This window comes from Rhodococcus sp. YH1 (assembly GCF_009939605.1).
Taxonomy (GTDB): domain Bacteria; phylum Actinomycetota; class Actinomycetes; order Mycobacteriales; family Mycobacteriaceae; genus Rhodococcus; species Rhodococcus aetherivorans.
Genome location: NZ_WVTE01000255.1, coordinates 1 through 55,415 on the forward strand (window position 1 = coordinate 1; position 55,415 = coordinate 55,415).

Genomic DNA, 55,415 nt, shown 5'->3' on the forward strand with positions numbered 1-55,415 from the left:
CCTCGGTGGACAGTCCTTCCCGGCGCAGATAGTCCTTCACCCACCACAGCTCGTCGTCGCTGCGATGCGGGATGGGTTTGCCGGCTCCCCTGAGGTTGTCGAAGTCGCCCCGCTCCTGCGCGACGCGGATCTGACGTTCGATCCACGACTCGAAGGTGATGTCCGGCCGCTTGCGCTCGGTCATGGAGGCGATTGTCCTCCGCGGGGCGCCGGGTTTCACGGTCGCGGGGTGACCGGGACCGTCGCCGACACGCCGATCGGATCGGCGACGAGGGGCGTCGCGACCATGTGCCAGCGGCCGCACGCGCAGCGCTGGTAGTGCACCACGCCTTCGCTCGTCGGGTGGCGGGAGACCTCGGTCCAGTGGTGGCGATGGGATGTCTGCATGCCACCCAGCGTGATGTAATGGCATTGTGCATCTCAACCCTTACGGCGAGTATGCCGTGCGGCTCGCCGCGGATCTGGTGAACGACCCGCCCGTGACCGTCGACGCGCTGGTGCAGCGCTGCGTCGAGGCGGGCCTGGTGATCGACTTCCCGGTCGGTGCCGACGACCTGCTCGGCGTCGGCGCGATGCTCGGACGCTGGTGCCGCGTCGTCGACGCGACCGGGGACGCCGAGCGCGCCGCGCTGGTCAACGAGATGCTTGCCGCCGCATCGGCGTACCCGCGCATGACGAACCACGCCGGCGACGGCTGGCACCTGCACTACCGGGACGACCAGCATTCCCTCGCCGGTGTCGTCGAGGCCCTCGTCTCCGTGGGAACGGCCCTGCACCTGGTGGGCCGGGGCATGCACCGCCTCGGCCGCTGCGCCCTCGACGAGTGCGACCACGTCTACGCGGACACCTCCCGCAACGGGCGGCAGCGGTACTGCTCGCCGCGGTGCGCGAACCGCGACGCCGTGCGCCGGCACCGGGCCGCGCACGTCGGGTGAGCCCGGACGATCAGCGCGGAGCGGTGCCGACGACGACGGTCGCGAACGCGTCGTCGCTGTGTACCACCTGCGGGATCAGCCCGCTGCGGGCGAAGCACTCGGCGATCCCGGCGGCCTGCCGCTCGCTCGATTCGACCAGCAGGTGCCCGCCCGGTGCCAGCCATCGCCCGGCCGTCGCGGCCACCCGCCGCAGCACGTCGAGGCCGTCGGCGCCCCCGTCGAGGGCGATGCGGTCCTCGTGGTCCCGGGCCTCGGCGGGCAGCAGCGTCAGGTCCGCGGTCGGTACGTACGGCACGTTCGCGAGCAGGAGATGGACGCGCCCGCGCAGCACCTCGGGGAGCGGGTCGTAGAGGTCGCCCTCGTACACCCGGCCGCCGAGCGCGGCGACGTTGCGGCCCGCGCACCGCACCGCGGCGGGATCGAGGTCCGTCGCATGCAGGTCCACCCCGGCAACGGCCGTCGCCACCGCGGCACCCAGGGCCCCCGAGCCGCAGCACAGGTCGACGACGACGGCGCCGGGCAGGGCGAGAGCGACGGCGCGATCGACGAGGAACTCGCTGCGCCGGCGCGGCACGAACACCCGGGGGTCCAGGAGGATGCGCAGGCCGTGGAACTCGGTCCAGCCGAGGATGTGCTCGAGCGGCTCGCCGGCGGCGCGCCGGTCCACCATGCCGGCGAGCTCGCCGGGCGTGCCGGCGGCCTCGACGAGCAGCCGCGCCTCCTCCTCCGCGAACACGCAACCCGCGCGCCGCAGGGTGGCCGCGACGGCGGAGGGATCCGGCGGAGTCGGCATGCGGCGGTGTCCCGGTCTCAGTCGGCGAGATCCTTGTATTCGGGGTGCTTGTCGATGAAGCCGTCGACGAACGGGCAGATCGCCACCACCCGCTTGCCGCGGGCACGCACGTCGTCGAGCGCGAACCGCACCAGCGTGCTCGACAGGCCCTGGCCCGAGTAGGCGCGGTCGACCTCGGTGTGGTCGAACACGAGTTGAACGTCGCCGTCGGGGTGGTACTGGGTGTAGCCGACGACGGTGTCGCCGTCGCGCAGTTCGTAGCGCTGTTGCTGCGGATTGTGGACGGCGACGACGGACGGGTCGCTCATGGCATTCCTCCGGCTGTTCAGGTGTTGTCGAGCAGGTGCGCGCGCATCGCGGTGTACGTGTCACCGAAGCGGGTCACGTCCTGAGGGCTGAGCAGGTCGAACACGTAGGAGCGTACGGCCTCGACGTGTCCGGGGCTGGCCTGGGCCAGCTTCGCGGCGCCGGCCTCGGTGAGTTCGGCCAGCATGCCGCGCTTGTCCTCGTCGCATTCGACGCGTTGCACCCAGCCGGCGTCGACGAGGCGGCTGATCGCGCGGGTGACGCCGCTGCGGGTCGTGACGACGGCGTCGGCGAGGGCGCGCATGCGCAGCCGCCGGCCGGGGGCCTCCGAGAGGGCGACCAGCAGTTCGTAGTCGGTGAGGGACATCCCGGAGTCCTGGGTGAGCTGCTTGTCCAGGGCGCTCATCAGCAGCCGGGTGCTGTCGAGGTAGGCGCGCCAGGTGCGCTGCTCGTCGTCGCTGAGCCACCGGGTCTTCGTCATCCGTCGAGAATAACCGGGTGGTTGCTCAGGAAATCAATTCGGCCGTCACTGTTGCGGGGGACGTACCGGGTGCCGGCTGACGATGGAGATCCGGTTGAACGCGTTCATCGCCACGGCAACCCACGCGATCGCGGAGAGTTCGTCCTCGGTGAGCCGGGCGCGCGCGAAGTCGTAGTCCCGGTCCTGCAGGTGACTGTCGGGCAGCGTGGTGATCGACTCGGCGAGGGCGAGAGCGGCCTGCTCCTGCTCGGTGAACAGGTCCGTCTCCCGCCAGGCCCGCAGCACCGCGAGTCGCTGGGTGGTCTCGCCCTCGCGCAGGGCGTCCCGGACGTGCACGTCCAGGCAGTAGGCGCAGCCGTTCATCTGGGAGACGCGTACGTTCACCAGCTCCACGAGCCGACGCTCGAGTCCGGCGTCGGCCGTGGCCTGGCGGATCGCTTTGGCTACCTCGATCTGCGCCCGGTACACCGGGCGGGTCTGCTTGTCGATCGGGACGCGCGCCTCGCTCACTCCGGCGGCGATACGTGCACGGAGATGTAGAGGGCTTCGCCGAGCTGCTCGAGCAGGCCCAGCTGGGTCTCCAGGTAGTCGATGTGTTCTTCCTCGTTCGCGAGGATCTCCTCGAAGATGCGGGCCGAGGTGATGTCGCTGACCGAGCGCATGTACTCGGAGCCCTTGCGGAGGCGGTCGCGGGCCTCGATCTCGACCTGCAGGTCGGCCTCGAACATCTCCTTGACCGTCTCGCCGAGCCGCAGCGTGCCGAGCCGCTGGTAGTTGGGCAGGCCCTCGAGGAACAGGATCCGGTCGGTGAGGGTTTCGGCGTGCCGCATCTCCTCGAAGGATTCGGCGCGGGTGTGCGCGGCGAGCTTGGTCCAGCCGTTGTTGTCCTGCATCTTCGAGTGCAGGAAATACTGGTTGATCGCCGTGAGCTCGGCGGTGAGCTGCTCGTTGAGGTACTCGATGACCTTCTTGTCGCCCTTCATGGCGCCTCCCGGGGACCGAACGCGGATCGACCGCCGGGTAGGGGTCTAGACGGCGGTCTCGAGTTCGATCCTCTCATCCCGCTCGCGGGATGCGCGAACGATCGCCGAGATATTTCGGACGCACCGTCCGCAGTCGGTGCCGGCGCGGCAGGCCGCGCCGATCTCGCGGGTGCAGCGCGCCCCGGCAGCGATGTGGGCCTCGATGTGCCGGTGCGAGAGAGCGTGGCAGCTGCAGACGATCATCGAGACCCTCCTGGACGTACTACTTAGGTTCACCAAACCTTACCTCAATGAGGTGTGGCTTACCTGTGAGCGTAGTCACAATCCGGCCTCGGGCGCCCCGGGTAAGTGCCCAGTCCCGGCCCGGGGTGCCCTGAGGCCGGTGCTGCCGGGCTCAGGGCTGCCGAGTTCAGGGCTGCCGAGTTCAGTGCTGCTGTGACTGCAACTGCGACGCCACCACCTGGTTGATCCGCTGCAGACCGCCGGGGGTCAGACCCGGTAGCTGTCCCTCGATGGTCCGGACGATCGCGCTGTCGTCGATCACCTTCTCGCTGGACTGGATGAGCACGGTCCCAGCGCCCGTGAAGTCGAACTGCCGCTCCTCCCCGGACTGCACACCGAACATGCGCGCCCCCGCCGCCACGAAGCCGTTGACCCACGCCTCGTCGTAGTGATGGCTCGGCGACGGGCAGTCCGCCCACCCGACGAGCGCCTCGGGATCGACCCGCAGCGGCGGCTCGGCGAACATCACGGGCCCGTTCGACGACGCGAGGAACTTGCCCGTCCCGATCAGCGTGAGGAAGCCCGGCACGATCGACTGGTTCAGCGACAGCCCGGGCTCGAACGCGAGCAGGTTCGCGGCCCGGATGGTGAGGTTGCCGTCGTCGAGGTCGTAGGAGTTGATGTCGTACCCACGGTCACCGAGGATCAGCTTCCCGTACCCCTCGGCGACGACGTAGTCACCCATGTACAGCGGGGCCGAGAACTGGTGCGCCACCATCTGCAGCAGCTGCCCCTGCAGTCCGTGGGTGAGCGAGGTGAACTGCACCTGCCCGTAGTAGGCGATCATCGCGCCCTTGGACAGGAACCACGGGCTCTGCAGGTCGATGCAGAAGGCGTAGTGGTTGCCGGGCAGGTTGTCGCTGCCGACGAGGTGGGACGGGTTCAGGACGACGCTCACAGCTTCTCCTCCGACGCTTGCACGTAGACGATGCCCTGACCGGTGCATTCGAGCTGGAGGCCCTCGCCGCCGCTGCGCCCCGCGGTGCGCCAGCTCATCGCGGACTTCAGTTCCGTCCGCACCGGTCCGTGGGCGGCGATGAAGGACTGCGGGTCGACGACGACCGGGGCCGGCCCGCCGACCTGCAGCTCGAGGAATCCACCGTGCCCGAGCAGCACCGCGGCCCCGCGCCCGGACAGCTGGGTGGTGAACATGCCGGTGCCGGTCACCATGCCGGTGGCGGCGCTGCGCAGCGCGCCCAGGAAGCCGCCACCGCCACCGCCGCCCCCGGCCGGGGGCGCCGACATCGACACCACCGAGCTCTGCAGGCTCGCGGTGTATCCCAGCAGCCGCGACGCCTCCACCCGCAGCTCGCCGCCCGCGGACAGGTCCACCACGTGCACCTCGAGGCCGCGGAAGCCGTAGTGCACCACGCCGTTGCCCTGCGCGAGCATCGTGCGTTCGTGCTCGCCCTGCATCATCCGTCCCGCCATCCCGGCGATCCCGCCCATGCCCGGCATCCCACCGGCCCCGGGTACCTGGTGCGGAGCGAACTGCACCATGCCGGTGTAGAACAGCATCCCGCCGCGACGGGCGACGACCGGCCCGGACTGGTTCAGATCGACCTTGACGACCTTGCCGTTGATCTTCGAGAACACCGCTGTCTCCGTCATCGCTGCCTCCCTCACCGCTCCGCCGGCTGGATGGACACGACGCCCATGCCGTCCCACCGCAGCGAGAACGCCTCGCCGCTGCCCTGACCGACGAACGTGCGCCACGAGACGTCGGTGACGAACGACTGGCTCAACTGTCCCTTCGCGCACACGAACGCGTCCGGGTCGACGACGAGCGGGTACTGCGGCGAGACCTCGAGGTGGATCAGTGGGCCACCGGCCGACAGCAGCGCGACCTGCCCGCTGCCGGTGACCGTCGTGGTGAACAGGCCCTGGCCACTCATGTTGCCGCGCACCCCGGCGAACGTGACGTTCGTGGTGAGGTTGCCGTTCAGGGCGAGCAGTTGCTCCGACTCGACCTGCAGCGTCTCGTTGTTCAACTCGAGCACCGTGACGTCCTGCCCCTGGTGGGCGAGATAGACCACGCCGTTGCCGGCGCACTCCATCAGCGACAGGCCCTCACCCGTGGCCCGCTGCCGCAGGCCGGCCAGCACGCCCTCGCCGCCGCCGAATCCGGCCGACTTGAACTGCACCTGGCCCTCGTACGCCACCATCGACCCCGACAGTGCCCGGATGCTGGTGTTGTTCAGGTGCGCCTCTATGACCCGTTTCGATCTCTCGACCAGTCGCATGCGCGAACACGATAGACGCTCGGCCGCCGGTGCGCCCTTCCGGCTCGCGCCCGCCCGATGCGGACACCCCACAATGGGTGCGTGCCCGATGTTCCCGACCGGACCCTGCTCGGCCGCGCCTTCGCCGTGCTGGGCGCGTTCACCGCCGAGCGCCCGCGCCTGACCCAGTCGGAACTGAGCCGCCGGACCGGGCTTCCCCTGCCGACGGTGTTCCGGCTGTGCGGCCAGCTCGTCGACGCCGGGGCACTCGAACGCCGTGCGGACGGCAGCTATCAGGTCGGGGTGCGGGTGTGGGAGCTCGGCGCCCTCGCGCCCCGCGCGCACGGCCTGCGCCAGGTGGCGATGCCCTATCTCGAGGACCTGTTCGACGCGACCCGGGAGAACGTGCAGCTGGTCGTCCGGGAGGGGCTCGAGGCGCTCTACGTCGAGCGGTTGTCGGCGCGCGGTGCCGTGGCCGTGGTCGGCCGGGCGGGCGGCCGGCTGCCGCTGCACGCGTCGAGCGGTGGGCTGGTGCTGCTCGCCCACGGCGGGCCCGAGCTGCTGCAGGAGGTGCTCGATGCCGGGCTCGAACGGTTCACCCCCGCCACGATCACCGACGAGGCCCGGTTGCGGCGCGTGCTCGACGGCGTCCGCCGCACCGGCATCGTGAGCTGCCGCGAATACCTGAACGTGGGCACGATGGCGATGGCGGCACCGATCCGGGAGCGTTCCGGCCGGGTCGTCGCGGCGATATCGGTGGTGGTGTCGATCGATGCGGATCCCGCGCCGTTGATCCCGGCCATGCGAGCGGCGGCGAGCGGCATCTCCCGGCGGCTGACCTGAAAGCCGTCTTTCGCTGAGTGAAAGTGGGGGGTGACGACGTGGACCTTCCTTCGGGACAGTGAGGGTCGTCACCGCTTCCCGATCCCGAGGAGTCCCCCATGAGCGAATCCCGCACCCAGGTCGCCGTCGTCGGCGCCGGCCCCGCCGGGCTGATGCTGTCGCACCTGCTGCACCTGCGCGGCATCGAGTCCGTCGTGCTCGAGGCGCGCTCGCGGGAGGACATCGAGGCCACCATCCGCGCCGGCGTGCTCGAGCAGAACACCGTCGACCTCATGGTCGAGACCGGCGTCGGCGACCGGCTGAAGGCCGAGGGTTACGAGCACCACGGCGTGGAGTTCCGTTTCGGCGGCAGGGGTCACCGCATCGCGTTCGACGAACTCGTCGGGCGCGCGGTCACCGTCTACCCGCAGCACGAGGTCAACAAGGACCTCATCGCCCGCCGTCTCGCCGACGGTGGCGACCTCCGCTTCGGTGTCTCCGACGTGCAGGTCCACGACCACCTCACCGATCGGCCGTACCTGACCTACACCGACGCGCAGGGCAACCCGCAGCGCCTCGACGCGCTGCTCGTCGCCGGCTGCGACGGCTCGCGCACCGGCACCCGCGGTCTGATTCCGGCGCCGCAGGTGCGCACCGACCACTTCCGGCAGTACCCGTTCGCCTGGCTCGGCATCCTCGCCGAGGCGCCCCGCTCGTCGGAGGAACTGATCTATGCCCGGCACGAGCGGGGCTTCGCACTGATCTCCACCCGCACCGCCGACGTGCAGCGGCACTACCTGCAGGTGGACCCGGACGACGACGTCGCCAACTGGTCCGACGACCGCATCTGGAGCGAACTGCACGCCCGGGTCGACGGGGAGGGGGCCGAGGTCAAGGACGGCCGGATCTTCGAGAAGTCGATCCTGCAGTTCCGCAGCTTCGTGTGCGAGCCCATGCAGCACGGCAACCTGTTCCTCGCCGGCGATGCCGCGCACACCGTCCCGCCGACCGGCGCCAAGGGGCTCAACCTCGCGGTCGCGGACGTGTTCGTGCTGGCCCGTTCGATGGACGAGTACCTCACCCGCGGTGAACGCGGCCGGCTCGACGGTTACACCGCGGAAGTGCTGCCGCGCGTGTGGCGGGCCCAGCACTTCTCGTGGTGGATGTCGTCGATGCTGCACGCCCACCCGGGCAGCAGCCCGTTCGACAACAAGCGCCAGGACGCCGAGCTCGACGCGATCACCCGTTCCGTCGCCGGACGCACCCTGATCGCCGAGCAGTACACCGGGTGGCCCCTGGTCTGACGCGCCGACGCCCTCCGCGCGCAGCCTGCTCCGGGTCGAACGGGAGCTTGTCGCGCCGAGCGGGCCGGGACGGCGGCGTCGGCCGAGTAGCTCCGACGACAAGTTCCCGCTGGACGCGGAAACCTCCCGCTCGTCGGCCGAGTGCGGACCGTCAGTACGACGCGCGGCCGCCGCTCGCGTCGTATACGGCGCCGGTCGAGAAGCTCAGCGCGTCCGAGGAGAGCCAGGCGACGAGTTCGGCGATCTCGTCCGGCCTGCCCATCCGGGCCATCGGCGTCAGGCTCTGCGACCGCGCCAGGATCGCCGGATCCGTTCCGGCGTTCATCGGGCTCTCCACCGCCGCGGGCGCAACCACGTTGGCGAGCACCCCGGTCGTCGCGATCTCCTTGCCGAGCGACTTCGTCAGCGCGATCACCGCGGCCTTGGACGCCGAGTAGGCGCTCTGCTTCGGATTGCCGTCCTTGGCCGCGATGCTCGCCAGATTCACCACCCGGCCCCAGCCGGCGCCGATCATCGCGGGAACGAAGGCGCGGCATGCGAGGAACGTGCCGTCGAGGTTGATGCGGAACGTGCGGTGCCAGTCGGACAGCTCGGTGTCGACCAGCGGCGCCGAGGGTCCCACGACGCCGGCGCTGTTGACGAGGATGTCGACCCGGCCCAGGCGTTCTCGCAGCCGTTCGACGGCGGCGGGGTCGGTGACGTCGACGCGTTCGTCGGCGCCGTCCGCGATGTCGGCGGTGACGACCCGGACGCCCGCGGCGGACAGCCGCCTCGCGCAGGCCGCGCCGATTCCGCTCGCCCCGCCGGTGACGAGCGCGGTCGCGCCCGAGGGATAGGTCACCATACGGCTGCTCCTCGCCGGTGTGTGGATAGTAGTCTGAATCCATGTGCGAAATCGAAACAATCGGAGACGCACCATGTATGAATCTGGATATACGGCTGTAGGTGCAGTCGTCAAGTCCCCGAAGGGATCGACATGGAGATCCGCTGGCTTCAGGCCTTCGTCGCCGTCGCGGAGGAGCTGCACTTCGGCCGGGCCGCCGCCCGCTTGCAGATGGCGCAGTCACCCCTGAGTCAGACGGTGCGCAAGCTCGAGAAGGACCTCGGTGTGCCGTTGTTCGAGCGCAATACGCGCAGCGTCGCCCTCACGGCGGGCGGTCACGCCTTCCTGCCCCACGCCTACCACATCCTCGAAAGCGTCGAGACGGCACGGCAGGCCACGCGCGCGTCCGCCGGCGGCGTGTACGGCCGCATCAAGATCGGGTTCACCGGTGTGCTGAACCATCTTTCGCTCCCGCCGCTGACCCGGGCGCTGCGACAGCGTTACCCGGACATCGAGCTCGACCTCGTCGGCCGCATCATGACCCGCGAGGCGGTCACCCAATTAGAAAGTGGTGCATTGGATCTCGCGTTCGTCGGGCTGCCGGTCCAGTCCACGGCGGTGGCCACCCGGCTGATCCGCCGCGAGTCGTTCGGTGCCGTGCTGCCCTCCGACCACCCGCTCGCCGGAGAGCCGGAGATCGACCTGCACGAACTCGCGGACGACGGCTTCATCACCACCCCGTTGTCGGCGGGGTCGGCCCTGCAGGAGAGCGCCATGCGTGCGTGCCTCGACGCGGGGTTCCGCCCGCGCGTGGTCCAGGAGATCACCGACCCGTACATGATCCTGGTGCTCGTCTCGGCCGGCGTGGGGGTGGCGTTGATGACGTCGAGCATCGCGACGATCACGCCGCCGGGCACGGTCTTCGTCCCCCTCGCCGGAGAATCCGTCTACATGCACCACGGGATCGGCTGGTCGCCCCGGCGCGTGTCGCCGGCGCTCGAGGTGGCCTTGAAGGTCGCCGAGGAGATTCTTCCGACGCCCGATTGAGACGATAAGGGTCTTTATCTGAGACTTTTTCAGTGTTGGACGCTGCATAGTGCGGCGTGTCACGCTCGTCTCGTTCCGGCGACTGTGAGGGCCATCACCGAATGGCCGACTCGGCGTCCGTCGGATCCTGGGACGAAAGGAACGCCATGGCGAACACGCACGCTGCCGGCCCCGACGGACGACCGAACGAGAACGCCCGCCGGGCGGCCATCTCCGGTTTCCTGGGCAGCACCCTGGAGTACTACGACTTCTTCATCTACGGCTCCGCCGCAGCCCTCGTCTTCGGGAAGATCTTCTTTCCCGGCGACGGAGCCACCTCGACGCTGCTGTCGATCAGCACCCTCGGCGTCGCATACATCGCCCGCCCGCTCGGCGCCGTGCTGTGGGGGCACTGGGGTGACAAGTTCGGCCGGCGCAACGCCCTCCTGGCCTGCCTGATGCTGATGGGCATTGCCACGTTCGTCATCGGCTGCCTGCCCACCTACGAGCAGATCGGCATCGCCGCGCCGGTGATCCTGGTGCTGCTGCGCCTGCTGCAGGGCCTGTCGGCCGGTGGTGAATCCCCGGGCTCGTCGTCTCTGACGCTCGAGCACGCCCCGGCGCACCGGCGCTCGTTCTTCACGTCGTTCACCATGAGCGGCATCATGTTCGGCATCGTCATCTCGAGCCTCGTGTTCATCCCGGTGGCATCGCTGCCCGACGAGGCGCTGTACTCGTGGGGCTGGCGGGTGCCGTTCTGGCTCAGCATCGTCGTCACGGTGGTCGCGGTGTGGCTGCGCCGCAAGCTCGACGAGCCCGAGGTGTTCGAGGAACTCCAGGAGAACGGCGAGACCGCCACCCTGCCGGTCGTCGAGATGTTCCGCTCGCACTGGCGCACCGTCCTGCGGATCAGCCTCAGCGCCACGTTCGCCATGATCAACACGATCGTCAACGTCTTCGCACTCGCCTACGCCGTGCAGGTCGAAGGCTTCGAGCGCTCCACGATGCTGTGGGCGATCGCCGCCGCCAACTTCGTGGCGGTGCTCAGCCAGCCCGTGGCCGGGCTCCTCGCGGACCGGATCGGCCGCAAGCCGGTGTTCGTGTTCGGTGCCCTCGGCTCGGGCGCGATGGTGTTCGCCTTCTTCCACGCCATCGGAACCGGCAGCACGCCACTGGTGTTCGCCTCGGGGATCGTGCTGATCGGCTTCTTCTACGCCATGCCGAACGGTGTCTACCCGGCCTACTTCCCGGAGCAGTTCCCGGCCCGGGTCCGGTACACGGGCATGGCCGTGAGCCTCATGCTCGGTCTGCTCGTCGCCGGATTCACACCCGCCGTCGCGCAGATGCTCTCGGCGGGGGACACCAGCAACTGGGCCCCGGTCGCCTGGATGTGCCTGGGCTTCGCGGTGCTGTCGTCGATCGCCGCCCTCACCGGTCCGGAGACCTACCGCACCCCCACCGAGGACCTGGGCGAGCGTCGCCCGGCGCCGGCGGCGCGACCGGCGCAGGAACTCGTCCGCAGCGACGTCTGACCGGCCACCGAGCCCCGGCGCCCGACGCGCCGGGGCCACGGCCCGTCCCACCCCCGTAGGAGTAACCGTGACCCCGTCCACCGCCCGCCACCGCATCCGGCTCGTGGGGGCAGGCATCGCCTCGTCCCTGTCGCCGGCCCTCCACGAGCGCGAGGCCGCCGCACTCGGTGTGAGCGACTACCGCTACGAACTGCTCGACCTCGAGGCGGAGAACGTTCCCGTCGAACGCACCGGCGACCTGGTGCGCGCCGTCGTCGCCGGCGGCTGCACCGGCCTGAACATCACCCACCCGTGCAAGCAGGTCGTCATCCCGGCCCTCGACGGCCTGTCCGACAACGCCCGCCTGCTCGGCGCGGTCAACACCGTCGTCGTCCGGGACGGGCGCCTGATCGGCCACAACACGGACCACAGCGGATTCCTCACGGCGCTGCGCCGCGGGCTGCCCGATGCCGCCCTGGATGCGGTCGTGCTGGTCGGTGCGGGCGGTGCGGGCTCGGCGGTGGCCTACGCGCTCGCCGCCGCGGGTGTGGCGGACCTGCGGATCGCCGACGTGGACACCGCCCGCGCCGCGGACGTCTGCGCGCGACTGTCCACCGCCTTCCCCGCGACTCGGGCCACGGCTCTGCCGGCGGAGGCGATTCCCGCCGCCCTGCGCACGTGCACCGGGGTGGTCAACGCCTCGCCGATCGGCATGGTCGGCCACCCCGGAACGCCCTTCGACACCGGCGCCCTGCACCCCGGGCTGTGGGTCGCGGACATCGTCTACCGGCCGATGCGAACCGAGCTGATCGCGGCCGCAGCGGTTCTCGGCTGCGACGTGCTCGACGGCGGGCAGATGCTCGTCGCCCAGGCCGCCGACACGTTCGCGCTGCTGACCGGGATCCGTCCCGACGTCGACCGCATGCGGAAGCACCTCGACGAGCTGATCTCGGACCGGGTTCTCGTGGCCGCGCCGGTGGACCGTGCGCCGGCCGGACGTCCCGATGCCCACCAGGAGATGGAATGAACACCACCGCGTCCTTCGCGCAACCGCTGGACATGGGTTCGGTCCGTTTGCGCAACCGCTTCGTGTCCGCGCCCATGGAACGCAACTACTGCGAACTCGACGGCACGATGACCGACCGCTACATCGCCTACCTCGAGCGACGTGCCGCCGGAGGCGCCGCGCTCGTCTTCACCGAGGCGAGCTACGTGCGGGCCGACGGCAAGGGCCGCATCCGCCAGATGGGTGTGGACGTCGACGAACGCATCCCCGGCATCGCCCGGATGGCGGAGGCGGTGCACGCCCACGGCGCACTCGTCGGTGTCGAACTCAACCACGGGGGCCGCACCGCGCAGGGCGCGGTGAGCGGATTCGTCCCGGTCGCCCCCACCCCGATCCCGTGCGCGGTCGTCGGCGGCGAGATGCCCGAGCAGCTCGACAGCGACGACATCGAGCACCTCGTCGAGTGCTTCGGTGAGGCTGCGGCACGCTGCGCGGAGGCCGGCGTCGACGTGATCTCCCTGCACGGCGGGCACGGTTATCTCATCCACCAGTTCCTCTCGCCCGCATACAACCACCGCGACGACGAGTGGGCCGAGCCGACGCTGTTCGTCAACCGGGTCATCGACGCGGTCCGCACCATGGCGCCGGGTATCACTCTGGGACTGCGTTTCTCGGCCTTCGAGGCGGTCGACGGCGGGCTCGACGCCGAGACGACGCGCGAGCGCATCGACGCGATCGACACGCACCGGCTGGACTTCCTCGACGTTTCGGCGGGCAACTACGAGTCGGGGCAGTGGATCATCCAGCCGGGGGAGTGGCAGCGCGGTCTGCTCGCCCCGTACGCCGAACCGTATGCCCGCGACTTCGACATCCCGGTGGGCGTCGCCGGCCGGATCAGCTCACCCGAGACGGCGGAGCAGATCATCGCCTCCGGCCGGGCCGACTTCGTGAGCATGGCCCGGACCCTGCACGCCGACCCGGACTTCCCGAACCGTGCCCTCGACGGGGGTCGGTACCGGCCCTGCATCGCCTGCAACTACTGCATCGACAGCCTGGCGGCCGGGCCGATCCCGTGTTCGGTCAACCCGTGGGTCGGTCGCGAACTCGAGCAGCCCTCGACGCCGGCCGGGACCGCGGTGCGCGTCGCCGTCGTGGGCGGCGGACCGGCCGGCACGGCGGCCGCGCGTGAGCTCGCCCTGGCGGGCCACAGCGTCGATCTGTACGACGAACGCGGCAGTCTGGGTGGCGATTTCGCGTTGGCCTCCCGGCTGCACGAGTACCCGGAATACCACCGGATCGTCGACTGGTACCGCGACGAACTCGCGGACCTGAATGTCACCTGCCACACCGGTACGAGAGTCGATGCCGCCACGCTGGCCCCGCTCGACTTCGACGCGATCGTCCTCGCGACCGGCGGGCGCGGACCGGCGATCGACCTTCCCGGTGCCGGCACGCGACGGATCCGCGACGTGCGGGAGTTCCTCGCCTCCGGGGACCCCGCGCCCGAGTCGATCACGATCTTCGGTGCCGACCGGGAGGCCGCGGCGGTGGCCGACGACCTGCTCCAGCACGGCACGAGGGTGGTGATGATCGGTCCGCAGGAGACGATCGCGCACGATGTCGGCCGTCGCGGCAAGATCGTCCTGCTGCCCCGGCTGGCGGCGAGCGAGAACCTCACCACGTACCTGTCGTCCGTCGTCACGCACATCGAGGCCGACCGGGTGGTCATCTCGACGAACGGGCAACAGCGCACCGTGCCCGCTCCCGGGGAACTGCTCGTCTCGCACGGCGTCGAGCCACGCGCCGACCTGCTGACCGAGCTGCGGCGGCTCGCGCCGCGGCTCGGCGTCCACTCCGTCGGGGACGCGAGCGGCGACGGCGGCTCCCTTCATGCCGCGCTCGTCACGGCCGCCGACGTCGCCGTCCGCATCACCGCGGCCGCCGATTCGCGCGTGGGGGCCGACGCGTGAACCCGGAGACCACCGCGCCGGCACCGGATTCCGTGCGCACCGCGCTGCCGCGCCTCGGCCTGGGCACTTGGCCCCTCGTCGGGCCCGACGCCACGCGCGCCGTGCTCGCCGGTATCGAGGCCGGATACCGGTTGATCGACACGGCAGCGATCTACGGGAACGAGGACGCCGTCGGCGCCGCCCTCGCCACCTGCGGCGTGCCCCGCGACGACCTGTTCGTCACCACCAAACTCCGCGGCAGCGACCATGTTTCCGGCGACGTTCGCGGTGCCGTGGAGCGGAGCCTCGAGCGCCTCGGCCTCGAGCGGCTCGACCTGTTCCTCATCCACTGGCCGCTGCCGCGGTTCGACCGGTACGCCGCGGCTTTCGAGGCCATGCTCGAGTGCCGCGACGCCGGGCTCGTCCGCTACGTGGGGGTTTCCAACTTCCTCGGCCACCATCTGCGCAAGGTGGTGGCCGAGACCGGGGAGGCTCCCGCCGTCAACCAGATCCAGATGGACCCGTCGCTGGCCCGCCTGCCCGTCCGCCGCGCGAACGACGAGCTCGGGGTGTTCACCCAGTCGTGGAGCCCGCTCGGCCGCGGCGAGGTGCTCGGCGCCCCCGTGATCGCCTCGATCGCGGACCGCGTCGGCTGCACGCGCGCGCAGGTCGTGCTGGCCTGGCACCTCGCGCAGGGCGTCGTGCCGGTCGCGCGGTCGGCGAACCCGGCGCGCCAGTCCGAGAATCTGGCCGCCGTCGACGTGGAACTCACGGCGGCGGACGTCGCCGCGCTGAACCGTCTCGACCGCGGCGAAGCCGCGGCCCGGGACGTCGAACGAGAGGAACACTTCTGATGCCCCTTCGTGCAGGCATCGTCGGATGCGGAAAGATCGCGGGCAACCACGCGCACGCACTGCAGCAGGTGCCCGGCGTCGAGGTCGTCGCGTGCTGCGACCCCGACCTGGAGCGCGCTCGCGCATTCGCCGCCCGGCACGGCATCGCCCACGCCGTCGGATCGGTGGCGGAGTTGTTCGCTCTCGGCCTCGACGCCTGCACCGTCTGCACACCACACCCCGTGCACGAACAGATCGTCCTCGCCGCCGCCGAGGCCGGGATCCACGTGCTGTGCGAGAAGCCGATCGCGGTGGACGTGGCCGCGGCCGACCGGATGATCGCGGCCGCCGACCGCGCGAGCATCACCTTCGGGGTGTTGTTCCAGCGCCGATTCTGGCCCGCGGCGCGCCGCATCAAGGCGGCGATCGACGACGGCCGCCTCGGCGTTCCCGTCCTCGGGGAGGTGTCGGTGATCCTGCACCGCCCGTCGACCTACTACTCGGCCGACGCGTGGCGCGGGCGGTGGGACACCGACGGCGGGGGCGTCCTCATGACGCAGGCCGTACACCAGATCGACATGCTGCAGTGGTTCATGGGCGCGCCGGTCCGCGTCAGTGGCTTCGTCGGCACCCGCTTCCACGGCGAGCACATCGAAACCGAGGACAGCGCCTCGGCTGTCGTCTCGTTCGCCTCCGGTGGCACCGCGACGATCACCGCCACCACCGGCGCCAACCACAACCTCGGCAACCGCGTGACGGTGATCGGCGCAACCGGGGCGATCGCGAGCGTCCTCGAGTTCCCCGAGGGGCGTGAGGGCGTCAACGAGCTGTGGACCGCGCCGGGCGAGGTGGAGCTGCGAACCCCGTATGCCCCCGAGGTCGACGCCAATCTCGACGTCCGCGACGTCAACGCCGGCCTCGCAGACTTCCACACCCTGCAGGTCCAGGACTTCGCCGAGTCCGTGCTGACCGGCCGCCGGCCCGCGGTGACCGGGCGGGACGCCCGCGCCTCCCTGGCCGTCGTCGCCGCGATCTACGAATCCTCCCGCACCGGCCGGGTCGTCGACCTCGCGCCCGCACCCACCCTCGTATCGTCCGGCAAGGAGCTCCGATGACCCCCGACACAGTGTCCGAATCCCTCACCTACGACGTGGTTGTCGTCGGTTCCGGCGCGGGCGGGCTGTCCACGGCCGTGGCTGCCGCCCACGGGGGCGCCTCCGTGCTCGTCGTCGAGAAGGCGGACGTGTGCGGCGGCGCCACCGCCTGGTCGGGCGGGTGGATGTGGACACCGCGGACCCTGTTCGCCCACGCCGACGGGGTGCACGAGGACCGCTCGGAGCCGCGCCGCTACCTCGAGCACCGGCTCGGGGACAACTTCGATGCCGCCAAGGTGGACGCGCTCCTCGACGGTGCCCCCGAGATGGTCGAGTTCTTCGAACACCACACGGCGCTGCAGTTCGTCCCCGGCGCCGCCATCGCCGACATCCACGGTGACACCCCCGGCGCCGGCACGGGACACCGCTCCGTCGCGCCGAAGCCCGTGAGCCTGCGCCGCCTCGGACCCGACGTCGCCGCGCTGCTGCGGCGGCAGCTGTACGAGACCTCGTTCCTCGGCATGGGCATCATGGCCGGCCCGGACCTGCAGGCCTTCCTGCACTCGACCCGCTCGGGCCGGGCGTTCCTGCACTGCGCGCGCCGCGTCTCGACCCACATGTTCGACCTCGCCACCAGGCGTCGGGGCCAGCAACTGGTCAACGGGACGGCGCTCGTGGGCCGGCTGCTGCGCTCCGCACTCGATGCCGGCGCCGACATCCGCGTCGCCACCGCCGCCACCGCACTCGTCACCGACCCGTCCGGCCGTGTCGTCGGTGTCCGGCTCGAGGGCCCCGACGGCGCCTACACGGTGTCCGCCCGCCGGGGTGTCGTCCTCGCGACCGGCGGGTTCACCCGCGACCTCGACCGGCGGCGAGAGCTGTTCCCCCGCACCCCGACCGGACGCGAACACTGGACGCTCACGCCGTCGACGACGACCGGTGACGGCATCTCGCTGGGCGAATCCGTCGGTGGCCGCCTCGACCGTTCGCTCGCCTCGCCGGTGGCATACTGTCCCGTATCCCTCGTCCGGTACCGCAACGGCAGGCAAGGCGTGTTCCCGCACATCCTGGACCGCGGAAAGCCCGGTGTCATCGGGGTGCTGGCCGACGGGCGCCGTTTCGTCAACGAGGCGCTCGGATATCACGACTACACACTGGCAATGGTCGAACAGGTGCCGGACGGCGAGGAGATCTGCTCCTGGCTGATCGCCGACCAGCAATACCTGCGGTACTTCCCGCTCGGCATGGCCAAGCCCTTCCCGATCCCGACGTGGCCCTACCTGCGATCCGGATACCTCTCGAAGGGCCGGACGCTCCGCGAACTCGCGGAGCGGATCGGCGTCGACCCGGACGGGCTCGAGAAGACCGTCACCGCGTTCAACGAGAGCGCACGCCTCGGGGAGGATCCCGAATTCGGCCGCGGCACCACCCCGTTCAACGTCAAGTCCGGGGATGCGGACAACCCGTGGCCCAACCCGTCCCTCGCGCCGCTCGAGCGCGGACCGTTCTACGCCGTCAAGGTCGTCCCCGGCAGTTTCGGCACGTTCGCCGGCCTGGTCACCGACTCGTCGTCCCGGGTGCTGAACCGCGACGACCGGCCGATCGACGGGCTGTTCGCGGTCGGCGTCGACCAGTCCAGCGTGATGGGCGGCCATTACCCCTCCGGCGGAATCAATCTGGGCCCGGCAATGACCTTCGGGTACCTGACCGGACGCCGCCTCGCATCGACCACAGGAGCCACCCGATGAGCACCCCACTCGGCCTCGCCGCCCTCACCGTCCTCGACACCCCGCCGCTGCAGCACGTCGATCTCGCCGAACGGCACGGATTCGACACGATCGGACTGCGTCTGCTGCCCGCGGCGCCCGGCACCACGGCCTACCCGCTGCATGAGGACGACGCCGCGCTCTCCGCGCTCGTCCGCCGTCTCGCCGATTCCCCGGTCCAGGTGTTCGATCTCGAGATCATCCGTCTCGGTCCGGATTTCGACCCGTCCGACTACGCTCCGCTGCTCGAGGCGGGCGCGCGGCTCGGGGCGCGGGCCGTCCTGGTCGGCGGCGACGACCCCGACCGGGCCCGTCTCACCGACTCCTACGCGCGGCTGGCGGAGCTGTGCGCCTCCTACGGCATCGTTGCGAGCCTCGAATTCATGCCGTGGACAGCGGTTCCCGACGCGAAGACGGCCGTCGAGATCGTCGCCGGGGCCGACGGTCCGGCCCGCAGCGTGCTCGTCGACGCGCTGCACGTCGCACGCTCTTCCACGACCGTCGCCGACCTGGCGGCCATCCCGCGCGAGTGGTTGCACTACGCCCAGATGTGCGACGGCGCCACCCCCGCCCCGCGCGATCACGCCGAACTGATCCGGCACGCCCGGGAGGAAAGGCTCGTGCCCGGCACGGGCGGCATCGACCTCCCGGCGATCTGGTCCGCCCTGCCGGAGGGGCTGCCGGTGAGCATCGAGCTGCCGAACGAGCCGCTGCGCCAGGCGATCGGCACGGACGCCTGGCTCGAGCAGCTGGTCACCGCCACCAGGGCCGTGCTCGGACGTGTCCCGGCCACCGCGATCGTCGAGTGAATCCGGAGCGCAACCGAATTCGCTCGCAGTACCGGAATCCGCCCACGCCGTGGCATGGGCGGATTCCGGTTCGCCGCACGGATCCTGTGCGGGCGGCGGTCAGAGCCCGAGATCCTTGGCGATGATCGTCTTCATGACCTCGCTGGTGCCGCCGTAGATGCGGGTGACGCGGGTGTCGGCGTAGAGCCGCGCGATCGGGTACTCGGTGATGTAGCCGTAGCCGCCGTGCAGCTGCAGGCACTTGTCGATGACCCGGCCGGCGGCCTCGGTGCAGAACAGCTTGGCCTTCGCCGCGTCCGCGACGGTCAGCTCGCCCGCGTCGTGCAGGTCGAGGGCACGGTCGACCATGAGCCGGATCGCCTCGACCTCGGTGGCGCACTCGGCGAGGACGAACTTGGTGTTCTGGAACGACGCGACCGGCTTGCCGAACACCTTGCGGTCCTTGACGTACGCGATCGCGTGCGAGAGCGCGGCGGCCGAGGACGCCGATGCGCCGAATGCGATGGTCAGCCGCTCCTGCGCGAGATTGTGCGTCAGGTACGAGAATCCGGATCCCTCCTCGCCGAGCCGATCCGTCACGGGCACCTTCACGTCGGTGAAGGACAGCTCGGCGGTGTCGGACGCCTTGAGGCCGATCTTCTCGATCTTGCGGCCCACGGCAAAGCCCTCGGAGGTGGTGTCGACGACGAGAATGCTCAGCCCCGCGCGGCGGTCCTCCGGCGTGGCGGGCGCCGTGCGGCACACCACGAGGATGCGGTCGGCGAGCGCACCACCGGTGATGAAGGTCTTCGCGCCGTTGACGACGTAGTGGCTGCCGTCGGCCGACAGCTTCGCCGTCGTCGAGATGTTTGCCAGGTCCGACCCGGTGCCGGGCTCGGTCATCGCGATCGCGAACATCAGGTCACCCGAGGCGAATCCGGGCAACCAGCGCTGCTTCTGCTCCTCGGAAGCGTACTCGAGCAGGTACGGCAGGATCAGGTTGGAATGCACCGAGTAGCTGCCGAAGGACACGCCCGCGGCGGCCGTCTCCTCGGCGACGACGGCGTTGAACTTGATGGACTTCTCGCCGCCCCCGCCGAACTCCTCGGGCACCTGGATGCCGAGCACGCCGAGCTCACCGAGACGGCGGTAGAAGTCGCGCGGCGGATGCCCCTCGACCTCCCAGTCGTGGTGGACCGGCGCGACCTCCTTGGCGATGAAGTCGCGGACGAGCTTGCGGAAGGCCTCGTGGTCCTCGTTGAACACGGTTCGCTGCACGGAAAGGTTCTCCTTCGAATGGGGTCGATGCGGATCAGAGTGCGTAGCTGCGCAGTACGCCCTTGCTGATGATCGTCTTCTGGATCTCGCTGGTGCCCTCGCCGATGAGCAGGAACGGTGCCTCGCGCATGAGCCGCTCGATCTCGTACTCCTTGGAATAGCCGTAGCCGCCGTGGATGCGGAAGCTGGCCTGGGTGACCTCCGAGCAGTACTCGCTGGTGAGGTATTTCGCCATGCCGGCGGCGACGTCGTTGCGCTCGCCGGAGTCCTTCAGCCGCGCGGCGTTGACCATCATCAGATGAGCGGCCTCGACCTTCGTCGCCATCTCCGCGAGGGAGAAGGAGATCGCCTGGTGCTGCGCGATGGGCTTGCCGAAGGTGGTGCGCTGCTGCGCGTACCGGGCGGCGAGTTCGAACGCGCGGATGGCGACGCCGCAGGCGCGGGCGGAGACGTTGACGCGGCCGACCTCGACGCCGTCCATCATCTGGTAGAAGCCGCGGCCGGGAGTGCCACCGAGGACATCGGTCGCCTTGGCGCGGTAGTTGTCGAAGATCAGCTCGGTGGTGTCGATCCCCTTGTAGCCCATCTTGTCGATCTTGCCGGGGATGGTGACGCCGGGGACGACCTCGCCGAAGCCGGCGGGCTTCTCCACGAGGAACGTGGTGAGATTCTCGTGGGGCTTGGCGGCACCCTCCTCGGTGCGCACCAGCGCGGCCACGAGGGTCGAGCTGCCGCCGTTGGTCAGCCACATCTTCTGGCCGTTGATCACGTAGTCGCCGTCGGCGTCACGCTTGGCCTTCGTGCGGATCGCGGCGACGTCCGAGCCCAGTTCCGGCTCGGACATCGAGAAGGCACCGCGGGTCTCGCCGGTCGCCATCTTCGGCAGGTAGTAGTTCTTCTGCTCGTCGGTGCCGTGCTGGCGCAGCATGTAGGCGACGATGAAGTGGGTGTTGATCACGCCGGACACGCTCATCCAGCCGCGGGCGAGTTCCTCGACGCACAGGGCATAGGTGAGCAGCGACTCGCCGAGCCCGCCGTACTCCTCGGGGATCATCAGCCCGAACAGGCCCATCTCCCGCATCTGATCGACGATGGCCTGCGGGTAGGTGTCCGAGTGCTCGAGTTCCTGCGCGTTCGGGATGATCTCCCGGTCGACGAACTGCCGGACGGTGGCGAGGATCTCGGTCTGGAACTCGGTGAGGCCGAGGGTCTGGGCGAGACGGGTCATGCGAAGTCCTTCTCGAGGTCGGGGAGGGTGCCGGCGGGGACACCGACGGTCCCGTCGGTGGCGAGACGATCGATCTCTTCGGGCGTCAGGCCGAGGTGTTCGCTGAGGACGGCGGCGGTGTCGTCGCCGTTGGCCGGCGCCGGCCGGGGTGCGGGATGGAGGCCGTCGAACGACATCGGCAGGCTGGGGGCCAGGTGCCCGCCGACGCGGGGCTGCTCGACGTACTGGAACATCGGATTGGCGGTGACGCGAGGGTCTTTCGCGATCTCGGCGAAGGTGCGGTACCGCTCGTGCAGGATCGAGGTGCCCGACAGGGCGGTCTCCACCTCGGCGGCGGTGTGCTCGCGGAACCACACGGCGAACAACGCGTCGAGTACCTCGCGGTGGCGGTAGCGGGCGCCCTCGTCGCGGAAGTCGGCGCCGAGGGCGGCTTCGAGCGCGTCGACCGCGGCCGTCGTGCCGGTCAGTTCGGTCAGGTCGCGGAAGTGGCGCGGGGTCAGCGCGACGACCATGAAGGACGCGCCGTCGGAGGTGGTGAAATCGCGACCGTAGGTGCCGTAGACGGCGTTGCCGATCCGGTCGCGGTCGGGCCCGCCGAGCTGGGCCTCGGCGAGGTAGCCGAGGTTGCCGACGGTGGCGAGGGCGACGTCTTCGAGGGGGAGCACGATCTTTGCGCCCGCACCCGTGACCTCGCGGCGGTGCACCGCGGACGCGACCGAGAGCGCGGCGTAGAGACCGCACGCGACGTCCCACGCCGGCAACAGGTGATTGACCGGTCCGGCGTGGCCGACGGGGCCGGTGGCGAGCGGGAAGCCCGCGGCGGCATTGACGGTGTAGTCGACGGCGGAACCGCCGTCCGCGCGGCCCAGGACCTGCACGTGGATCAGATCGGGGCGGATCGTGGCGAGCTCGTCGTAGTCGAGCCAGTCGCGTCCCGCGGCGTTGGTGACGAGCACCCCGGCGTCGGTGATGAGGTCCCGGATCAGCTTGTGCGCGTTCGGGTCCCGGAAATCCGCCGCGAGGGAGCGCTTGCCCTTGTTCAGTCCCGCCCAGTAGATGGACTCGCCGTCCTCGGTGACGGGCCACCGGTGGTAGTCGGCAGCGCCGCCGATCGGGTCGACGCGGACGACCTCGGCGCCGAGCTGCGCGAGCGTCATGCCGCACAGTGGGGCTGCGATGAAACTCGAGACCTCGATGACCCGCACACCGGCCAGGGGCGCGGTGGACGAGGGAAGCTCGTCGATGGAAGCAGTGGAGTTCATATCGCCTGTCCTCATCCGGGCGGACGCCGGAGCCCAGGGCGCGCCGGCGAAGCTGTCCGAGCAAATATGCAGCACCGCCGGGCCACAGGGCCAACACCGTTCGGCTATAGGTCGGTTAGCGCCGATCAATGGCCCTCGCATTGGAGGGCCGGAAGTCCATAGGTTTCGACGATCGATCGATTCGTCGACGGGACATTGCCTCAGTGACCTAGACCACGTTGAATGGATCCCGAGCGCCTGATCGGTGCATCTCTTTCGATCGCCGACGCACCGTCCGATCGATATATCCCTTCGAGCCATTAAGGGGACACTCCGGTGACCACTGGCGAAATCTCGCACGACGCAGCGCACGGCGCCCCGCCGAAGGGGGCGACACCACTCGTCAGCGGCAAGCAGGCATGGGGCATGACCGGCCTCGTGATCTTCCTGTACGTCGTCAACTACGCCGACAAGGCGGTGCTGGGCATCATCGCGCAGCCGCTGGCTCGCGAGCTGGGACTGTCCTCTTCCCAGATCGGCCTCGTCGGATCCCTGTTCTTCGTGACCTTTACACTCGGCGGCTTCCTGGCCGGCCCGCTCAACAAGTACCTCACCCTGCGGTGGGCGCTGCTTGCGCTGGCCGCGATGTGGTCGGTGGTCATGCTGCCGCTGGTCGTCTCGGCGAGCCTGGTGATGCTGATCGTCACCCGCATGCTGCTCGGCCTGGCCGAAGGCCCCAGCTCGGCGCTCATGCACACCGCCGCGTACTCCTGGCATCCCCCGGCCAAGCGCGGCCTGCCCGGCGCCTTCCTCGCCGGCTCGGCGTCGGTTGCCAAGATCGCTCTCGCCCCGATCCTCGCCTACATCACGGTCGAGTGGGGCTGGCGGGCCGCCCTGGTCTCCCTGTCGATCCTCGGCGCCGTGTGGATGGCCTCGTGGCTGACCGGCTGGAAGGAAGGCCCGTTCACCGCGACGGCCGTGAAGAAGGGGACCGGCACCGCATCCACCGAACCGTCGGTGCCGTGGAAGAAGATCTTCCTCACCCGCACGTTCATCAGCTGCGCTGTCCTGATCATGGTCGTCTACGCGCTCACCACCGTCGTGCTGACCTGGCTGCCCTCCTACTTCGAGGTGGGCCTCGGCTACAGCGCCCTGCAGGCCGGTTCGATGTTCGCCCTGCCGTCGATCGTCGGTCTCGTCCTCATGGTCACCTCCGGTTCGGTCACCGACCGGCTCGCCCAGCGCGGCTACCGCTCCCGGGTCGTGCGGATCATCGTTCCCGGCATCGGCGTCCTCGTCTGCGGTTCGGTCCTGGTCTTCCTGCCCAGCATCGGCACCCCCGGCCTCGCCGTCGCGGCCGTGTCCATCGGCTACGGCTTCGGCGCGATCGTCTTCCCCCTGATCAACGCCGCCATCTCGGAGCTGTGCCCGCCGCAGCAGACCGCCGGCACGATGGGCGTGTTCCTCGCACTGATGGCGGTCGGCGGCCTGGTCGCCCCCTACGGCACCGGCGTGCTCGTCGACAACGCGGCCACCCCGGCCGAGGGCTACGCGACCGCCTTCCAGGTCATCGGTGCACTCGGCATCGTCGCGGCGATCCTCGTCCTGATCTTCGCGAACCCGGAGCGCGACCGCGCCGTCATCCGGGGCGAGTCGGACGCCACCGCGAAGGCATAGCTTCCGCCTAACGGAGTCATCCACCGAATGTCCTTTCCCCACCGGCCGGGTGCGTGATCGACTCGATATCGAGGACCACCACCCGGCCGGTCGTCGTCTCCGCTCCTCGCTCTTCTACTGCAGTAAGGAATCCCCATGCGCGATGCCGTGATCGTCGATGCCGTCCGTACTCCGATCGGGCGCCGTGGCGGTGCCCTGTCCGAGATCCATCCCGCCAACCTGTCGGCACACGTGCTCGGGGCCCTCGCCGACCGCACCGGGCTCGATCCCGCGTCGGTCGAGGATGTCGTGTGGGGTTGCGTGAGCCAGGTCGGCGAGCAGGCCGGAATCGTCTCACGCAGTGCCGTGTTCGCCGCCGGCTGGCCCGAGACGGTTCCGGCCACCACCGTGAACCGCGCCTGCGGGTCGAGCCAGCAGGCCGTCTCGTTCGCCGCGGCTACCGTGATCTCCGGTCAGAGCGACGTGGTCGTCGCCGGTGGCGTGGAGTCGATGAGCCGCGTCCCGATGGGCAGCGCGAGCAAGAACGGTGAGCACTTCCCGGCCGAGGTTCTCGAGCGGTTCGGTGTCGAGGGCTTCAGCCAGGGCACGGGCGCGGAGATGATGGCCGAGAAGTGGGGCCTGTCCCGCACCGCGCTCGACGAGTACTCGCTGCGCTCGCACGAGCTGTCCGCGGCCGCGACCGACGCCGGCGCCTTCGCCGGGCAACTCGCCCCGATCGCCGGCCTGAGCGCCGACGAGGGCATCCGCCGCGGGGGCAGCCTCGAGTCCCTGGCCAAGCTGAAGACCGTGTTCAAGGAGGACGGCGTGATCCACGCCGGCAACTCCTCGCAGATCTCCGACGGCGCCGGTGCCCTGCTGATCACCACGAGCGAGTACGCCGCGGCGCAGGGCTGGACCCCGATGGCCCGCATCCACACCGCCGTCGTCGCCGCCGACGATCCGGTCATCATGCTCACCGGTCCCATCGCGGCCACCGAGAAGGCGCTGAAGCGGTCGGGCCTGTCCATCGACGAGATCGGCGCCTTCGAGATCAACGAGGCGTTCGCCCCGGTGCCGCTCGCGTGGCAGATCGAGACCGGCGCCGCGATGGACCGGCTCAACCCCCTCGGTGGCGCCATCGGCGTCGGCCACCCGCTCGGCGGCTCCGGCGCGATCCTCATGACCCGTCTCGTGCACCACATGCGCGACAACGGCATCCGTTACGGCTTGCAGTCGATGTGCGAGGCCGGCGGCATGGCGAACGCCACCATCCTCGAACTGCTCTGACACCCCGCTTCGCATTTCACGAAAAGGAACGAAAGATATGGAACTGAAGGGTCTTTCCGTCGCGATCACCGGCGGCGCATCCGGTCTCGGCCTGGCCACCGCCCGCCGCGTCCTCGACGCCGGCGGCACCGTCACCCTCATCGACCTGCCCGGCTCGCCGGGTGCCGACGTCGCGAGCTCCCTCGGTGACGGCGCGGCCTTCGCCGCCGCCGACGTCACCGACGCCGAGCAGTTCGCCGCCGCCCTCGACGTCGCGCACGAGCGCGGCGGCCTGCGCGGACTCGTGCACTGCGCCGGCGCCGGCCGGAAGATGCGCGTCCTCGACAAGGAGGGCAAGGCCGGTTCGCTCGAGGACTTCGAGTTCGTGATCCGGCTGAACCTGATCGGCTCGTTCAACGCGCTGCGTCTCGGTGCCGAGCGCATGGCCGCGCTCGAGCCGGTCGACGGCGAGCGTGGCGCCATCGTCATGACCGCGTCGGTCGCCGCCTTCGAGGGGCAGATCGGCCAGATCAACTACTCGGCGTCCAAGGCCGGCATCGTCGGCATGACCGTCGTCGCCGCCCGCGATCTGGCCAGCAAGAACATCCGCGTCAACACCATCGCGCCGGGCATCATGGACACCCCGCTGCTCGCGCGCCTGCGCGACGATGTGCGTGCCTCGCTCGAGAAGACCGTGCCGAACCCGGCGCGCCTGGGCCGCCCCGACGAGTTCGGCCGGCTGGCCACCAACATCCTCGAGAACGGCTACCTCAACGGTGAGACCATCCGTCTCGACGGTGCCATCCGCATGGCCCCGCGCTGAGGTGGGACGGATGACCATGAACCTGCCGGATCCGTCGACGATGTCGCTGTCCTACCCGGACGTGACGATGGGCGTGTGGGCGCCGAGCATGGCCGCCCTCTACGGCGACCGCCCGGCGATCGTCGACGGGGAACGGGTGTGCACGTACCGCGAGCTCGACGAGCGCTCCGCGCAGTTCGCCTCCGCCCTGCAGGGAGCCGGTGTCGCCCCGCGCGACGTGGTGCTGCTGCACGTGGGCAACTGCATCGAGTTCATCGTGGCCTACTACGGTGCGCTGCGGGCCGGCGCCACCGTGACGCTGGTCAACCCGCTGCAACCGGAACCGGGCCTGCGCAAGCAGATCGAGGAGACGGGCGCCGTGGCGGCGGTGACCCAGCCGCAGCAGCTCGGTGTCCTCCTCGGCGCCGCGGCGGGCACCACGGCCGCGACGATCGTGGTGGTCTCCGACGAGCCGGTGGAGGTGGCCCCCACCTCCGCGGCCGTCGTGCGGTACGACGAGTTCCTCGCCGGGCAGCCCACGGCGTTCACGCCGGCGGAGGTCGCCGGAACGGACGTCGCGCACCTGGCCTTCACCGGCGGTACCACCGGCATCTCCAAGGGCGTGCGCGTGCTGCACCGCAACGTGGTCGCCAACGTGACCCAGATGTGCGGGTGGCGGGCCGCCCACCAGGTCGTCACCACCGGCGACGGGCTGGTCGCGCTGCGCCCGATCGAGGGTCTCGATGTGCACGGGGTGATCCCCGGCGAGGGCGCCACCGTCGTCGTGTCGCCCCTGTTCCATGCCCACGCGCTGATCAACACGTCGTTCCTGCTGCTGTGCGGCCTCACCCAGGTGCTCGCGGGCCGCTTCGACCCCGCCCGCATGCTCGAGCTCGTGGAGCGGCACCGCGCCAGCTACATCACCGGCAGCCCGGCCATGTGGCATGCGCTGGCCACCCACCCCGACGTCGCCCGCCGTGACACCACGTCGGTGCGGGTCGTGTCGTCGGGGGCGGCGCCGATCGACCACGTCACGCTCGAGGCGCTCGGTGCGGCGTTCCCGAACGCCCGCGTGGCCGAGGGCTACGGCCTGACCGAGGGCACGTGTGTGGTCACCGCCATGCCGCTCATCATCGGGTCCACCTATCGTCTCGGCAGTGTGGGCCTGCCCATCTTCGACACCGAGATCGAGATCCGGGTCCAGGACGATCCGAGCGTCGTCCTCGGCGAGGGCGAGCGCGGCGAACTGTGGGTCCGTGGACCTCAGGTGACCGACGGCTACCTCGGCCATCCCGAGATCACGGCCCAGCAGTACGTGGACGGCTGGCTCGACACCGGCGACATCGCCTACCGCGACGCCGACGGCTATCTCTACATCTGCGACCGCGCCAAGGACATGCTGATCTACAAGGGCTACAACGTGTATCCGCGTGAGCTCGAGGAGATCCTGGTGTCCCATCCTGCGGTGTCGACGGCGGCGGTGGTCGGCCGCGAGGCCGGCAACGTCGGGCAGGAACCGGTCGCCTTCGTGGTGCCGGTGCCGGGCGCGCAGCCCGACCCTGCCGAGCTGATGACATTCGTTGCCGAGCAGGTCCTGCCCTACAAGAAGATTCGCGAGGTCGTCCTCGTGGACGCGCTGCCCACCTCCGCGGCGGGCAAGGTGCTCAAGACGGATCTGCGGGCCCGGATCGAGCAGGCCGCGGCCTCACGCTGAACCGGCAGCCGGGTACCGCGACGGTGCCCGGCTGTCGCCCTGTCGCCCTGTCGCCGTGTCGCCGTGTCGCCGTGTCGCCGTGTCGCCGTGTCGCCGTGTCGCCGCGTCGCCGTGTCGCCGTGTCGCCGCGTCGCCGCGTCGCCGCGTCGCCGAGCGAATGGACCATGCTGTCGGTCTGACGAGGTGAGCGATACATTCGCTCGGACGAACAGACGAAAAGGGGCGGTGCCTTCGACAGGCACCGCCCCTCGTCGCGTTCCGGGGTCAGCCGCGCTGGGCCTGCTTGACCAGTCCGCCGCCGATGATCAGGCGCTGGATCTCGCTGGTGCCCTCGTACAGGCGCAGCAGCCGCACGTCCCGGTAGATCCGCTCGACCGGCACCTCCCGCATGTACCCGGTGCCGCCGTGGATCTGCACCGCCAGGTCGGCGACCGTGCCGACCATCTCGGTGCAGAACAGCTTCGCCACCGACGGCGCGATCCGCCGGTCGGTGCCCTCCACCCACGCCCGCGCCGCGTCGCGCACCAGCGCCCGCCCGGCCATCACCCCGGTCTGCTGATCGGCGAGCATCGCCTGCACCAGCTGGAAGTTGCCGATCGCGGTGCCGCCCTGCGTCGCGGTCGCCGCATACGCCACCGACTCGTCCAGCGCGCGCTGCGCCTGCCCCACCGACAGCGCCGCGATGTGCACCCGGCCGCGGGCCAGGGAGGTCATCGCGGCCTTGTAGCCGACGTCCTCGCTGCCGCCGACCAGCGCCGCGGCCGGCACCCGCACGTCGGTGAAGTGCACGTCCGCCGTCCAGGACCCCTCCTGGCCCATCTTGCGGTCCTTGGCGCCGACCTGCACCCCGTCGGTGTCGGCCGGGACCAGGAACACCGCGATGCCGGTGCCGTTCTCGTCGGCGGGGCGGGTGCGGGCGAAGACGACGAACAGGTCCGCGAGCGGGGCGTTGGTGATGAACCGCTTCTCGCCGGTGATAATCCAGTCGTCGCCGTCGCGCACCGCCTTGGTGCGCAGCCCGGCCGGGTTCGAGCCGGCGCCGGGCTCGGTCAGCGCGAACGACGCGACGACCTCGCCGGAGGCGATCTTCTCGAGCCACTGCGCCTTCTGCTCGTCGGTGCCGAACCCGACGAGGACCTGCCCGGCGATGCCGTTGTTGGTGCCGAACATCGACCGCAGCGACAGCGTGGTGTAGCCCAGCTCCATCGCCAGCTCGGCGTCCTGCGCCAGGTTCAGGCCCAGCCCGCCCCACTCCTGCGGGATGGCGTACCCGAACAGGCCCATCTCCTTGGCGGCGGTGCGGATGTCGTCCGGAATCGCGTTGGTGTCGGCGATCTCCTGCTCGCGCGGCACCACCACGCCGCGCACGAACGCGCGGGTCTGGGCGAGGATTTCCTGGAAGTCGTCGTCGTCGACCTGGGCAGCCGGCGTCGCAGTCGAGGTTGTCATGAATCCACCATCGGTTTCCGGGGCGGCGGGTGTCCAATACGAATCACCCCATCGCCACATAGGCACTGTCGATGAATGGGGCGGGGTCGAATCACCGGTCCTCTCGGTATATTCGGAGCATCAGCCGACGGGCGTCGCCCGCGTCCTCGATTCATCGGTGCCTTCCCACCGTCCCCGGACCGGGTGGGCTCGTGCGAAAGGAACCTCATGTCACTGCTGGAGAACCGAACCGCCGTCATCACCGGAGGCGCTCAGGGCATCGGTTTCGCGATCGCACAGGAGTTCGTCGACGCCGGCGCCCGGGTCGTCCTCGGCGACCTCGACCTCGATGCCGCGACGGCCGCCGCCGAGAAGCTCGGTGGCCGCGAGGTGGCCCGGGCGGTGCGGTGCAATGTGGTGAACGCGGAGGAGTGGGACACGCTCCTCGCCGAGGCCGTCGACGGGTTCGGCTCGCTCGACGTCGTCGTCAACAACGCCGGCATCACCCGCGACGCGACGATGCGCACCATGACCGAGGAGGACTTCGACCTGGTGATCGCCGTCCACCTCAAGGGCACCTGGCACGGCACCCGCAAGGCGTCGGCGATCATGCGCGATTCCAAGCGTGGCGCCATCGTCAACATCTCCTCGCTCTCCGGCAAGGTCGGCATGGTCGGCCAGACCAACTACTCGGCCGCGAAGGCGGGCATCGTCGGCCTCACCAAGGCGGCCGCGAAGGAGATGGCGCACCACGGCGTGCGGGTCAACGCGATCCAGCCGGGCCTGATCCGTTCCGCGATGACCGAGGCGATGCCGCAGAAGGCCTGGGATCAGAAGATGAGCGAGATCCCCATGGGCCGGCCCGGCGAGGTGTCCGAGATCGCGTCCGTGGCCCTCTTCCTCGCGTCCGACATGTCCTCGTACATGACCGGCACGGTACTCGAGGTCACCGGCGGCCGATTCATGTGAGTCCCTGTCTCACGGTCTCTTTCACAATCACTCTCCTCTCCCGAAGGTCGTCATGCGCGAAGTAGTCATCTGCGAGCCCGTCCGCACTCCCATCGGCCGCTACGGCGGAATGTTCAAGTCCCTCACCGCCGTCGACCTCGGTGTCGCCGCACTGAAGGGTCTCCTCGACCGCACCGGAATCGCCCCCGACGCGATCGAGGACGTCATTCTCGGCCACTGCAACGGCAACAGTGAGGCCCCCGCCATCGGCCGCGTCGTCGCGCTCGACGCGGGCCTGCCGATCACGGTGCCCGGCATGCACATCGACCGTCGCTGCGGCTCCGGCCTGCAGGCCGTCATCCAGGCTGCGCTCCAGGTGGGCAACGGCGACAACGAGGTCGTCGTCGCCGGCGGTGCCGAGTCGATGAGCAACGCCTCGTTCTACTCCGTCGACATGCGCTGGGGCGGCGCCCGCACCGGCGTGCAGATGCACGACAGCCTCGTGCGTGCCCGGGCCACCGCCGGCGGCCGCTTCTACCCGGTGCCCGGCGGCATGATCGAGACCGCCGAGAACCTGCGCCGCGACTACGGCATCAGCCGGCTCGAACAGGACGAGCTCGCGGTGTCCTCGCACGCCCGCGCCGTCGCCGCGCAGAAGAACGGCATCCTCGCCGAGGAGATCGTCCCGGTCACCGTCACGACCCGCTCCGGTGACGACGTCATCGACACCGACGAGCATCCCCGCCCGGACGTCACCGTCGAGTCGCTGGCGAAGCTGAAGCCGATCATGGGCAAGCAGGATCCCGAGGCCACGGTCACCGCCGGTAACGCCAGCGGCCAGAACGACGCCGCGTCCATGTGCCTCGTCACCACCCCCGAGCGCGCCGCGGAGCTGGGCCTGACCCCGCTCGTGCGGGTCGTGTCCTGGGGCCTGGCCGGTGTGGCTCCGAAGATCATGGGCATCGGCCCGGTTCCGGCCACGGAGAAGGCCCTCGCCAAGGCCGGCATCACGCTCGCCGACGTCGACGTGATCGAACTCAACGAGGCCTTCGCGGCGCAGGCACTCGCGGTGACCCGCGAATGGAAGTTCGGCGCAGCCGATTTCGAGCGCACCAACGTCCACGGGTCCGGCATCTCGCTGGGCCACCCGGTCGGCGCGACGGGCGGCCGCATGCTGGCGACGCTCGCCCGGGAACTGCACCGCCGCGACGGCCGTTACGGCCTCGAGACGATGTGCATCGGCGGCGGTCAGGGTCTGGCCGCGGTGTTCGAGAGGGTGTAGGCCGCTTCGCGGCCGGTGCGTCCTTTGGGCTGTGGGAGCAACTCAAAGGACGCACCGGCGCGTCAGCGCCATGGTGGGTCAGCGCCGCCGTACCAGGTCGACGAACGCCTGACCCACCGCAGACAGGGTCGCCGGATCGAACGCGAGCCCGTACGTGCCCACCAGCCGCGGCTCGCATGCGCGCACCACGAGCCGGTCCCCGGCGGCCTCCGCCGGCACCCGATCCACGATCGACCCGCCGAGTCCGGCTGCCACCATCGGCAGCCGGACTTCGCGCTGGCCGACCAGGACGGAGATCTCCGGACGGGCACCGGCCGCGCGCAGCGCCGACTCCACCGCATCGACCATCGACCCACCGGTCGGCGCGAACACCATGGGGATGTCCGGCAGCTCGGACAGGTGGATCGGGCTCTCCGGCAGCTCGGATCCCGGCGGATACGCCAGCCACCACTCCTGCTCGCCCAGCTCGATCACCTCGAGTCCGTCGCCGCCCTCGAGCGGCAGGTGCGCAACGACGAACTCGCAGTGACCGTCGCGGATCAGCGACGCGACCAGCTCCTCGTCCTGCAGGGCCGAGAACCGCACCGCGACCTTGGGATATTCGCGGCGGAACCGCGCGATCAGCTCCACCAGCGGGCCGGCGGACAGTGCCGGGAAGGCCATGATGTCGAGCCGGCCCGCCACCGCGCCGTCCGACGTGGCGAGCAGCTCCTCGACCGCGGTCACGTCACGCAGGATCTGCCGGCTCGGGCCGATGAGGCTGCGGCCCGCCGCGGTGAGAACCATGCCGCGACCGATGCGGTGGAACAACTCGACGCCGAGCTCGCGTTCGAGGCTGCGCAGGGCCTGCGACACCGTCGGCTGCGCGACGCCGAGCGCGGTCGCGGCCCCGTTGATGCCGTTGTTCTCGACGACCGCGAGGAAGTACTCCACCTGCCGGAAATCCACAGTCCTACACTCCCTGCCGCAGTGTCGAGGCGACGTCGAGGAACGCCGCCGCGGCCGGCGACGGCTCGCCCGCCCGCAGCACGAGTCCGACGGGCCGGGTCAGTGGCGGCTCCAGCGGCCGCACCGTCACCGTGGGCATCTGCTGTTCGGCCACCGGCCTGGGCACCACCGTTGCGCCGGTGCCCAGGCACACCAGTCCCCACGTCGCCGCCGGGTGGGCGCAGTCGACGACGACATTGGCGGCGTTCTCGGCGAGCAGCCCGCCCGCCTTCGCGGCGTTGGTCCGGTCGCCGAGATCGACGACGAGGGGTACGTCCCGCACACGGGTGCGCGGGATCGGGTCCGGCAGGTCGGCCGCGAGGTCGTGGTGGAGGGCGAGCACGAGCTCCTGCTCGAACAGCGGCACGGTGATCATGCCCGCGTGCTCGACCGACAGGTCGGTCACGCCGATCTCCGCCTCGCCGCGGCGCAGCGCGGTGTGCACCCCGGCGGGACCGTCCGTGTCGACGATCCGCACCAGGATGTGCGGGTAGCGGTCACGGAAGCGGCGGGCGAGCTCGATCATCGGGTCGAACGAGAACGACGAGTACGTCACCACGTCGACGCGGCCCGAGGCGAGTTCGCGTACCGCGGCGACCTTCGCCTTCGCCCGCTCGACGTCGGCGAGGATGCGGCGCGCCGCTACGTCGAGCCGGCGGCCGTCCTCGGTGAGCGTGAGCCGGCGCCCGGTCCGGTCGAACAGGGTTGTGCCGAGCCGACGTTCGAGTGTGCGGATGGCCTGCGACAGCGACGGCTGCGAAATGTAGAGGGACTGGGCGGCCTTCGTGATCCCACCCCGGTCGACGACCGCGACGAAATAGGTGATGAGGTGAAGGTCCACCGGCTCATCGTACGGGGACGGCGGTTGCCGGCATCCAGCGGTCCGGGTCGGTACCGCACCCGGTGACCACGTCCCGGTCGGCGAGAACCAACAGGTGGGCGTCGGTCTCCCGCACCGCGAGCCGGCACAGACGCGGCGACATCGTCTCGAACGGACGGGACCACGAGATCCGCGTGGCGACCTCCCACGCCGTGGAACCGGGGTGCCGGGACACGGCCTCGGCGATCTCGGCCAGCCGTTCCTCGTGGTGGCCGAGCAGCGCCTGCGCGCGGGAAGCGACACCGCGGAAGCGGTATTCGTGGGCGGGGAAGACCTCGCCGTCGGGCAGGCTCGTGGTGGCGTGCAGCGACAGCAGGTAGCGGTGCAACGGATTCGGCAGTTCGCCCGGGACGGTGGAGATGTTGGGACTGATGCGGGGGAGCATGTGGTCGCCGCTGAACACCAGCTCGTGGGTGCGATCGACGAAGCACAGGTGGCCGGGGGTGTGGCCGGGCGTCCACACGGCGTGCAGGTCCCAGCCCGGCAGATCCAGGGGGGTGCCGTCGTCGAGCACGACGTCGAGCGACTCGCGCGGCCCGAACCGGACCAGTTCCATGACCTCGCCCGATCGGACCTCTTCGGGGGCTCCGAGCCGGGCCAGCTGCCGGGCCCAGGCCGCGGTGAACCCTTCCCGATCCGTGGCGGTGTGGTGGCCGAGCAGCGACGCGTCGGCGGCGTGCATCGCCAGTGCGGCACCGCTGACCTCGCGCAGCCGCGGCGCCAGGCCGAAGTGGTCCGGGTGCAGGTGCGTGATCGCCGCGAACCGGACCTCGGTGATGTCGTGCCCGGTCTGCCGGATTCCGTCGACCAGGGCCTGCCACGACTGTTCCGAGTCCCAGCCGACGTCGATCAGGGCCAGGCCGTCGGGCAGGGCCAGCGCGTAGACCAGCACGTAGCGCAGCGGGTTCTTCGGCATGGGCACGGGAATCGACCACAGCCCGGGCCGGACCTGCTCGACCGGTGGCAGCTCGCCGCGCCGCCACGCCTCCTGCTGCACGACGCCGACGACCTCGACCGCGGTCACGACACCTCCCCCGCGAGGGTGTCGCGCAACGTGCGCTTGAGGATCTTGCCGCTGGCGTTGCGCGGCAGCTCGCTCACGAAGTGGATGCGCTGCGGCTTCTTGTAGGAGGCGAGCCGGCTGGTGGTGAACGCGACCAGTTCGCTCTCGTCCGGCACGGCGGCACCGTCGGCCACCCGCACGACGGCGGTGACGGCCTCGCCCCACTTGCGGTCGGGGACCCCGACCACGGCGACCTCGGCGACGGCGGGATGCTCGGCGAGCACCGACTCCACCTCGATCGGGTAGACGTTCTCCCCGCCGGTGATGATCATGTCCTTCACCCGGTCGGTGACGAACAGGTAGCCGTCCTCGTCGAGGTGGCCGGCGTCGCCGGTGCGCAGGAATCCGTCGTGGGTGAACAGCGCCGCGGTCTCCTCCGGGCGCCGCCAGTAGCCGGACGTGTTGTGGCGGGAGCGGCACACGATCTCGCCGGACCCTCCCACCGGCAGGTCCTCCCCGGTCGCCACGTCGCGGATGGCGATCTCCACACCGGGCATGGGGCGGCCCGCCGAGCGCAGCAGGTAGGAGCGGGGACCGGTCGGGTCGTGATCCTCGACGCGCAACGCGGTGACGGAGCCGCTCGTCTCCGTCATCCCGTAGCGCTGGACGAATCCGCATCCGAGGGTGTGTACGGCGCGGCGCAGCATCGACGGGGTGACGGGGGAGGCGCCGTAGAAGATCAACTGCAGGCTCGACAGGTCGAACCTGTCCAGGCCGGGCAGGTCGAGCAGCATCTGGACGGTCGCGGGCACCAGGAACGCATGGGTGATGCGATGGCGTTCGACGAGCGACGCGACGGTGCTTGGCTGGAACTCGCCGAGCAGGACGGCGTGCACACCGGCGGAAAGGCAGGTGCTCAGCCATCCGGCCCCGGCGATGTGGAACAGCGGCATCGCGTTCAGCGCCACCGAGTCGGGCCGCCAGTGGTAGATGCGCTGTCCCTCCTCGTCGTTGTGGAGGTTGCGGTGGGTGATGAGCACCCCCTTCGGCGTGCCGGTGGTGCCGGAGGTGTACAGCTGCAGCAGCGTCGTGTCGGGGTCGTCGCCGCGGCCGGGATCGGTGTCGGCGCCGGTGGCGGTGAGCCGTTCCCACGTCCACGCCCCGGGCAGCAGGTCGTCGCCGGGCTCGGTGTCGACGAGGACGACGGGCAGGCCGGGCAGTGCGGCACGGATCGCCTCGGCTGCCGCTGCGAACCCGGATTCGACGACGAGCACGTCGAGTTCCGCGTCCTCGGCGATGCGGGCGGCCTCCGCCGGGGTGAGCCGCCAGTTCAGGGGGACGAACACCAGCCCCGCTTTCCCGCAGGCGACGAACGTCTCGGCGGCCTCGAGCCGCATGCGCAGGAGCGCTCCGATCCGACCGCCGCGGCGGGCCAGACCGCTCAGGGCGGTCGCGAGCCGATTGGTGCGCCGATCGAGTTCGGCGAAGGTGACGGTGGTGTCGCCGCAGGTCAGTGCAAGTGCGTCCGGCCGTTCCGCCGCGTGCTGCCGGACCCGCTGCGGAAGGTGCAGACCGCTCACATCCCACTCCTCGTTCCGTTCGGCGAGCGCCTCGATGTCGGGCCGCCGTGCCCGATCAGTCGATCACCAGCGCCTCGGCGGAACAAAGTCCAAGATCCACAGCGACCGATAGCGAGTGCCTATGTCGGGACCGGCGGCGCGCGACTGTCCTTGCGCGCAGAGGTGCTTCCTGCGCGGGTACGGCCCCCGACGGACGCGCGCAAGGAGCACGGCCGCGCGCGGATGTTCGGCTCAGCCCGAGGCTCAGCGCCCGAGCACAGCGACGACGCGGCGGAGCCCGTCGAGGTCCGGCGCAGTGTCCAACGTGAGCTGCCAGTCGGTGCCGGTCCACGGATCGGCCATGTGGGTGCCCGGCGCCACCGGTAGGTGCTGAGCCTCCTGCGAGAGCAGGTCCAGCAACGGCTCGTCCGTCACACCGTCGTCCTCGCCGACGATGATCACCGAAACCGGCTGTGTCGCAGACGCCTCCACGATCCGGATGACGTGCCTCAGATCGTCACGGGTGTAGCCGTGCGGGATACCCGCGAGCACCACGATCCGTGGCGCCGGTGGCTCGGCACCCGGATCCGCGGTCACGGCCAGTGCGGCGAGATCGACCGCGTGCGCCACGTCGCGCAGCCGGGGTCCGATGTCCGGGACGTCGCGGACGACCGGGCCCGTCACTGCGAAGGACACCACATCGGTGAGGGCGGACAACGCACCGGCTGTGTCGACGACGTCGAGGCGCGCCGCCGGGTGCGCCGCGAGGAGCCGCACCACGAGGGCCGACACGATCGGGGCGGTGGCGACGGAGTCCCCGTCGACCCACAGCGGGCGCCGCAGCGGCAACGGGAGGCACAACGGAAGTGTCGGGGAGTCGCGATCCGGGGCCCCGAGTTCGCCTATCCGCAGCCCGTTTCCGCCGAGACCCGGCCGCTGCCACGCCGGTGCGTCCCACGAGGCCATCGCCGCGGGCAGGGCCGCGCCGACGGCGCGCAGTTCCTCGGTCAACAACGCGGTGTCGGCGGCGTGCCGGGCGCGAGCCGCGGCGATCAGCTCGTCGCATCGCCGATTCGCCTCGGCCCGAGCCTGGTCGGCGGCCGGTCCGGTGCGGCGGGCCGGGTCGGAGACGGCTGCGGACAGTTCCTCGTCGAGCCGGTGCAGTGCGTAGTCGTGTGCGGAGACGAACGCGGCGGCAGAGCGGGATGCGTCCTCGAAGATCTGCCAGGTCCGCTCCCACGCCTGCTCCGGTTCGACCGGCACCGTCGCCGGGGTATCCGGCGAGGGCGGAGCCGGCTCGTCGTCGACGTCCACTCCGTGCGCGCGGAACAGTTCGGCGAGTCCACCGGCATACCCCTGGCCCACCGCCCGCAGCTTCCATCCGCCGTCGCGGCGGTACAACTCCCAGCAGATCACCGCCGACTCGGCACCGCCGGCGGGCGCGTCGAACGTCGCCGGCCCGGATCCGGGCGGCCCGGTCAGGTCGGTGGACAGCGCGCCCACCGGCCCTCGGTCCGAGGAGACCGCCAACAGCACCGCGGCGGCCTGCGGGCACACCCGGTCGAGATCCACGACGACGGCGTCGCCGGCCAGGTCCACGCCCGGCGCCGCGGGCTGGTTGTAGAACACGGCGTCGGCGGAGGTGCGTACCTGCAGGTTCGTGTCGACCACCAGCGCGCACACGTCCAGCGGCCCCGCCGCGCGCGCCGTGAAGCGGACCCGGCGCGCCGTCAGCGGGGCGTTCTGCCCCGCCGCGAATCTCCCCGTCACGGCGTCAGGACACCAGGAACCGGCCGAGCTGCGGCGCGGCCTCCCCGGGATGCTTGGCCTGGATGCCCTCGCCGATCGCCTGAAGCTTCCAGTCCTGCCCCTGCCGGTACACCTTGGCCATCACCATGCCGGTGAACGGCATACCGCCCTGCATGGTGTAGCGGGCCAGCTCGGCGTTGTTGGTGCCGTCCACCAGCCGGCAGAACGCGTTCGCAACCTGCTCGAAGGTGTGCCCCTTGTACGAGGTGACGATGAACATGACTGTCGTGATGTGGGCCGGGACCCGGGTGAGGTCGACAAGCACGACCTCGTCGTCGCCGGCGCCCTCGCCGGTGAGGTTGTCGCCCTGGTGCTGGACCGAGCCGTCCTTGGACCGCAGCTGGCCGTAGTACGCGACGTCGACGAGGTTCTGGTCGGCGAACAGCACGGCCGACGCGTCGAGGTCGATGTCGGCGGCACGGTTGCCGAACAGACCGCGCTTCGCGATCGGATCCCAGCCCAGCCCCATGCGCAGGTAGGTCAGGGCCACACCACCCTCCTTGCGGAGGGTGACCTTCTGGCCCTTGACGAGGCTGACCGGCCGGCTCTTGGTGAGGCTGACCTCGGGCTGGGCGTCCTGCGCCGGCTGCGGCGCGGAGGCCTGCACGTACGGCTGCGACGGGGCCGGCTGCTGGTAGGGCTGCTGAGCAGAAGGCGGCGGCGTGGAGTAGGCCGGCGGTACGGGAGGCGCGGCCGGGGCCGACGGCGGCACGGGCTGAGCCGGCTGCGGCGCGGGCTGAGCCGTTTGCGGCGCCGCCGCGGGCGCGTCGTCGACGCTCACCCCGTGATCGGTCACGAGCGCGGCGAACCCGCCCGCGTATCCCTGGCCGACGGCCCGCACCTTCCACGCGCCCTGCCGCCGGTACAGCTCGAGGGCGATCACGATCGACTCGCTGCTCAGCCCGTCGATCCGGTACTCGTAGAGGACGTTGCCCGCGGTGTCGGAGACCCGCGCGGACGGCGGGGCGAAGCGACCGAAGCTGCTCGACGCGTCGTCGAGGGTGATGACCGCGCGCACCTGGTCGATGTCTGCCGGCACCTGGTTCAGCGACACGGCCAGCGACGCGGCCTGCCCGGGAGTGCCCGGCACGAGCCGCACCCCCGGCCCGCTCGGCTGGTTGAAGAAGACGAAGTCGGCGTCGGAGCGCACCTTGCCGTCGGCCTTGACCAACAGGGCGGACAGGTCGGCCGGGGTGGTCAGCTCGAGCGAGACGACGACGTCGGTGGCGGTGAGGGGGCCGTTCTGACCCTTGGCGAGAGATACGGGCACGGGAGGGGTCCTCACTGTTACTGGAAACTCTGTCTTGGGGAACATGGAGCGTCACTGCCACTGTACGAACCCGCGCCGATCCGGGCGTATCGGGCGAACCAGGCCAGGATCTCCTCGCCGGCCCGGATCCCCGTTTCCCGGGTCACCGTCACCGTCGGGTGCCGCCAGTCCAGCGCTTCGAGTTCGCCGTGCCGCGGCCGGATCGCGGCGTCGGCGGCGACCAGCATCTCGGCGTCGAGCGCTCCGTCCCCGGCGGCGAGTACCGCGGCATCCGGGGCGAGCGTTCCGTCGGCGACCAGGCGCCGGCGGACCTCGGCGACGGCCTTGCTCTTGCACACCGCCGACGGCATCGTGTACAGCTTGCGGCCCTGCTGCGAGGCGCTCCATCCGCGGCCGCGGCACCAGTGGTCCCATTCGTCGAGGAATCCGACCGGCTGGGCGGCGACGTCGATCACGAGATAGCAGAACAACTCGTCGGCGATGCGGAACTTGTGCACCCAGTCGTCGGAGACGCGGCGCCGCAGTTCGGCGGTGACCTCGTCGAGTCCGGCGCCCTCGGCGCGCACGCCCGCGTCCACCGCCTGCCGCCACCCGGTGTCCGGCACACCGTCGGCGAGGATCACGCCGCCGTTGCTGGCGATCGCGTAGGGCCACGGTGCGCCGGGCAGCGCGATGCGCCGGAACTGTTCCGGGGTGCGCGTGGTGGTCGGCACCACCACCGCGGCGGCGGCCAGGTCGCGCAGGCGCTGCGCGGACGTGACGGTCAGGTACGACAGGGGCGCACCGTCGTAGTGCTCGACACACACCAGATCGCCGTCGACGACGGGCGATTCGCCCATCGCGGCGCGCGAGTAGATCATCGTGCGGTCGAGGTCGGTCGCGACGAGGGCGGTGGTCACGGCAGATCCTTGATCAGTCCCATGCAGGAATACGCCAGGTCGGGAACCGTTTCGACCGGCACGTCGCGGGCGGCGGCGAGCATCCGGATGTGCGCGTGCTCCTCGGCATCGGCCTCGCGGACCAGCACCCGCCACGGCACGCGCCGCAACAGCACCCGGGTGGTCTCACCGACACCGGGCTTGACGTAGTTGACGGTGGAGATGCCGTACTCGGCCCGTACCCTCTCCACCGACTCCCAGCCCGCCCACGTGGGGGTGCGGTCGGACCGCAGGATGTCCCCGGCGGCGGTGACTGCGGCGTCCCGGTCTCCGAATTCCGCGGCGACGGTGTCGAGGAGGACGGCCGAGACGTCCTCGCCGGCAAGTTCGGCGTAGAACTTGGCGCCGTGGAACTCGCCCGGGCCGATCAGGGTTTCGTTGAGGACGGTGCGTGAGACCAGGCCGGAGACAGTGGAATTCAGGCACGCCGAGGCGATGAGGAAGTCGTCGCGGGTGCCGTAGGTCCGCACGCAGTACCCGGGGTCGGCGAGCACGGCGAGGTCGCCGGAGAGTTCCGGACCGCCCGCGGCCCGGTACTCGGCCAGGGCCGCCGCGAGTTCGCGGGCGATGGCGCCCTTGCCGGTCCAGCCGTCGACGAACACCACCGAGGCCGGATCGTGACGCGCCGTCACGTGGTCGAGGGCGGCGACGTCGATGCCACGGCGCCGCACGATCGACACCGCGTAGTGCGGCAGGTCCAGCCCGTGGTGCCGCTGCGCCCAGCGACGGATCAGGATGCCGACGGGAGTGCCGGCGCGGGCCAGTGATACGAGCGTCAGGTCCCGGCCCCGTTCGGCGAGCAGCAGTTCGGTGACCGTACCGACGGCGTGGGCGAGGCGCCCCGCCGTCGCGGCGAGTACCTTGTCGAACAGCTCGCGGTAGGCGGCATCGGGTTGGTATTCGATCGGCAGCGTCTCGGCGTAGTGGGCGAGACCCGACTGGATGCGGCGTTCGCGCTCGGCGATGTCGGCCTCGAGGGCGACGTGCGAGAGGTCCTTGAGGAGCCACCGCACCTCGTCCGGGGCGTAGGAGCCGAAGTCGGGTCCGGCCAGCGGAACGGTCATCGTCCCTCCCGGGTGGCGCGCAGCACCGACGGGTCGGTGGCGGGCACGACGGCGACGACCACGTCCTCCCCGGCGGCGGTCAGCACGTCGAGCAGGCCACCGTCGGCCCGGAGGCGATCGGTGTCGGCGGGATCGTCGAGCACCAGCAGCAGCCGTGCCCGTTCCTCCGGCCACCGCGCGTTGTACAGGTACCGCGGGACGTCGTCGGGTTCGGGTGCGATGAAGGTGAATCCGCGCCGAAGGGGGTAGCAGGGCACGTCCCGGACGTACGCAGGGGAGCGGGTGGTGGTCTGGAACCGCGTGGGGATCCCCCGGCGGGCGAGCGCGTCGGCGATGCGCAGCGGCAGGTACATCAGTTCCTCGTGGCCCACCACGACGACCGGCCGTCCCGGTCCGAGGGCGGTGGCCACGGCCTCGGTCGTGTGCTCGATCGCGGCGTCGAAAGCCGCGGTGTCGGTGCGCAGGAAGCCGTGCCGCCCGCCGTCGGGCACGGTCGCCGGCCACGGCAACGTCACGAACTCCACGGAGCCCCGTTGTGAGGCAACGGGATTCATATCCGGATCGGGCAGTGCGGCGACCCGCTCGACGAGCCCGTCGGGAAGGATCGTGTGTCCCGCCGCGAGGCTCACGTGGTCGATCCGGGCGCCGAGTTCGGCGGCCGCCTCGTCGACCGCGCGACGGTGATCGGCGGTGCGCATGTCCACCAGCGACGCGACGACGTACCGGGCGCGAGGATGGTGCCGGTGCAGGGACCGGATCGCGTCGACGGCCGTGGCGCCGGTGGAGATCTCGTCGTCCACCAGGACCAGCGGTGCGTCGTTCGCGAACAGCTCCGGCGACGTCGGCTGGAGCAGGTGCGACGTGGCGTGCGAGTGGCCCTCCTCGAACCCGGCGAAGGTGCCGGCGCCGGGCACGTCACGCCGGGTGGAGTGCAGGTAGCAGCGCGCTCGCAGCCGGCTGGCCACACAATGGCCCAGGCCCGTTGCGGTTTCGGCGAATCCGAGTACGACCGTGTCGTGCGCGGCGGAGCCCAGCAGGTCCGCGACGAGATCGCCGAGCCGGTCACCCGCGCCGATGACCGCGGCCGGGTCGGTGGGAATGTGCTTGCCGAGCACCGTGGAGACCAGCAGGTGTGCGCGACGGGGGTTGCGGCGCAGCCCCGGCACGACGAGGTCCGGCACGGTGTCGCCGGTCGCCGAGTCGAAGTGCTGCAGTTCCAGGCCGAATTGCTCCGTCGCCCAGGGTGACTGCAACCCCGCGGTCACCGGTCCACCAATGCCGTCAGCAGGTCCACGAAAGTGACTCCCTTGTTGGTGACGCCGAACACCGAGGCGCGCAGCAACGTCTGCTGCGCCCAGGTGCGGTGCGGGCGCCGCTCGTTCATCTTGTTGCGGTAACCGGAGGCCTGCACGCCACCTGCGTCGCCGCCGAGGATGTCGACCGCGTCGTGGTACTCCTCGTGGGTGACCGCGGACAAGGCGTGCACCGCGGCCACATGGGAGGGATGGATCACGGTCTTGCCCTGGATGCCGTTCGCCCGGTCGAGGGCGATCTCGCGGAGCAGCCCGTCGAGATCCCGGCTGACGAGCTGCTGGCGGAACATCACCGCGTCGTGCTCGGCGAACGGCGTGGCCCGCAGCATCGGGCGGAACATGCGCTCGTGATCGGCGAAGTACTCCCAGACGGGACCGGTGATGACGAATCCGGTGCCGTCGGTGCGGCCGAGATAGTTGACGACATCCGCAATGACGTCGACGACCACGCGTACGTCGTAGATGGTCAGGTCGCGGTCGCGGCGGATGCCGAACGTGCCGCACATGTCGGTGGCCCCGATCCGTACCGCCAGCACCCGGTCACGGTGCCCGGCGAGCAGTGCCGCGATCTGCTGCAGCTCGCCGTCGCGGGTCTGCCGGTGCACCAGCTCGGCGGACTCGAGCACCGGCATCGCGTACAGGTGCTTGTCGAGCCGCTCGGACGCCGCCGCCACCGCATCGAGGAAGGCCGGCCCCGACGCCGCGGTGAACTTGGGCAGAACGAATCCGGTCAACGCGGTGACGCCGGGCCCCAGGATGTCGGCGATGCGGTCGACACCGTCGGGGGTGCGCACCCGGACGAACAGCAGCATCGTCGCGGCCGCGGTGCCGGCGAGCTCGTCGAGGGTGGCGACCGCGTTGCGCAGGCCGTCCTCGACCTCGTGATCGGCGACGGCGTCCTCGAGGTCGATCACCATCGAGGCGACACCCTCGCGGGCTCGGCGGGCGATCGTGGCGGTCAGATCCGCGCGGGTGGCCGGGACGTACAGGGTGGCCCCGAGCGCGACGGCGAGCCGATCGCGCTCGTCGGCATCGGAGAATGCCTGCGGCGGATGCAGGAACAGCGTGTCCCGGGTCGCGCGGTCCATGTGGTGGAAATGGTGCATCGTGCGCATATCGGCGAAGGTTCCCCCACTCATGCCTCTTCCGTTCGTCCTCTCATTCGTTGCACCACGCCGGCGATGAAGCGCGAAACGGCGTCGAGCTCTCGGACGTACGCCCAGTAGTCGGGGTGTACGCCGGTGAGCGAACCGACTGCCCTGTCGATCCGATCGAGCTGCGCGTCGAGCACCGATCCCCATTCTGCGGTCAACCCCCGTTGCACCGCGAGTTGTTGCGCGTCGCGCAGACGGAACCGTACCTGCTCCACCTTCGCGGCCGGATCACGGCGGACCGCGCGGAGGACGGACAGCCGCTCGGTGACGGCGTCGACGTAGCGTTCCGCCTGGGTGAGCGATGCCCGGGCCGCCGCGGTCAGCTCGAGCGCCTGCTCGGGCCGGTTCCCGGCCGAAGCCGTTCGCGCCGCGGTCACGTCGGCGTCGGCCCGGTCGAGGAACTCGCGGGCGGCGCGCTCGTTGCCGGACAGGTCGGCGGAGCTGGCCGCGTTGAACTCGCGCAGCAGGGCCGAGAACGCCGGCGCCAGGCTCTCGGCGCGGGTGCGGACCGCCGACAGGCGGGTGGTGACGGATGCCACAGCTTTCCGGGCGGACTCGGCCTTGTCCGGCGCCTGCGCGAGGGCGCGACGCAGGGCGATGGCCGCCTCCTCGGCCCGCCGTGCCGCCGTTCGGACGGCGCCGGTTCCCACCGCCGAATCCAGGGCGCGGACCTCCGCGTCGAGCGCGTTCGCCGCGGCCCGCACGGACGGGTAGTCGGCGTATGCGGCGTGCTCGGGCGCGTCCACCAGCGCCGCCGCGGCCTGCGCCTCGGTGCGGACCTGCCGGGCGAGCTGCGGGACGGTCTGTGCCACCGCGACCGAATGCTCGAGGTGTGCGCGGTGGCGATCGTAGAACTGGTCGAGGGTGCGGGTGGCGAGACCGATCTGCTGCAGAGCCTGTTCGTAGGCCGGGGCGGGAGCGAGCGGATCGGTCGGTTCGGTGCGGGCGAGGTGCAGGTACGTCTCGGCCGCGCGGTAACAGGCTTCGCGGACGGGCTCCCACTCGCGGCGCAGCCCGCGCTGCGGCGCGAGGTCGTGCGAGGCCGTGACGGCGGCCTCGGCGACGGACTGGCGGCGGTCCATGTCGAGGAACGCGGCGACCATCGCGTCGTAGGCGCCACGGGCCACCGGATCGTCGGTGCTCCCACCGCCGAAGAGGCGGCGCGTCCATCGGCTCGCCACGCCCCGAATGGTACTGGTCCGCGCGGTTCGGCCCCGTGCGCGCGCCTCGAGCATGGGGCGTCGGCGCGGAACAGCTATTAGGGTGGAGTGACACGCGCAAATCGGGCGTGCCCGCCCGGGCACCTCGTCCGGACCGACAGATCGAAAGGACCCCGCATGGGCGTCAGCTTGACCAAGGGCGGCAATGTTTCCCTCACCAAGGAAGCGCCGAACCTCACCGCCGTGGCCGTCGGCCTCGGCTGGGACATCCGCAGCACCACCGGTGCCGACTTCGACCTCGATGCCAGCGCGATCGCGACCGGCGCCGACAAGAAGGTCGTCTCGGACCAGCACTTCGTCTTCTTCAACAACCTCAAGTCCCCGGACGGCTCGATCGAGCACATCGGCGACAACCGCACGGGCGAGGGCGAGGGCGACGACGAGGTCGTCAACGTCGACCTGAGCGCCGTGCCGGCCAACATCGAGAGCATCTTCTTCCCGGTCTCGATCTACGACGCCGACTCCCGCAGCCAGTCGTTCGGACAGGTCCGCAACGCGTACATCCGCGTCGTCGACCGCGCCAACGGCAACGAGCTCGCCCGCTACGACCTGTCGGAGGACGCCTCCACCGAGACCGCCATGGTCTTCGGTGAGCTGTACCGGCACGGTGCGGAGTGGAAGTTCCGCGCCATCGGCCAGGGCTACGCGTCCGGCCTGGCGGGCATCGCCCGCGACTACGGCGTCAACGTCTGACGTCGCATCCGGATTCCGGATCCGGCCCCCGGCTTCGTCGCCGGGGGCCGCTTTCCTTGGTTCACCGATAATTTGCTGCAGTAACCACCCTGCACCGCCCCGATCCAGACAGAAAGGCCACGCTTCGTGGTTCTGCGCATCTTCGGCATATCGTTTGCCGTCACCGTCGTCTCCCTGGTGGTCGCCTTCCTCTACGGCGGACCCCAGGCCCTGTTCCTCGCCGCGATCCTCGGCATCCTCGAGGTCTCGCTCTCGTTCGACAACGCGGTCATCAACGCCACCGTGCTGCAGCGGATGAGCGAATTCTGGCAGAAGATCTTCCTCACCATCGGCATCCTCATCGCCGTGTTCGGCATGCGGCTGATCTTCCCGCTGCTCATCGTGTGGATCGCCTCCGGCCTCGGTCCGATCGAGGCACTCGACCTCGCCTTGAACCCGCCGCCGAACGACGCCGCGTACTTCCCCGACGGCAGCCCCAGCTACGAGACCATCATCACCGACGCCCACCCGCAGATCGCCGGGTTCGGTGGCATGTTCCTGCTGATGCTGTTCCTGAACTTCATCTTCGAGGAACGCGAGATCAAGTGGCTGGCCTGGCTCGAGCGTCCGCTCGCGCGGGCCGGCAAGCTGGACCAGCTCGAGGTCGTCACCGCCTCGGTGCTGCTGGTGCTGACCGCCACGATCCTCGCTCCCGAGGACAAGGTCTCCACCGTGATGATCGCCGGCGTGCTCGGCATGATCACCTACATCGTCGTCAACGGGCTCGGCGAGCTGTTCCACATCCCCGAGGAAGAGGAAGAGCCGACGGGCGGGCCCACCCAGCTGGCCAAGGCCACCGGCAAGGCCGGGTTCTTCCTGTTCCTCTACCTCGAGGTTCTCGACGCGTCGTTCTCCTTCGACGGCGTGATCGGCGCGTTCGCCATCACCTCGGACCCGATCATCATCGCCCTGGGCCTCGGTTTCATCGGCGCGATGTTCGTCCGCTCGATCACGGTGTTCCTCGTCCGCAAGGGCACCCTCTCGGAGTACCGCTACCTCGAGCACGGCGCGCACTGGGCGATCGGTGCGCTCGCGTTCATCCTGCTGTACTCGATCGGCCATCACGTGAACGAGATCGTCACGGGTCTCGTGGGGGTCGCGCTCATCGGTGCCGCGTTCGCCAGCAGCATCCGCCGCAATCGTCAGGAGGCGAAGGCGACCGTCGCCGCCTGACCCGCCCGGGTGAAGGGACCCTCCGATCGGTTCGACCGATCGGAGGGTCCCTTCACCGTTTCGCGGACAACTCGCGCAGCAGCGTCTCGGCGTCGGCGAACGCCCGCGCCCGTCGCACGACGGTCGGCGCCGCCGGCGGATGCCCGTCCCACCCGTGGAACAGCGTGCTCAGGCTCAGGACGATCCGCTCCGGGTGGATCCAGTCGCCCCACCGGACGAATTCGGGATCCCGCACCAGCTGCCGGGCCGCCTCGAGCGGCCCGGCGCCGCGCGCGTACTGTTCCCGGCCGGCCTGCTCGAGCCACACCCAGTAGGCGCGCAACTCGCGGATTTCCGCGGGTCCGCACAGCGGCCCGTGACCGGGCACGTAGAGGTCCGCGTCCAGGGCCAGCAGCCGGTCGATCGCGGCGAGCCAGTTCTCCAGCGGCCCGTGCCACAGGATCGGGGTCGAGCCGATGAACAGCAGATCGCCGGCGAACACGATGCCGGCGTCCGGCACGTGCGCGATGAGGTCCCCGGCGGTGTGGCACGGCCCGAGGCGCTCGAGCTGGACCGGACGTTGCCCCACATCGAGCCGCAGGACTGTGTCGAAGGTGTGGTCGGGCAGCCGAGGCGATCGCAGCGGCAGGCGGGCGCCGCCCGGCACCCGGCGCATGTAGGCGGCCGCGGCGCCCAGCATCCCGGGCAGCGCGGCGAGCGGACGTCCGGCCGCCGCGAGCGCCGCCACCGCGGCGGGAGGGAGATCCTCGCGCATGCCGCGCAGCGCGGCCGCACTCGTCGTGATGCGGGCCGTCGCCGGAAGCGTGTCGTTGCCCCACCAGTGGTCGCCGTCGGAATGGGTGTTGACGGCCTCGGTGATCGGTGCCCGCGACACCAGCGGCTGCTGTGCCTCGGCGATCCGCCGCGCCAGCCGCGTGTCCCACGCGGTGTCCACGACCAGCGACGCCGTGCCCGCATCGACGACGAGACCGGTGTTCGCCTCTCCCCAGCCGCCCGGCGTCCGTACAACCGCCCACACCCCGTCGCCGATCTGCGTCAACCCGCCGTCGCCCACCGTTCGCCCCCCGTCCGCAGTGGCGGTGAGTCTAACCGCACGAGCCGGACCGTGGTTTGCCCCCGGCCCGGCCCGGGAACGCGGTATGAATCGCACGGACGGCGTCACGAGCGAAGGGGATCCCATGGGAACGACGGTTGCGGTCACCGGCCCCACCGGCGAGATCGGCAGGGCCGCGGTCGCAGCCCTCGAACAGGACCCGCGCATCGACCGGATCCTCGGCATGGCGCGAGGCCCGTTCGATCCTGCCCGGCAGGGCTGGACCAAGACCGAGTACCGGCAGGGCGACATCCTCGACCGCGGCGCCGTCGACGCCCTGGTCGCGGAGGCCGACGTCGTCGTGCACCTGGCCTTCGTCATCATGGGCTCGCGCGCCGAGAGTCACCGGATCAACATCGCCGGGACCCGCAACGTCTTCGAGGCGACGGTTGCCGCCGCCCGGCCGCGGCGTCTCGTGTACACCTCGTCCGTCGCCGCGTACGGATACCACCCCGACAATCCGACCCCGCTCTCCGAGGACGTGCCCACGCGTGGCTCGCACGAGCACTACTACTCCGAACAGAAGGCCCAACTCGAGCGGGTGCTCGACGAGGTCACCCGCGGATCGGACCTCGAGGTGTTCGTGCTGCGGCCCTGCATCGTCGCGGGGCCGCACGCGACCGCCCTGGCCGATGCCATGCCGTGGCGGCAGGTCACCGGGCATCTGCCCGGGGCCGTGCGGAAGGCCGCCGGCGCCCTGCCCCTGCCGCGCCCGGTGTTCCCGGACCCCGGTCATCCGCTCCAGCTCGTGCACCACGACGACGTCGCGAGTGCCGTCGTCGCCGCCGTGACGTCCGAGGGGCCGCCCGGCGCGTACAACATCGCCGGCGACGGGGTGGTGTCGCTGTCGGACGTCGCGGCCGCGCTCGGCGCCCGGCCGATCCGGGTCCCGGCGTCGGTCGCGACGGCCGCGTCGGCCGTGGTGGCGCGGCTGCCGTTCCTGCCCTCCATGGTCGAGTGGATCCACACGGGCCGCACGTCCGTCGTGATGGACACGACGAGGGCCCGGACGCAGCTCGGCTGGCAGCCGCACTACACGAGCGCCCAGACCCTCGCGGCGCTGGCGAGCGCGGTGGGTGGCGCCCGGTAGCAGTGGGTCAGCGTCGTGCGGCCGCGTGCGCGGCCATGCGGATCGGGGCGTTGACCGTGCCGTGACCCCGGTAGCCGCCGCGCCGCTGCACCAGTTCGAAGAACACCCGGGCACTGACGACCTTGGTGAACACCTGGAACAGCTCGCCGCCGTCCTCGTCCCGATCGTAGAGCACGTTGTATTCCCGAAGGGCGGCAAGCATTTCCGGATCCGGAGCCAGGCGCGCATCCAGATCGTCGTAGTAGTTGCGGGGGATCTCGAGCACCGGTGCTCCCGAATCATGCAGGGCGCGAGCGGCTTCCACCGCATCGTCGACACCGAACGCGATGTGCTGGGGGTGCCGCACGCCCGGTGCCCATTCGCCGCGACGGAGCACGGGTGCGACCAGGCCGACCTCGAAACCGTCCGTGGCGAGGACGCGGCTGCGCACCAAGCCGAACGGTCCCGCGTATTCGGCGGCCTCGGCGTCGGTCAGGCCCAGCACCGACCGGTAGAACAGCGTGGCTTCGTCGAATCGGTCGTAGGCCTGGGTCAGCGCGACGTACTCGGTGCACCGCACGCCCACCGCCGTCGTCGGCGTCGTGCCGGTGGGGCGGAAGTCGTTGCGCCAGTCCGCCGGGCCGTCGCTCCGCGACGACAGGAACAGGGCGGTGCCGTCCGGGGAGACCACTGCGGACAACGGTGCCTCACCCGGGCCGACGACCCGCGCCAGCTGCGGTGCCAGCAGCTCGTGGGCGTGCCGGGAGACGGCGCCGACGTCCGCGACCTCGATCCCCAGAGCGGTGACGGCCGCGCCCTCGGCCGCGCTGTGGGCCGGGTTCGAGGTGTTCACCAGCACCCGCGCGTCCCCCTGCTCCCACAGCTCCACCGGCTTGCTGTGATGCTGCCCCGAGTGGGTGAAGCCGAGCGAGGCGAGGGCCGCACGGACCGGCTCCGCAGCGGTGGGCGGAGTTCCGATCTCCGTGAACGCGTGCCCGCGCACCTGTACCGGGTTGGGGTCACCGTCGAGCCGCAGTTCCAGATCGAGCAGCGAGCGCATCGCGTCGATCGCCGTCGGCACCGGCGCCGACTGGCGGAACACATCGTTGAACACCTCCAGCGAGAGCGGCCCGGTGTAACCCGCCGCGAGGACGTGCCCGACGAGTCCGACGAGATCGAACTCGCCCTCGCCCGGGAACACCCGGTAGTGGCGGCTCCACTGCAGGACGTTCATGTCCATCTCCGGTGCGTCGGAGAGTTGCAGGAAGAAGATCTTCTCGCCCGGGATGTCCGCGATGCCGGCGACGTCCTTGGTGCGGGAGAAGATGTGGAAGCTGTCGAGGCACAGCCCGAGGGCCGGATGATCGGCCCGGCGCACGATCTCCCACGAGCGCTGCCAGGTGTTCACGTGGCGGCCCCACGCCAGCGCCTCGAAGGCGATCCGCATGCCCCGCTGCGCTGCCGCATCCGCCAGTTCCCGCAGCTGCGCGGCCGCGAGATCGACATCGTCGACGGTGTGCGGCGACACCGACGAGCACACCAGCACGAGGTCGGTGCCGAGCTGTTCCATCACGTCGAACTTGTGCCGCGCGCGGCGCATGTTGCGGGCGTGGATCTCGGCCGGGACGGCCTCGAAGTCGCGGAAGGGCTGATACAGCGGGATGCTCAGCCCGAGTTCGGCGCAGCGCTCGCGCACGGCCGCGGGGGTGAGCGGGGAGCCGATCAGGTCGGGTTCGAACAGTTCGATGCCGTCGAACCCGGCGTGGGCGGCGGCGACGAGCTTGTCCTCGAGGGTGCCGGACAGGCACACGGTGGCGATTGCCTTGGCGCGCTTGGTCCCAGGACGGGGGTGGGTCATGGTCGGGCTCCTCCACGGTGCCGCCTGTGCGGGCGGACTCGGAATCGGGGACCGGTGCGCGAGGGCGGGTTTGCCCCGCACACCGGTATCGGCAGGGGTGGCTCGCCGCGGGTCGCGCGCGAGGGGACCGGTCTCGGGGTGTGGGGGCGCCGGTTACGCCTGCGCCGTGCGCTGGGCCACGAGCGCGCGCAGCGCCCACTCGTAGCCGGCGACGCCGAGACCCACGATGATCCCGGACGCGACCGGGGAGATGTAGGAGTGGTGGCGGAACCCCTCGCGGGCATGGACGTTGGAGATGTGCAACTCGATGAGCGGTACGTGGGCGCCCTTGATCGCATCGTGCAGGGCCACCGAGGTGTGCGTGTAGGCGCCCGCGTTGAACACCACCCCGAGGGACTCTCCGCGGGCGACCGCGGCGCCGGCGTCGTGGAGGGCGTCGATGAGGACGCCCTCGTGGTTGGACTGCCGGAAGTCGATGTCGACGCCCAGTTCCTTGCCGACGTTGCGGCACAGGGTCTCCACGTCCTCGAGGGTCTGCGCACCGTACACGCCGGGCTCGCGGGTGCCGAGCAGGTTGAGGTTGGGGCCGTTGAGGACGAGCACCGAGGTCATGGACGAATCTCCTTTGCTTTCTTCGTGTTCCGGGGGCATCTCCCGGCCGGGTCTGTCAGCCGACGGGCAGGCCGGCGGTCACGGTGCTCGAGCGCACGACGAGGTGGGTGCCGAGTTCCACGGGCGCAGCGCGGGGTGTGGTCTTTCCGTCGAGGACGTCGCACAGCAGGTCGATCGCAGTCACGCCGGCCTCGTCGAACGCGAGATGCACGGTGGTCAGCGGCGGCGAGGTCATCTCGCAGAGCCACGAGTCGTCGAACCCGACGACGGAGTAGTCGCGGCCCGCCCGCAGTCCGTGCTCGGCGAAGCCTTGCATGAGGCCGACGGCGGCCTGGTCGTTGTACGCGACGACGGCCGTCGTCCCGGTGCCGACCAGTTCCTCGGCCGCCTTCCGGCCCGCGACGACGAAGTCGGGCTCGAGGGGGCCGAGCACCGTGCCGGTGATGCCCCGGCCGGCGCAGGCCTCCACGAAGGCGGCGCGGCGGCGGCGCTGGGCGAGCCAGTACTCGGGGCCGCCGAGGTAGGTGACGGCAGTGTGCCCGGCGTCGGCGAGATGCTCGACGGCCTCGACCATGCCGTCGTCGGAGGACAGCAGCACGGCGGGCAGATCGCCGGCAGTGTGGTTGACGAGCACGACGGGCGTGACCCGTGCGAGATCCTCGAGGTCGGTGTCGGACATGCGCGGGGCGATCAGAACCAGCCCGTCGACCTGCCGGGCGATCGCCCGGACGAGGTCCAGCTCGTCGGCGGACCGTCCCTCGCCCGCCGCGACGAAGAGGGAGTAGCCGCGCGCGCGGGCCCGGTCCTGTGCCGACTCGACGGCGGGGCCGAACACGGGGTTGCGGATGTCCGGGACGAGGAAGCCCAGGTTGTGGGTGCGGCCGAGGGCGAGCGAGCGGGCGGTGGGGTTGGGGGTGAAGGACAGTGCCTCCGCGGCGGTGAACACCTTCGCGCGCGTGTCGGGACTGACGGCCTCTGGGCGGGAGAACACGCGTGAGACCGTGGCGGTCGAGACGCCGGCGCGCGCTGCGACCTCGCGAAGCGTCGCCATGGGTTCTCCTCGGGTGTGGGGTCCACCCACTGTGCAAGCGGTTACATCGCTTTGTCAAGCTGCATGTAACCGCTTGCGCGGAGGAGCGGCCCGGGTGTCGCCCGCCGACCGTTCCCAGCGGGCGACGCGTCGCTCACCCGTCGATGCTGGACATGTCCCCGTAGCGCTCCCCCACGACCGCCTCCCGGGGCACCGCCGACTCGATCGCGCCCAGCTCGTCCGCGGTGAGCGACACGGCCGCGGCCGCGACGTTCTCCTCGAGGAAACGCACCCGCTTCGTCCCCGGGATGGGGACCACGTCGTCGCCCTGGGCGAGGACCCACGCCAGTGCCAGCTGGCCCGGGGTGCAGTTCTTGGACCGGGCCAGGCGGCGGACGGCGGTCACGAGCGCCAGGTTCGCCTCCAGCGCCGCACCCTGGAATCGCGGGAAATACGCGGTGCGGCGAGAATCCGAGCTCTCGAGATCGGACGGCGCCGTGATCGCGCCCGTCAGGATGCCGCGCCCGAGCGGCGAGTACGGCACGAGCCCGATGCCGAGGTCACGCAGGGCCGGCAGGATCTCGTCCTCGATGTCGCGGGTGAACAGCGAGTACTCGGTCTGCAGCGCGGTGATCGGGTGGACGGCGTGGGCCCGGCGGATCGTCTCCGCGGACGCCTCCGACAGACCCAGATGGCGGACCTTCCCCGCCTGCACCAGTTCGGCCATCGCGCCGACGGTGTCCTCGATCGGCACGGTCTTGTCCACGCGGTGCTGGTAGTAGAGATCGATGTGGTCGACGCCGAGGCGGCGGAGCGACGCGTCGCAGGCCGTGTGGACGTATTCGGGCCGGCCGTTGATGCCGAGGCGGGTGCCGTCCTCGGCACGCTCGTTGCCGAACTTGGTCGCGAGGACGACGCGGTCGCGGCGATCCGCGACGGCGCGGCCGACGAGGTTCTCGTTGGTGAACGGCCCGTACATGTCGGCGGTGTCGAGCAACGTCACGCCGAGCTCGAGGGCCCGGCGGATGGTGGCGACGGCCTCGGCCTCGTCCCCGGTGCCGTAGAACTCGGACATGCCCATGCACCCGAGTCCCATCGCCGAGACCGTCAGCGGCGACGCGGTGCCGAGCGTGCGGGTGCCGAGTGGGGGCCGGGAGGTGTTGTTCGTGGTCATGGCGTCGAGTCAAGACCTTCGAGCGCGCTCGAAGTCAAGCGCGAGCGCTCTCGCACGGTCCGTCGTCGCGGCCGCTCGTCCGGGAGAGGTAGATGTCGATCTTGCCGTCGATCGCGGCGAGGTGCTCGGTCACCTCGTCGAGCTGGGTGAGCACCCGCGTCCGGTGCGCGCGGAGCAGCGCGAGGCGGTCCTGTTCGTTGCCGCCGCCGGCCCGGCAGAGGGCCGCGTACTCGCGGATCTCGCGGATCGGCATGCCCGTCGCCCGCAGCCGGGTCAGCAGCACCACCCAGGAGAGGTCGTCCTCGGTATAGAGCCGGTGGCCGGAGGAGGAGCGGCCGATTTCACGCAGCATGAGGCCGTCGCGCTCGTAATAGCGGAGGGTGTGGGTGGTCAGACCGGTGCGCTCGGCGGCCTCGGCGATGGTCGCAACGGTCGTCGCGGAAGGGGCGGTCGTCATGGCTTCATGATCCGCCTCGGGGGTGGTCCTGCGCTCCGAAGGCGATCCGGGGTGGCCGCATCGGCACCACAGGGTGCCTGTCGAGGACCCGGATGGCGGCCGACGATGGGCGAACCCCGTTTCTCACCACCCTCAGGAGGCTGCCATGAAGACCCGGATCCGCACCACCGTCGCGGTCGTCGCGACCTTGTTCACCGTCGTCCTCGGCACCGCAGGCGCCGCGAACGCCGCCACCGCGAGCGCGTCCGTCAAATGCGGCCACGTGACCATCCACTGCCCGGGCTGAGCACGGGCGGCGTCGGGGACGTCGCCGTTCCCGACGCCGCCCACCGTGGGCGCGGTGCGCGGCCTCCGCGATGACGAACAGATGGATGATGAACAGATGATCGAGACACCCGTGATCGTGGGCATCGTGTCCATCTGCGTCGGATTCGTGCTCTTCGTGCTCGCCGCGAGCGGAACGCGGGGCGGATGGAACAGGAAGCTGACGATCACGCTGTTCGTCCTGTCGGTCCTGTTCCTGACGCTCGTGCCGGTGACCGGTGCGGTCTTCTTCGCCACCTGATTTCCGGTCACCTATCGAGGACCGAAACTGTCCGCATTCGTCCCTACCGTCGTAGTCGTAGCCGCAGAATCGACATCACGAAGGGCGGAAGCGACATGACCGAGCGGACCCTCTCCGGAGAACGGGCCGACATCCTCGACATGCTGGCCGAGCAGCGGAAGATGTTTCTGATCACCCTCCGCAACCTCGACGACGAGCAGGCCCGCACCCGCAGCACCGTCAGCGACCTGACCCTGGGTGGGCTGCTCAAGCACGTCTCGACCACCGAGCAGCACTGGATCGACACGATCCGCACACTCGACGACACCGCCGAGTTCGACATGGAGTCCGCGATGGAGCAGTACTACATGCGCGACGACGAGACCGTCGCCGGCCTGCTCGACCGGTACGAGGCGATCGCGGAGCAGACGGAGGCCTTCGTCGCCGGCCTCGCGGACCTCGACCTGCAGGTGCCGCTGCCCACCGCGCCGTGGGCGCCGGAGCGACAGTGGTGGAGCGCCCGAAAGGTGCTGCTGCACATCATCCGGGAGACCGCCCACCACAGCGGTCATGCCGACATCATCCGCGAATCCCTCGACGGGGCGAACACCACCATGCAGCAGGGAACCGACGCCGGCATGACCTTCGACTAGACGTCCGCGCGCGGCGGTGCTTCCCGCGCGCGTCCGTACGAGCGCGGGAAGCACTT

The 55,415-nt window shown here is 70.6% G+C and carries 56 protein-coding genes; 23 read left to right on the forward strand and 33 right to left on the reverse strand.

All coding sequences use genetic code 11. The features are described 5' to 3' along the window. Both AIIKEEIJ_RS24920 and AIIKEEIJ_RS24925 read right to left on the reverse strand, forming a co-directional pair. Positions 1–184, reverse strand: a 184-nt coding sequence (locus tag AIIKEEIJ_RS24920) for a DnaJ family domain-containing protein (RefSeq protein WP_161996794.1), incomplete at its 3' end; no start/stop codon positions are given. A 32-nt stretch (positions 185–216) separates the two neighbouring features. Further along, positions 217–387, reverse strand: coding sequence for a hypothetical protein (locus AIIKEEIJ_RS24925; protein ID WP_161996793.1), 171 nt, complete (start codon positions 385–387; stop codon positions 217–219). A 26-nt stretch (positions 388–413) separates the two neighbouring features. Here AIIKEEIJ_RS24925 and AIIKEEIJ_RS24930 point away from each other — a divergent pair, with 26 nt between their 5' ends. Then, on the forward strand, positions 414–935 hold the full coding sequence (locus AIIKEEIJ_RS24930) for a CGNR zinc finger domain-containing protein (protein WP_006944073.1): 522 nt from the start codon (positions 414–416) through the stop codon (positions 933–935). Positions 936–945: 10 nt separating this feature from the next. On the opposite strand, the gene AIIKEEIJ_RS24935 is transcribed toward AIIKEEIJ_RS24930, so the two are convergent. From AIIKEEIJ_RS24935 to AIIKEEIJ_RS24975, 9 genes are all read right to left on the reverse strand, one after another. After that, on the reverse strand, positions 946–1,728 hold the full coding sequence (locus tag AIIKEEIJ_RS24935; RefSeq protein ID WP_161996795.1) for a putative protein N(5)-glutamine methyltransferase: 783 nt from the start codon (positions 1,726–1,728) through the stop codon (positions 946–948). Positions 1,729–1,745: 17 nt separating this feature from the next. Then, the gene (locus AIIKEEIJ_RS24940) at positions 1,746–2,036 is read right to left on the reverse strand and encodes a GNAT family N-acetyltransferase (protein ID WP_006944067.1); all 291 of its coding nucleotides are present in this window, start codon (positions 2,034–2,036) and stop codon (positions 1,746–1,748) included. Between the two features lie 17 nt (positions 2,037–2,053). Beyond that, positions 2,054–2,515 carry a MarR family winged helix-turn-helix transcriptional regulator gene (locus tag AIIKEEIJ_RS24945; protein ID WP_006944066.1) on the reverse strand — a complete coding sequence of 154 codons (462 nt, stop codon included), beginning with the start codon at positions 2,513–2,515 and terminating at the stop codon, positions 2,054–2,056. A 45-nt stretch (positions 2,516–2,560) separates the two neighbouring features. Beyond that, the gene (locus AIIKEEIJ_RS24950) at positions 2,561–3,025 is read right to left on the reverse strand and encodes a carboxymuconolactone decarboxylase family protein (RefSeq protein WP_006944065.1); all 465 of its coding nucleotides are present in this window, start codon (positions 3,023–3,025) and stop codon (positions 2,561–2,563) included. Continuing rightward, on the reverse strand, positions 3,022–3,498 hold the full coding sequence (bfr, locus tag AIIKEEIJ_RS24955) for a bacterioferritin (RefSeq protein WP_006944064.1): 477 nt from the start codon (positions 3,496–3,498) through the stop codon (positions 3,022–3,024). Before bfr ends, AIIKEEIJ_RS24950 begins: the two co-directional genes overlap by 4 nt. 45 nt (positions 3,499–3,543) lie before the next feature. Further along, positions 3,544–3,741 (reverse strand): (2Fe-2S)-binding protein, encoded by a 198-nt coding sequence (locus AIIKEEIJ_RS24960; RefSeq protein WP_006944063.1) that lies wholly within the window; start codon positions 3,739–3,741, stop codon positions 3,544–3,546. Between the two features lie 181 nt (positions 3,742–3,922). Next, entirely contained in the window at positions 3,923–4,678 is a 756-nt protein-coding gene (locus tag AIIKEEIJ_RS24965) for an AIM24 family protein (protein ID WP_006944062.1), read from the reverse strand. Beyond that, on the reverse strand, positions 4,675–5,391 hold the full coding sequence (locus AIIKEEIJ_RS24970; RefSeq protein ID WP_202917584.1) for an AIM24 family protein: 717 nt from the start codon (positions 5,389–5,391) through the stop codon (positions 4,675–4,677). Before AIIKEEIJ_RS24970 ends, AIIKEEIJ_RS24965 begins: the two co-directional genes overlap by 4 nt. Before the next feature lie 11 nt (positions 5,392–5,402). Continuing rightward, on the reverse strand, positions 5,403–6,023 hold the full coding sequence (locus tag AIIKEEIJ_RS24975; RefSeq protein ID WP_006944059.1) for an AIM24 family protein: 621 nt from the start codon (positions 6,021–6,023) through the stop codon (positions 5,403–5,405). 57 nt (positions 6,024–6,080) lie between these two features. Here AIIKEEIJ_RS24975 and AIIKEEIJ_RS24980 point away from each other — a divergent pair, with 57 nt between their 5' ends. Together AIIKEEIJ_RS24980 and AIIKEEIJ_RS24985 are read left to right on the forward strand one after the other, a co-directional pair. Then, positions 6,081–6,845, forward strand: coding sequence for an IclR family transcriptional regulator (locus AIIKEEIJ_RS24980; protein WP_202917585.1), 765 nt, complete (start codon positions 6,081–6,083; stop codon positions 6,843–6,845). Between the two features lie 98 nt (positions 6,846–6,943). Next, positions 6,944–8,128, forward strand: a complete 1,185-nt coding sequence (locus AIIKEEIJ_RS24985) for a 4-hydroxybenzoate 3-monooxygenase (protein ID WP_006944057.1) — start codon at positions 6,944–6,946, stop codon at positions 8,126–8,128. Between the two features lie 151 nt (positions 8,129–8,279). Here the strand turns inward: AIIKEEIJ_RS24985 and AIIKEEIJ_RS24990 are convergent, their stop codons facing one another. Next, positions 8,280–8,972: an SDR family oxidoreductase gene (locus AIIKEEIJ_RS24990; protein ID WP_161996797.1), complete on the reverse strand. Its 693-nt coding sequence runs from the start codon at positions 8,970–8,972 to the stop codon at positions 8,280–8,282. A 132-nt stretch (positions 8,973–9,104) separates the two neighbouring features. Between AIIKEEIJ_RS24990 and AIIKEEIJ_RS24995 the strand changes: the two genes are divergently transcribed. From AIIKEEIJ_RS24995 to AIIKEEIJ_RS25030, 8 genes are all read left to right on the forward strand, one after another. Next, positions 9,105–9,998, forward strand: a complete 894-nt coding sequence (locus AIIKEEIJ_RS24995; protein ID WP_006944055.1) for a LysR family transcriptional regulator — start codon at positions 9,105–9,107, stop codon at positions 9,996–9,998. A 146-nt stretch (positions 9,999–10,144) separates the two neighbouring features. Then, the gene (locus tag AIIKEEIJ_RS25000) at positions 10,145–11,509 is read left to right on the forward strand and encodes an MFS transporter (protein WP_006944053.1); all 1,365 of its coding nucleotides are present in this window, start codon (positions 10,145–10,147) and stop codon (positions 11,507–11,509) included. 67 nt (positions 11,510–11,576) lie between these two features. After that, a complete protein-coding gene (locus tag AIIKEEIJ_RS25005) occupies positions 11,577–12,515 on the forward strand; it encodes a shikimate dehydrogenase (protein WP_161996798.1) in 939 nt (312 codons plus the stop codon). Then, positions 12,512–14,464, forward strand: a complete 1,953-nt coding sequence (locus AIIKEEIJ_RS25010; RefSeq protein ID WP_006944049.1) for an oxidoreductase — start codon at positions 12,512–12,514, stop codon at positions 14,462–14,464. Before AIIKEEIJ_RS25005 ends, AIIKEEIJ_RS25010 begins: the two co-directional genes overlap by 4 nt. Further along, positions 14,461–15,297 carry an aldo/keto reductase gene (locus AIIKEEIJ_RS25015; RefSeq protein ID WP_161996799.1) on the forward strand — a complete coding sequence of 279 codons (837 nt, stop codon included), beginning with the start codon at positions 14,461–14,463 and terminating at the stop codon, positions 15,295–15,297. Before AIIKEEIJ_RS25010 ends, AIIKEEIJ_RS25015 begins: the two co-directional genes overlap by 4 nt. Beyond that, a complete protein-coding gene (locus AIIKEEIJ_RS25020; protein WP_161996800.1) occupies positions 15,297–16,391 on the forward strand; it encodes a Gfo/Idh/MocA family oxidoreductase in 1,095 nt (364 codons plus the stop codon). Before AIIKEEIJ_RS25015 ends, AIIKEEIJ_RS25020 begins: the two co-directional genes overlap by 1 nt. Beyond that, positions 16,388–18,118: an FAD-dependent oxidoreductase gene (locus AIIKEEIJ_RS25025; protein WP_161996801.1), complete on the forward strand. Its 1,731-nt coding sequence runs from the start codon at positions 16,388–16,390 to the stop codon at positions 18,116–18,118. The genes AIIKEEIJ_RS25020 and AIIKEEIJ_RS25025 overlap by 4 nt, the downstream gene beginning before the upstream one ends. Further along, complete coding sequence (locus tag AIIKEEIJ_RS25030) at positions 18,115–18,945, forward strand: sugar phosphate isomerase/epimerase family protein (RefSeq protein ID WP_102800195.1); 831 nt, start codon at positions 18,115–18,117, stop codon at positions 18,943–18,945. Before AIIKEEIJ_RS25025 ends, AIIKEEIJ_RS25030 begins: the two co-directional genes overlap by 4 nt. 99 nt (positions 18,946–19,044) lie before the next feature. On the opposite strand, the gene AIIKEEIJ_RS25035 is transcribed toward AIIKEEIJ_RS25030, so the two are convergent. The 3 genes from AIIKEEIJ_RS25035 to AIIKEEIJ_RS25045 are packed head-to-tail and all read right to left on the reverse strand — an operon-like array spanning position 19,045 to position 22,692. Beyond that, the gene (locus AIIKEEIJ_RS25035) at positions 19,045–20,202 is read right to left on the reverse strand and encodes an acyl-CoA dehydrogenase family protein (RefSeq protein ID WP_006944033.1); all 1,158 of its coding nucleotides are present in this window, start codon (positions 20,200–20,202) and stop codon (positions 19,045–19,047) included. A 34-nt stretch (positions 20,203–20,236) separates the two neighbouring features. Next, positions 20,237–21,430, reverse strand: coding sequence for an acyl-CoA dehydrogenase family protein (locus tag AIIKEEIJ_RS25040; RefSeq protein ID WP_006944025.1), 1,194 nt, complete (start codon positions 21,428–21,430; stop codon positions 20,237–20,239). After that, complete coding sequence (locus AIIKEEIJ_RS25045; RefSeq protein WP_102800194.1) at positions 21,427–22,692, reverse strand: CoA transferase; 1,266 nt, start codon at positions 22,690–22,692, stop codon at positions 21,427–21,429. The genes AIIKEEIJ_RS25040 and AIIKEEIJ_RS25045 overlap by 4 nt, the downstream gene beginning before the upstream one ends. 315 nt (positions 22,693–23,007) lie before the next feature. Between AIIKEEIJ_RS25045 and AIIKEEIJ_RS25050 the strand changes: the two genes are divergently transcribed. From AIIKEEIJ_RS25050 to AIIKEEIJ_RS25065, 4 genes are all read left to right on the forward strand, one after another. Next, positions 23,008–24,348, forward strand: a complete 1,341-nt coding sequence (locus AIIKEEIJ_RS25050) for an MFS transporter (protein WP_161996802.1) — start codon at positions 23,008–23,010, stop codon at positions 24,346–24,348. Between the two features lie 135 nt (positions 24,349–24,483). Further along, positions 24,484–25,614 (forward strand): thiolase family protein, encoded by a 1,131-nt coding sequence (locus AIIKEEIJ_RS25055; protein WP_006944012.1) that lies wholly within the window; start codon positions 24,484–24,486, stop codon positions 25,612–25,614. Between the two features lie 37 nt (positions 25,615–25,651). Continuing rightward, positions 25,652–26,416, forward strand: a complete 765-nt coding sequence (locus AIIKEEIJ_RS25060; protein WP_006944010.1) for an SDR family NAD(P)-dependent oxidoreductase — start codon at positions 25,652–25,654, stop codon at positions 26,414–26,416. Between the two features lie 10 nt (positions 26,417–26,426). Then, positions 26,427–28,109 carry an AMP-binding protein gene (locus AIIKEEIJ_RS25065; protein ID WP_161996803.1) on the forward strand — a complete coding sequence of 561 codons (1,683 nt, stop codon included), beginning with the start codon at positions 26,427–26,429 and terminating at the stop codon, positions 28,107–28,109. A gap of 264 nt (positions 28,110–28,373) precedes the next feature. On the opposite strand, the gene AIIKEEIJ_RS25070 is transcribed toward AIIKEEIJ_RS25065, so the two are convergent. Then, on the reverse strand, positions 28,374–29,558 hold the full coding sequence (locus AIIKEEIJ_RS25070) for an acyl-CoA dehydrogenase family protein (RefSeq protein WP_161996804.1): 1,185 nt from the start codon (positions 29,556–29,558) through the stop codon (positions 28,374–28,376). Positions 29,559–29,765: 207 nt separating this feature from the next. On the opposite strand from AIIKEEIJ_RS25070, the gene fabG reads away from it, so the two are divergent. Together fabG and AIIKEEIJ_RS25080 are read left to right on the forward strand one after the other, a co-directional pair. Next, positions 29,766–30,506 (forward strand): 3-oxoacyl-ACP reductase FabG, encoded by a 741-nt coding sequence (fabG, locus tag AIIKEEIJ_RS25075; RefSeq protein WP_006944004.1) that lies wholly within the window; start codon positions 29,766–29,768, stop codon positions 30,504–30,506. 52 nt (positions 30,507–30,558) lie between these two features. Then, positions 30,559–31,767: an acetyl-CoA C-acetyltransferase gene (locus tag AIIKEEIJ_RS25080; protein ID WP_029546606.1), complete on the forward strand. Its 1,209-nt coding sequence runs from the start codon at positions 30,559–30,561 to the stop codon at positions 31,765–31,767. 78 nt (positions 31,768–31,845) lie between these two features. Here the strand turns inward: AIIKEEIJ_RS25080 and AIIKEEIJ_RS25085 are convergent, their stop codons facing one another. The 11 genes from AIIKEEIJ_RS25085 to AIIKEEIJ_RS25135 form a co-directional block, all read right to left on the reverse strand. Beyond that, positions 31,846–32,715 carry a LysR substrate-binding domain-containing protein gene (locus tag AIIKEEIJ_RS25085; protein ID WP_161996805.1) on the reverse strand — a complete coding sequence of 290 codons (870 nt, stop codon included), beginning with the start codon at positions 32,713–32,715 and terminating at the stop codon, positions 31,846–31,848. A 4-nt stretch (positions 32,716–32,719) separates the two neighbouring features. Then, the gene (locus tag AIIKEEIJ_RS25090; protein ID WP_050036093.1) at positions 32,720–33,595 is read right to left on the reverse strand and encodes a LysR family transcriptional regulator; all 876 of its coding nucleotides are present in this window, start codon (positions 33,593–33,595) and stop codon (positions 32,720–32,722) included. 4 nt (positions 33,596–33,599) lie between these two features. Then, a complete protein-coding gene (locus AIIKEEIJ_RS25095) occupies positions 33,600–34,658 on the reverse strand; it encodes an MBL fold metallo-hydrolase (RefSeq protein WP_006941752.1) in 1,059 nt (352 codons plus the stop codon). Continuing rightward, positions 34,655–36,217: a long-chain-fatty-acid--CoA ligase gene (locus tag AIIKEEIJ_RS25100; protein WP_161996806.1), complete on the reverse strand. Its 1,563-nt coding sequence runs from the start codon at positions 36,215–36,217 to the stop codon at positions 34,655–34,657. The genes AIIKEEIJ_RS25095 and AIIKEEIJ_RS25100 overlap by 4 nt, the downstream gene beginning before the upstream one ends. Positions 36,218–36,460: 243 nt before the next feature. After that, complete coding sequence (locus AIIKEEIJ_RS25105) at positions 36,461–37,966, reverse strand: TerD family protein (protein WP_161996807.1); 1,506 nt, start codon at positions 37,964–37,966, stop codon at positions 36,461–36,463. Positions 37,967–37,970: 4 nt separating this feature from the next. Further along, positions 37,971–39,275 (reverse strand): TerD family protein, encoded by a 1,305-nt coding sequence (locus tag AIIKEEIJ_RS25110; RefSeq protein ID WP_161996808.1) that lies wholly within the window; start codon positions 39,273–39,275, stop codon positions 37,971–37,973. A gap of 17 nt (positions 39,276–39,292) precedes the next feature. Next, positions 39,293–40,135 (reverse strand): HAD family hydrolase, encoded by an 843-nt coding sequence (locus AIIKEEIJ_RS25115; protein WP_202917593.1) that lies wholly within the window; start codon positions 40,133–40,135, stop codon positions 39,293–39,295. A gap of 35 nt (positions 40,136–40,170) precedes the next feature. After that, a complete protein-coding gene (locus AIIKEEIJ_RS25120; RefSeq protein WP_161996810.1) occupies positions 40,171–41,277 on the reverse strand; it encodes a cysteine protease StiP domain-containing protein in 1,107 nt (368 codons plus the stop codon). Continuing rightward, a complete protein-coding gene (locus tag AIIKEEIJ_RS25125) occupies positions 41,274–42,542 on the reverse strand; it encodes a phosphoribosyltransferase domain-containing protein (RefSeq protein WP_161996811.1) in 1,269 nt (422 codons plus the stop codon). Before AIIKEEIJ_RS25125 ends, AIIKEEIJ_RS25120 begins: the two co-directional genes overlap by 4 nt. After that, positions 42,539–43,729: an HpcH/HpaI aldolase/citrate lyase family protein gene (locus AIIKEEIJ_RS25130; protein WP_238406568.1), complete on the reverse strand. Its 1,191-nt coding sequence runs from the start codon at positions 43,727–43,729 to the stop codon at positions 42,539–42,541. Before AIIKEEIJ_RS25130 ends, AIIKEEIJ_RS25125 begins: the two co-directional genes overlap by 4 nt. Beyond that, positions 43,726–44,847 (reverse strand): hypothetical protein, encoded by a 1,122-nt coding sequence (locus AIIKEEIJ_RS25135; RefSeq protein WP_044476232.1) that lies wholly within the window; start codon positions 44,845–44,847, stop codon positions 43,726–43,728. Before AIIKEEIJ_RS25135 ends, AIIKEEIJ_RS25130 begins: the two co-directional genes overlap by 4 nt. A gap of 234 nt (positions 44,848–45,081) precedes the next feature. Here AIIKEEIJ_RS25135 and AIIKEEIJ_RS25140 point away from each other — a divergent pair, with 234 nt between their 5' ends. Together AIIKEEIJ_RS25140 and AIIKEEIJ_RS25145 are read left to right on the forward strand one after the other, a co-directional pair. Then, positions 45,082–45,657, forward strand: a complete 576-nt coding sequence (locus AIIKEEIJ_RS25140; protein WP_006941734.1) for a TerD family protein — start codon at positions 45,082–45,084, stop codon at positions 45,655–45,657. A 126-nt stretch (positions 45,658–45,783) separates the two neighbouring features. Next, positions 45,784–46,869: a DUF475 domain-containing protein gene (locus AIIKEEIJ_RS25145; protein WP_006941733.1), complete on the forward strand. Its 1,086-nt coding sequence runs from the start codon at positions 45,784–45,786 to the stop codon at positions 46,867–46,869. Positions 46,870–46,921: 52 nt separating this feature from the next. On the opposite strand, the gene AIIKEEIJ_RS25150 is transcribed toward AIIKEEIJ_RS25145, so the two are convergent. Continuing rightward, positions 46,922–47,923: an MBL fold metallo-hydrolase gene (locus AIIKEEIJ_RS25150; protein ID WP_161996812.1), complete on the reverse strand. Its 1,002-nt coding sequence runs from the start codon at positions 47,921–47,923 to the stop codon at positions 46,922–46,924. Positions 47,924–48,047: 124 nt separating this feature from the next. Between AIIKEEIJ_RS25150 and AIIKEEIJ_RS25155 the strand changes: the two genes are divergently transcribed. Beyond that, a complete protein-coding gene (locus AIIKEEIJ_RS25155) occupies positions 48,048–49,052 on the forward strand; it encodes an NAD-dependent epimerase/dehydratase family protein (protein ID WP_161996813.1) in 1,005 nt (334 codons plus the stop codon). Between the two features lie 7 nt (positions 49,053–49,059). Here the strand turns inward: AIIKEEIJ_RS25155 and AIIKEEIJ_RS25160 are convergent, their stop codons facing one another. From AIIKEEIJ_RS25160 to AIIKEEIJ_RS25180, 5 genes are all read right to left on the reverse strand, one after another. Then, complete coding sequence (locus AIIKEEIJ_RS25160) at positions 49,060–50,889, reverse strand: TIM barrel protein (RefSeq protein WP_161996814.1); 1,830 nt, start codon at positions 50,887–50,889, stop codon at positions 49,060–49,062. Positions 50,890–51,042: 153 nt separating this feature from the next. Further along, entirely contained in the window at positions 51,043–51,501 is a 459-nt protein-coding gene (gene aroQ, locus AIIKEEIJ_RS25165; RefSeq protein ID WP_006941726.1) for a type II 3-dehydroquinate dehydratase, read from the reverse strand. 55 nt (positions 51,502–51,556) lie between these two features. Then, complete coding sequence (locus tag AIIKEEIJ_RS25170; RefSeq protein ID WP_050036087.1) at positions 51,557–52,552, reverse strand: LacI family DNA-binding transcriptional regulator; 996 nt, start codon at positions 52,550–52,552, stop codon at positions 51,557–51,559. Between the two features lie 133 nt (positions 52,553–52,685). Further along, positions 52,686–53,627: an aldo/keto reductase gene (locus AIIKEEIJ_RS25175; protein ID WP_231386039.1), complete on the reverse strand. Its 942-nt coding sequence runs from the start codon at positions 53,625–53,627 to the stop codon at positions 52,686–52,688. Between the two features lie 112 nt (positions 53,628–53,739). Continuing rightward, positions 53,740–54,162 carry a MerR family transcriptional regulator gene (locus AIIKEEIJ_RS25180; RefSeq protein ID WP_161996815.1) on the reverse strand — a complete coding sequence of 141 codons (423 nt, stop codon included), beginning with the start codon at positions 54,160–54,162 and terminating at the stop codon, positions 53,740–53,742. A gap of 145 nt (positions 54,163–54,307) precedes the next feature. Here AIIKEEIJ_RS25180 and AIIKEEIJ_RS25185 point away from each other — a divergent pair, with 145 nt between their 5' ends. The 3 genes from AIIKEEIJ_RS25185 (at position 54,308) to AIIKEEIJ_RS25195 (ending at position 55,359) form a co-directional block, all read left to right on the forward strand. Beyond that, the gene (locus AIIKEEIJ_RS25185; protein ID WP_006941722.1) at positions 54,308–54,448 is read left to right on the forward strand and encodes a hypothetical protein; all 141 of its coding nucleotides are present in this window, start codon (positions 54,308–54,310) and stop codon (positions 54,446–54,448) included. Positions 54,449–54,544: 96 nt separating this feature from the next. Next, entirely contained in the window at positions 54,545–54,727 is a 183-nt protein-coding gene (locus AIIKEEIJ_RS25190) for a hypothetical protein (RefSeq protein ID WP_006941721.1), read from the forward strand. 95 nt (positions 54,728–54,822) lie between these two features. After that, complete coding sequence (locus tag AIIKEEIJ_RS25195; RefSeq protein ID WP_161996816.1) at positions 54,823–55,359, forward strand: DinB family protein; 537 nt, start codon at positions 54,823–54,825, stop codon at positions 55,357–55,359. Positions 55,360–55,415 lie beyond the last annotated feature (56 nt).

Bases quoted from the DNA above. Each gene is read 5' to 3' on its own strand.
- AIIKEEIJ_RS24925 (WP_161996793.1), bottom strand. From the start codon at position 387: ATGCAGACATCCCATCGCCACCACTGGACCGAGGTCTCCCGCCACCCG.
- AIIKEEIJ_RS24935 (WP_161996795.1), bottom strand. From the start codon at position 1,728: ATGCCGACTCCGCCGGATCCCTCCGCCGTCGCGGCCACCCTGCGGCGC.
- AIIKEEIJ_RS24940 (WP_006944067.1), bottom strand. From the start codon at position 2,036: ATGAGCGACCCGTCCGTCGTCGCCGTCCACAATCCGCAGCAACAGCGC.
- AIIKEEIJ_RS24945 (WP_006944066.1), bottom strand. From the start codon at position 2,515: ATGACGAAGACCCGGTGGCTCAGCGACGACGAGCAGCGCACCTGGCGC.
- bfr (WP_006944064.1), bottom strand. From the start codon at position 3,498: ATGAAGGGCGACAAGAAGGTCATCGAGTACCTCAACGAGCAGCTCACC.
- AIIKEEIJ_RS24960 (WP_006944063.1), bottom strand. From the start codon at position 3,741: ATGATCGTCTGCAGCTGCCACGCTCTCTCGCACCGGCACATCGAGGCC.
- AIIKEEIJ_RS24970 (WP_202917584.1), bottom strand. From the start codon at position 5,391: ATGACGGAGACAGCGGTGTTCTCGAAGATCAACGGCAAGGTCGTCAAG.
- AIIKEEIJ_RS24975 (WP_006944059.1), bottom strand. From the start codon at position 6,023: ATGCGACTGGTCGAGAGATCGAAACGGGTCATAGAGGCGCACCTGAAC.
- AIIKEEIJ_RS24980 (WP_202917585.1), top strand. From the start codon at position 6,081: ATGCGGACACCCCACAATGGGTGCGTGCCCGATGTTCCCGACCGGACC.
- AIIKEEIJ_RS24985 (WP_006944057.1), top strand. From the start codon at position 6,944: ATGAGCGAATCCCGCACCCAGGTCGCCGTCGTCGGCGCCGGCCCCGCC.
- AIIKEEIJ_RS24990 (WP_161996797.1), bottom strand. From the start codon at position 8,972: ATGGTGACCTATCCCTCGGGCGCGACCGCGCTCGTCACCGGCGGGGCG.
- AIIKEEIJ_RS24995 (WP_006944055.1), top strand. From the start codon at position 9,105: ATGGAGATCCGCTGGCTTCAGGCCTTCGTCGCCGTCGCGGAGGAGCTG.
- AIIKEEIJ_RS25000 (WP_006944053.1), top strand. From the start codon at position 10,145: ATGGCGAACACGCACGCTGCCGGCCCCGACGGACGACCGAACGAGAAC.
- AIIKEEIJ_RS25010 (WP_006944049.1), top strand. From the start codon at position 12,512: ATGAACACCACCGCGTCCTTCGCGCAACCGCTGGACATGGGTTCGGTC.
- AIIKEEIJ_RS25020 (WP_161996800.1), top strand. From the start codon at position 15,297: ATGCCCCTTCGTGCAGGCATCGTCGGATGCGGAAAGATCGCGGGCAAC.
- AIIKEEIJ_RS25025 (WP_161996801.1), top strand. From the start codon at position 16,388: ATGACCCCCGACACAGTGTCCGAATCCCTCACCTACGACGTGGTTGTC.
- AIIKEEIJ_RS25030 (WP_102800195.1), top strand. From the start codon at position 18,115: ATGAGCACCCCACTCGGCCTCGCCGCCCTCACCGTCCTCGACACCCCG.
- AIIKEEIJ_RS25040 (WP_006944025.1), bottom strand. From the start codon at position 21,430: ATGACCCGTCTCGCCCAGACCCTCGGCCTCACCGAGTTCCAGACCGAG.
- AIIKEEIJ_RS25045 (WP_102800194.1), bottom strand. From the start codon at position 22,692: ATGAACTCCACTGCTTCCATCGACGAGCTTCCCTCGTCCACCGCGCCC.
- AIIKEEIJ_RS25055 (WP_006944012.1), top strand. From the start codon at position 24,484: ATGCGCGATGCCGTGATCGTCGATGCCGTCCGTACTCCGATCGGGCGC.
- AIIKEEIJ_RS25060 (WP_006944010.1), top strand. From the start codon at position 25,652: ATGGAACTGAAGGGTCTTTCCGTCGCGATCACCGGCGGCGCATCCGGT.
- AIIKEEIJ_RS25065 (WP_161996803.1), top strand. From the start codon at position 26,427: ATGACCATGAACCTGCCGGATCCGTCGACGATGTCGCTGTCCTACCCG.
- AIIKEEIJ_RS25070 (WP_161996804.1), bottom strand. From the start codon at position 29,558: ATGACAACCTCGACTGCGACGCCGGCTGCCCAGGTCGACGACGACGAC.
- fabG (WP_006944004.1), top strand. From the start codon at position 29,766: ATGTCACTGCTGGAGAACCGAACCGCCGTCATCACCGGAGGCGCTCAG.
- AIIKEEIJ_RS25080 (WP_029546606.1), top strand. From the start codon at position 30,559: ATGCGCGAAGTAGTCATCTGCGAGCCCGTCCGCACTCCCATCGGCCGC.
- AIIKEEIJ_RS25115 (WP_202917593.1), bottom strand. From the start codon at position 40,135: ATGATCTACTCGCGCGCCGCGATGGGCGAATCGCCCGTCGTCGACGGC.
- AIIKEEIJ_RS25120 (WP_161996810.1), bottom strand. From the start codon at position 41,277: ATGACCGTTCCGCTGGCCGGACCCGACTTCGGCTCCTACGCCCCGGAC.
- AIIKEEIJ_RS25130 (WP_238406568.1), bottom strand. From the start codon at position 43,729: ATGAGTGGGGGAACCTTCGCCGATATGCGCACGATGCACCATTTCCAC.
- AIIKEEIJ_RS25135 (WP_044476232.1), bottom strand. From the start codon at position 44,847: ATGGTCGCCGCGTTCCTCGACATGGACCGCCGCCAGTCCGTCGCCGAG.
- AIIKEEIJ_RS25140 (WP_006941734.1), top strand. From the start codon at position 45,082: ATGGGCGTCAGCTTGACCAAGGGCGGCAATGTTTCCCTCACCAAGGAA.
- AIIKEEIJ_RS25155 (WP_161996813.1), top strand. From the start codon at position 48,048: ATGGGAACGACGGTTGCGGTCACCGGCCCCACCGGCGAGATCGGCAGG.
- AIIKEEIJ_RS25160 (WP_161996814.1), bottom strand. From the start codon at position 50,889: ATGACCCACCCCCGTCCTGGGACCAAGCGCGCCAAGGCAATCGCCACC.
- aroQ (WP_006941726.1), bottom strand. From the start codon at position 51,501: ATGACCTCGGTGCTCGTCCTCAACGGCCCCAACCTCAACCTGCTCGGC.
- AIIKEEIJ_RS25170 (WP_050036087.1), bottom strand. From the start codon at position 52,552: ATGGCGACGCTTCGCGAGGTCGCAGCGCGCGCCGGCGTCTCGACCGCC.
- AIIKEEIJ_RS25175 (WP_231386039.1), bottom strand. From the start codon at position 53,627: ATGGGACTCGGGTGCATGGGCATGTCCGAGTTCTACGGCACCGGGGAC.
- AIIKEEIJ_RS25180 (WP_161996815.1), bottom strand. From the start codon at position 54,162: ATGACGACCGCCCCTTCCGCGACGACCGTTGCGACCATCGCCGAGGCC.
- AIIKEEIJ_RS25185 (WP_006941722.1), top strand. From the start codon at position 54,308: ATGAAGACCCGGATCCGCACCACCGTCGCGGTCGTCGCGACCTTGTTC.
- AIIKEEIJ_RS25190 (WP_006941721.1), top strand. From the start codon at position 54,545: ATGATCGAGACACCCGTGATCGTGGGCATCGTGTCCATCTGCGTCGGA.
- AIIKEEIJ_RS25195 (WP_161996816.1), top strand. From the start codon at position 54,823: ATGACCGAGCGGACCCTCTCCGGAGAACGGGCCGACATCCTCGACATG.